46 protein-coding genes and 1 pseudogene are annotated in these 48,675 nt (G+C 39.8%); 2 read left to right on the top strand and 45 right to left on the bottom strand.

Annotated elements, in window-relative coordinates; all coding sequences use genetic code 11:
• Positions 1 to 268: 268 nt before the first annotated feature.
• The 11 genes from ADA55_RS22635 to ADA55_RS22585 form a co-directional block, all read right to left on the bottom strand.
• Complete coding sequence (locus ADA55_RS22635) at positions 269 to 1,048, bottom strand: sulfite exporter TauE/SafE family protein (RefSeq protein WP_048687710.1); 780 nt, start codon at positions 1,046 to 1,048, stop codon at positions 269 to 271.
• Positions 1,049 to 1,099: 51 nt separating this feature from the next.
• Entirely contained in the window at positions 1,100 to 1,327 is a 228-nt protein-coding gene (locus tag ADA55_RS22630; RefSeq protein WP_034312794.1) for a sulfurtransferase TusA family protein, read from the bottom strand.
• 42 nt (positions 1,328 to 1,369) lie between these two features.
• The gene (locus ADA55_RS22625; protein ID WP_048687709.1) at positions 1,370 to 2,497 is read right to left on the bottom strand and encodes an MBL fold metallo-hydrolase; all 1,128 of its coding nucleotides are present in this window, start codon (positions 2,495 to 2,497) and stop codon (positions 1,370 to 1,372) included.
• Positions 2,498 to 2,545: 48 nt separating this feature from the next.
• Positions 2,546 to 2,941, bottom strand: coding sequence for a DsrE/DsrF/DrsH-like family protein (locus tag ADA55_RS22620; RefSeq protein WP_048687708.1), 396 nt, complete (start codon positions 2,939 to 2,941; stop codon positions 2,546 to 2,548).
• Positions 2,942 to 2,966: 25 nt separating this feature from the next.
• Positions 2,967 to 3,539 carry a sulfurtransferase TusA family protein gene (locus tag ADA55_RS22615; RefSeq protein ID WP_048687707.1) on the bottom strand — a complete coding sequence of 191 codons (573 nt, stop codon included), beginning with the start codon at positions 3,537 to 3,539 and terminating at the stop codon, positions 2,967 to 2,969.
• A 44-nt stretch (positions 3,540 to 3,583) separates the two neighbouring features.
• Positions 3,584 to 3,886 carry a rhodanese-like domain-containing protein gene (locus tag ADA55_RS22610; RefSeq protein ID WP_048687706.1) on the bottom strand — a complete coding sequence of 101 codons (303 nt, stop codon included), beginning with the start codon at positions 3,884 to 3,886 and terminating at the stop codon, positions 3,584 to 3,586.
• 18 nt (positions 3,887 to 3,904) lie between these two features.
• Positions 3,905 to 4,273: a rhodanese-like domain-containing protein gene (locus ADA55_RS22605; RefSeq protein ID WP_375564631.1), complete on the bottom strand. Its 369-nt coding sequence runs from the start codon at positions 4,271 to 4,273 to the stop codon at positions 3,905 to 3,907.
• 26 nt (positions 4,274 to 4,299) lie between these two features.
• Entirely contained in the window at positions 4,300 to 4,779 is a 480-nt protein-coding gene (locus ADA55_RS22600; RefSeq protein WP_048687705.1) for a DsrE/DsrF/DrsH-like family protein, read from the bottom strand.
• Between the two features lie 112 nt (positions 4,780 to 4,891).
• The gene (locus tag ADA55_RS22595; protein ID WP_048687704.1) at positions 4,892 to 5,197 is read right to left on the bottom strand and encodes a monooxygenase; all 306 of its coding nucleotides are present in this window, start codon (positions 5,195 to 5,197) and stop codon (positions 4,892 to 4,894) included.
• Positions 5,198 to 5,235: 38 nt separating this feature from the next.
• Positions 5,236 to 5,496, bottom strand: a complete 261-nt coding sequence (locus ADA55_RS22590) for a metal-sensitive transcriptional regulator (RefSeq protein ID WP_048687703.1) — start codon at positions 5,494 to 5,496, stop codon at positions 5,236 to 5,238.
• Between the two features lie 802 nt (positions 5,497 to 6,298).
• Positions 6,299 to 7,282 (bottom strand): tRNA dihydrouridine synthase, encoded by a 984-nt coding sequence (locus ADA55_RS22585; protein ID WP_048687702.1) that lies wholly within the window; start codon positions 7,280 to 7,282, stop codon positions 6,299 to 6,301.
• A 283-nt stretch (positions 7,283 to 7,565) separates the two neighbouring features.
• Between ADA55_RS22585 and ADA55_RS22580 the strand changes: the two genes are divergently transcribed.
• Both ADA55_RS22580 and ADA55_RS22575 read left to right on the top strand, forming a co-directional pair.
• Entirely contained in the window at positions 7,566 to 9,200 is a 1,635-nt protein-coding gene (locus ADA55_RS22580) for an acetolactate synthase large subunit (RefSeq protein WP_048687701.1), read from the top strand.
• A 27-nt stretch (positions 9,201 to 9,227) separates the two neighbouring features.
• Positions 9,228 to 10,661, top strand: a complete 1,434-nt coding sequence (locus ADA55_RS22575) for an aldehyde dehydrogenase family protein (RefSeq protein ID WP_048687700.1) — start codon at positions 9,228 to 9,230, stop codon at positions 10,659 to 10,661.
• A 241-nt stretch (positions 10,662 to 10,902) separates the two neighbouring features.
• On the opposite strand, the gene ADA55_RS22570 is transcribed toward ADA55_RS22575, so the two are convergent.
• The 34 genes and pseudogenes from ADA55_RS22570 to ADA55_RS22405 all read right to left on the bottom strand — a co-directional run bounded on the left by ADA55_RS22570 (position 10,903) and on the right by ADA55_RS22405 (position 48,443).
• Complete coding sequence (locus tag ADA55_RS22570; protein ID WP_048687699.1) at positions 10,903 to 11,298, bottom strand: YybH family protein; 396 nt, start codon at positions 11,296 to 11,298, stop codon at positions 10,903 to 10,905.
• 155 nt (positions 11,299 to 11,453) lie between these two features.
• Positions 11,454 to 12,260: a sugar phosphate isomerase/epimerase family protein gene (locus ADA55_RS22565; RefSeq protein ID WP_065421209.1), complete on the bottom strand. Its 807-nt coding sequence runs from the start codon at positions 12,258 to 12,260 to the stop codon at positions 11,454 to 11,456.
• 21 nt (positions 12,261 to 12,281) lie between these two features.
• Positions 12,282 to 13,628, bottom strand: a complete 1,347-nt coding sequence (locus tag ADA55_RS22560; protein ID WP_204375315.1) for an MFS transporter — start codon at positions 13,626 to 13,628, stop codon at positions 12,282 to 12,284.
• 192 nt (positions 13,629 to 13,820) lie between these two features.
• Positions 13,821 to 15,188: an MFS transporter gene (locus tag ADA55_RS22555; RefSeq protein WP_048687697.1), complete on the bottom strand. Its 1,368-nt coding sequence runs from the start codon at positions 15,186 to 15,188 to the stop codon at positions 13,821 to 13,823.
• Between the two features lie 249 nt (positions 15,189 to 15,437).
• Positions 15,438 to 16,250: a dioxygenase gene (locus tag ADA55_RS22550; RefSeq protein WP_048687696.1), complete on the bottom strand. Its 813-nt coding sequence runs from the start codon at positions 16,248 to 16,250 to the stop codon at positions 15,438 to 15,440.
• A gap of 27 nt (positions 16,251 to 16,277) precedes the next feature.
• The gene (locus tag ADA55_RS22545) at positions 16,278 to 17,471 is read right to left on the bottom strand and encodes a thiolase family protein (protein ID WP_048687695.1); all 1,194 of its coding nucleotides are present in this window, start codon (positions 17,469 to 17,471) and stop codon (positions 16,278 to 16,280) included.
• 4 nt (positions 17,472 to 17,475) lie between these two features.
• The gene (locus ADA55_RS22540; protein WP_048687694.1) at positions 17,476 to 17,814 is read right to left on the bottom strand and encodes a DUF3870 domain-containing protein; all 339 of its coding nucleotides are present in this window, start codon (positions 17,812 to 17,814) and stop codon (positions 17,476 to 17,478) included.
• 75 nt (positions 17,815 to 17,889) lie between these two features.
• Positions 17,890 to 19,005 (bottom strand): muconate cycloisomerase family protein, encoded by a 1,116-nt coding sequence (locus ADA55_RS22535; protein ID WP_048687693.1) that lies wholly within the window; start codon positions 19,003 to 19,005, stop codon positions 17,890 to 17,892.
• 20 nt (positions 19,006 to 19,025) lie between these two features.
• Positions 19,026 to 19,658, bottom strand: coding sequence for a 3-oxoacid CoA-transferase subunit B (locus tag ADA55_RS22530; protein ID WP_048687692.1), 633 nt, complete (start codon positions 19,656 to 19,658; stop codon positions 19,026 to 19,028).
• The gene (locus tag ADA55_RS22525; RefSeq protein ID WP_048687691.1) at positions 19,651 to 20,340 is read right to left on the bottom strand and encodes a CoA transferase subunit A; all 690 of its coding nucleotides are present in this window, start codon (positions 20,338 to 20,340) and stop codon (positions 19,651 to 19,653) included. Before ADA55_RS22525 ends, ADA55_RS22530 begins: the two co-directional genes overlap by 8 nt.
• Before the next feature lie 21 nt (positions 20,341 to 20,361).
• On the bottom strand, positions 20,362 to 21,081 hold the full coding sequence (locus ADA55_RS22520; protein ID WP_048687690.1) for a carboxymuconolactone decarboxylase family protein: 720 nt from the start codon (positions 21,079 to 21,081) through the stop codon (positions 20,362 to 20,364).
• 14 nt (positions 21,082 to 21,095) lie between these two features.
• Positions 21,096 to 21,782 carry a cyclase family protein gene (locus tag ADA55_RS22515; RefSeq protein ID WP_048687689.1) on the bottom strand — a complete coding sequence of 229 codons (687 nt, stop codon included), beginning with the start codon at positions 21,780 to 21,782 and terminating at the stop codon, positions 21,096 to 21,098.
• A 241-nt stretch (positions 21,783 to 22,023) separates the two neighbouring features.
• Positions 22,024 to 22,857, bottom strand: coding sequence for an alpha/beta fold hydrolase (locus tag ADA55_RS22510; protein WP_048687688.1), 834 nt, complete (start codon positions 22,855 to 22,857; stop codon positions 22,024 to 22,026).
• A gap of 274 nt (positions 22,858 to 23,131) precedes the next feature.
• Positions 23,132 to 23,593: a pyridoxamine 5'-phosphate oxidase family protein gene (locus tag ADA55_RS22505; RefSeq protein WP_048687687.1), complete on the bottom strand. Its 462-nt coding sequence runs from the start codon at positions 23,591 to 23,593 to the stop codon at positions 23,132 to 23,134.
• A gap of 35 nt (positions 23,594 to 23,628) precedes the next feature.
• Positions 23,629 to 24,204, bottom strand: a complete 576-nt coding sequence (locus ADA55_RS22500) for a non-oxidative hydroxyarylic acid decarboxylases subunit B (protein WP_048687686.1) — start codon at positions 24,202 to 24,204, stop codon at positions 23,629 to 23,631.
• A 47-nt stretch (positions 24,205 to 24,251) separates the two neighbouring features.
• Complete coding sequence (locus ADA55_RS22495) at positions 24,252 to 25,739, bottom strand: UbiD family decarboxylase (RefSeq protein WP_048687685.1); 1,488 nt, start codon at positions 25,737 to 25,739, stop codon at positions 24,252 to 24,254.
• 129 nt (positions 25,740 to 25,868) lie between these two features.
• A complete protein-coding gene (locus ADA55_RS22490) occupies positions 25,869 to 26,696 on the bottom strand; it encodes a MerR family transcriptional regulator (protein WP_048687684.1) in 828 nt (275 codons plus the stop codon).
• Between the two features lie 525 nt (positions 26,697 to 27,221).
• Positions 27,222 to 27,998, bottom strand: a complete 777-nt coding sequence (locus tag ADA55_RS22485; RefSeq protein WP_048687683.1) for a DeoR/GlpR family DNA-binding transcription regulator — start codon at positions 27,996 to 27,998, stop codon at positions 27,222 to 27,224.
• Positions 27,999 to 28,284: 286 nt separating this feature from the next.
• Entirely contained in the window at positions 28,285 to 29,001 is a 717-nt protein-coding gene (tatC, locus tag ADA55_RS22480) for a twin-arginine translocase subunit TatC (RefSeq protein ID WP_373689794.1), read from the bottom strand.
• 86 nt (positions 29,002 to 29,087) lie between these two features.
• Positions 29,088 to 29,276 carry a twin-arginine translocase TatA/TatE family subunit gene (locus ADA55_RS22475; RefSeq protein ID WP_048687681.1) on the bottom strand — a complete coding sequence of 63 codons (189 nt, stop codon included), beginning with the start codon at positions 29,274 to 29,276 and terminating at the stop codon, positions 29,088 to 29,090.
• 117 nt (positions 29,277 to 29,393) lie between these two features.
• The gene (locus tag ADA55_RS22470; RefSeq protein WP_264371017.1) at positions 29,394 to 30,797 is read right to left on the bottom strand and encodes an amidohydrolase; all 1,404 of its coding nucleotides are present in this window, start codon (positions 30,795 to 30,797) and stop codon (positions 29,394 to 29,396) included.
• A 542-nt stretch (positions 30,798 to 31,339) separates the two neighbouring features.
• Complete coding sequence (locus ADA55_RS22465) at positions 31,340 to 32,515, bottom strand: M20 family metallopeptidase (protein ID WP_048687679.1); 1,176 nt, start codon at positions 32,513 to 32,515, stop codon at positions 31,340 to 31,342.
• Positions 32,508 to 33,743, bottom strand: coding sequence for a Zn-dependent hydrolase (locus ADA55_RS22460; protein ID WP_048687678.1), 1,236 nt, complete (start codon positions 33,741 to 33,743; stop codon positions 32,508 to 32,510). The genes ADA55_RS22465 and ADA55_RS22460 overlap by 8 nt, the downstream gene beginning before the upstream one ends.
• A 17-nt stretch (positions 33,744 to 33,760) precedes the next feature.
• On the bottom strand, positions 33,761 to 34,948 hold the full coding sequence (locus tag ADA55_RS22455; RefSeq protein WP_048687677.1) for a membrane protein: 1,188 nt from the start codon (positions 34,946 to 34,948) through the stop codon (positions 33,761 to 33,763).
• A gap of 611 nt (positions 34,949 to 35,559) precedes the next feature.
• A pseudogene (locus tag ADA55_RS31515) lies at positions 35,560 to 36,172 on the bottom strand (HutD family protein).
• A 389-nt stretch (positions 36,173 to 36,561) separates the two neighbouring features.
• Positions 36,562 to 37,755 carry a sodium/glutamate symporter gene (gene gltS / locus ADA55_RS22445; RefSeq protein WP_034312856.1) on the bottom strand — a complete coding sequence of 398 codons (1,194 nt, stop codon included), beginning with the start codon at positions 37,753 to 37,755 and terminating at the stop codon, positions 36,562 to 36,564.
• A 5-nt stretch (positions 37,756 to 37,760) separates the two neighbouring features.
• Positions 37,761 to 38,705 (bottom strand): formimidoylglutamase, encoded by a 945-nt coding sequence (hutG, locus tag ADA55_RS22440; RefSeq protein WP_048687676.1) that lies wholly within the window; start codon positions 38,703 to 38,705, stop codon positions 37,761 to 37,763.
• A 364-nt stretch (positions 38,706 to 39,069) separates the two neighbouring features.
• Positions 39,070 to 40,425, bottom strand: coding sequence for a sigma-54-dependent transcriptional regulator (locus ADA55_RS22435; RefSeq protein ID WP_048687675.1), 1,356 nt, complete (start codon positions 40,423 to 40,425; stop codon positions 39,070 to 39,072).
• Positions 40,426 to 40,444: 19 nt separating this feature from the next.
• Positions 40,445 to 42,418, bottom strand: a complete 1,974-nt coding sequence (locus ADA55_RS22430; protein ID WP_048687674.1) for a transporter substrate-binding domain-containing protein — start codon at positions 42,416 to 42,418, stop codon at positions 40,445 to 40,447.
• 238 nt (positions 42,419 to 42,656) lie between these two features.
• Positions 42,657 to 43,793, bottom strand: coding sequence for an o-succinylbenzoate synthase (gene menC / locus ADA55_RS22425; RefSeq protein WP_048687673.1), 1,137 nt, complete (start codon positions 43,791 to 43,793; stop codon positions 42,657 to 42,659).
• A gap of 111 nt (positions 43,794 to 43,904) precedes the next feature.
• Positions 43,905 to 44,735 carry an acetyltransferase gene (locus tag ADA55_RS22420; RefSeq protein WP_048687672.1) on the bottom strand — a complete coding sequence of 277 codons (831 nt, stop codon included), beginning with the start codon at positions 44,733 to 44,735 and terminating at the stop codon, positions 43,905 to 43,907.
• 155 nt (positions 44,736 to 44,890) lie between these two features.
• Complete coding sequence (locus ADA55_RS22415; protein WP_048687671.1) at positions 44,891 to 46,375, bottom strand: amino acid permease; 1,485 nt, start codon at positions 46,373 to 46,375, stop codon at positions 44,891 to 44,893.
• Between the two features lie 36 nt (positions 46,376 to 46,411).
• A complete protein-coding gene (locus tag ADA55_RS22410; RefSeq protein ID WP_048687670.1) occupies positions 46,412 to 47,542 on the bottom strand; it encodes an amidohydrolase in 1,131 nt (376 codons plus the stop codon).
• A 46-nt stretch (positions 47,543 to 47,588) separates the two neighbouring features.
• Complete coding sequence (locus tag ADA55_RS22405; protein WP_048687669.1) at positions 47,589 to 48,443, bottom strand: MurR/RpiR family transcriptional regulator; 855 nt, start codon at positions 48,441 to 48,443, stop codon at positions 47,589 to 47,591.
• Positions 48,444 to 48,675 lie beyond the last annotated feature (232 nt).

The following is a 48,675-nucleotide window of genomic DNA, read 5'->3' as shown; positions in this document are numbered from 1 at the left end:
ATTGTCGATGCAGGCGATGCTTACTTTCGCTGCCATTAATTTAAAGAAGAAGGCGAAATTCAGAGGGAATTTCAAAAGGGGTTCAGAATTTTCCGCCCCCCTTTAGTCTACAAATTGAAGCTGACTTTCAACAGTCAGCTTTTTCTATTAACAGAAGTCCGTACAAGATAAAAAAAATGATGGAGGAAAAGGAACTATTAGTGTGGCCTATTGTGAACACTTCTTTAACGATAGAACTTCTCACAACTGCTCCCTTCTGTGTCAAAACTCAAGACATGATCCCCGCCCAAGTTTTTACAGCCGTGGCTAAAATCAATAGAGCCAGTATGACTTGCAGTACTTTTACATTCATTTTTTTACCGGCCATTGCCCCAAGCGGAGATGCTATTAAGCTAGCTACAACCATGATCAACGCCGGATAGAAGTCAACTTGACCAGTTGAGATTTTCCCTGCTGTTGCACCAATGGATGAAATGAAAGTAATGGCCAATGAAGAAGCAATCGTGACCCTTGTTGGAATTCTTAAAACGATAAGCATGATGGGAACTAATAGAAAGCCCCCTCCGGCACCGACTATCCCGGCGCCTAAACCAACGATTAATGCCAGGATGGCCGCAAGCCATTTGTTAAAGGTAACTTGATCTACAGGAATGTCATCTATCCCTTTCTTCGGAATGAACATCATGACAGCCGCTATCAACGCCAAAATGCCATAGACGATATTCACTCCGTTTTCCGACATCGATTGTGATCCAAAACTTCCAACCACGCTTCCGATCAACACACTGATCCCCATGTAGAGAATTAGCGTTTTATTTAAATGTCCGCTCTTACGATAGCTCCATATACCTCCGATGGAAGCGAATAAGACTTGTACAGCGCTAATGCCTGTCACATCATGGGCACTAAATGCCGCTAAACCGAAGATTGGGGGAATAAACAGCAGCATTGGATAATTTATTATCGAACCGCCGATGCCGAGCATCCCTGAAACGTATGAACCTATAAAACCAATCAAAAAGATGGTAATGATAAAGGTTATATCCATTTTAAGTGCCTCCCTTAAAAGAAGGGAAACCAAATGGTTCCCCTCTCTTTATCAACCTTTTCTGATCCAAAATTTCAGTATATCATTTTCTTCTGCTGTTTCCATCAGTTCATGGCCACCGGATTTTGACCAAGCGGCTAAGTCTGCTTTAGCTCCTTTATCGGTTACATGTATTTCCAGCACTTGCCCGGTTTGCAAATCATTCATGGCTTTTCTCGTTTTGACGATTGGCATTGGACATGCCAGTCCCTTAGCATCTAGCACTTTATCTGCATTCATATTTCATCTCTCCCATTTTCTTGGTTTCTATTTTTATCGGTTTTAGCGAACCGCACAGCGATTTGGTCCAATTTCCATTTCGCGCTGTTTATCATCATCGGGTTCGATTTTCCCCATATTAGTTTCGCGAATTTCTTGATAAGCGTTTGGCTGAGGCGGTAAATTACCTGTTACCAGCTCTCTGAATTCCGTTTCATCCGCAATGTTCAATCCGTGATTTTCAGCAAACAGCGTACCCAACTTTTTAGCGACGCTTCCATCTTCATTCAATTCATCAATGATCATGAAATGTGATGGCAATACAATTAACTCTTCTGATAATTCTTTATAACGTGTATACAGTGTTTCTCTCAAGTCCCCTACCCAATCCTCAGCCAAACCAGCTAGGTCCGGTCTGCCAATTGAATCGATGAATAGTATATCCCCGCTTAGCAAGTATTTTTGATCCACCACAAATGAAGTCGACCCAATGGTATGTCCCGGGGAGTATAATGCTTGGATATCAATCGCTGTATGACCGATCGTTATCACTTTCCCGCTTTCTAACGGCTGATATTCAAAAGTTACCTCAGCCGCATCCTTTGGGGGCAGCCAGTAAGCTGCATTTGTTTCTTCCGCGATTCTTCTTCCACCTGAAATATGATCGGCATGTAAGTGCGTATCCAGAACATGTGTAATCTTCACCCCGATATCATCTGCGAAATCAAGATAGGCATCTATCATTCTTGTGGAATCAATAACGGCTGCTTCCCCATTGGAAACGACCATGTAAGATAAACAGCCTTTACCAAGTCGAACAAATTGATAAATTCCGGCGCCATTTGTCAATTCGCCTATCCTCACTGGTTCCAAGTGTTCACTCCATGCTTTCATGCCGCCCTTTAAATAAAAAACATCCAATCCAGCTTCAGATAACATTTCAGCAACCATGACGGATGAGCCTTCCTTTGCACATACTACCAGGATTTCTTTATTGGCCGGGATTTGATCGAGAATTTCTTCCACGCCATCCAGTAGATCATAGTAAGGGATATTAAGGAATTCGAAATTCCGCCCTTCAATTTTCCAATCATTAAAGTCACTTTCATTTCGAACATCCAAAATAAATAAGTCGGTTTTATTGATTACTTTCTTTGAAACTTCAGCGGCTGTCATTTGCTTAAATGCCATATCGGATACCCCCTATAGTATTAATGTTTTCAAAAAATTTTTCCTTCATTAAAAGGTTAATTTAACATCAGCATCTTTAGCGAACTCCAAAAATGTGACCGCTCCACCTACTTCGATACCACCAACGAAAGCTTCTTTTTCAATGCCCAATACGTCCATGGTCATTTGACACCCAATAAACTTGACGTCCATTTCCTGTGCCATAGTAACTAACTCAGGAATGGAAGGAACATTGGCCTTTTTAAACCCTTCGGCAAAATGCTCCTTACCTTCAGGCAGAGGAAGTTTTCCATTCGCGTCTTTATGAATTAAGTTCAAACCTTCGAAAGTAAAGAAAATGGCCACTTCTTGATCTGTTGCTGCCGCTGCCGTTGCGATGTTAAACACTTTATATGCATCAAATATGCCACCATTACTTGCGATTATGGCTACTTTTTTAGTCATGATCTATTCCTCCATTTTATAGTTTTCATTCATTCACAGATTTTTGGGAAGGACCGTTCCATTGGCTCATGCCGGGTACAACATTGAATACCTGTTCAAATCCAGCACTGGTCAGTTTTTGTGCAGCAAGATCACTCCGGCTGCCTGTACGGCAAATCACGAAAATCTCTGACTCTATATCCAGTTCACCCATACGTTGTTCCAATTCCCCCAATGGAAGGGATCTTGCTCCTGGAATGTGATTAAAAGCATATTCTGCGGATTCTCGTACGTCCAGGATGACCATATTTCTATTTTCTTCCATTACTTGCAGAAGTTCTTCATTGGAAATGGTTTTTTCATGCTTCTTCACTTCTGTTTCTTCTCCGCTTGCTTTCCGAAGATAATGTTTTAGTGTCGTTCCTTCTTCAAACGTACCCAAGTATTGGTGACCTGAACTTTCCGCCCAGGCTTTCATATCGGCGGTTGACCCTTTATCAGTTGCTTGAACTTCCAGTACTTCCCCCGCTTCCAGGCCATTCATGGCTTTTTTCGTTTTTACGATTGGCATTGGACAAGCTAAACCTTTAGCATCCAAAACAGAATTTGTTTTAATCATTTTTAGTTCCTCCTTCTAATATAGGTGTGGGGGTATATCCGAATTCAAAATTTTTCTGTGGGACCTTCCCATTCATTCATACCACCTATCATGTTCAACACTGTATATCCATGATCCTCAAGTAACTGTGCTGCCCTTGAACTCCTGCCCCCTGACCGGCAAACCATGATATACTCTTTTGATTTATCCAAGTCCTGCATTCTAAATTCCACCAGACCCAACGGGATGTTCACAGCATTTGGTATTTTCCCTGTTTTTACTTCATCCGCCTCCCGTACATCAATGATGTGGACTGGGGAGTTCCCCTTCAATAATGCGTTCACTTCATTCGGTAAAATTTTTTTCATCTTTATAAGAACCTCCTTTTATTCGCGCCAAGAACTCATGCCGCCTTTTACGTTGGTGACTTCTTTAAATCCAAGTTTTTCCAATGCTTTACTCGCATTACTGCTCCTCATCCCGCTTTGGCAGATTACAATCACTTCTTTATCTTTTGACAGTTCCTGTGCCCTTTTGCCAAGTTCGTTTAAAGGAATGTTTTTAAAGTCCTTTATGTGATTGCTCCTATATTCATTAGGAGTACGGACATCAATCAATTGCTTATTTCCTCTATTTTTCAACACAGCTTTTAGCTCTGCCGCATTTATATTTTTTATCCCCTTTACAGGGACAAAGCGCTGATATAAAAACCAAACAATGAAACCTAATATGATGAGATTAAATATAGTTCCCAATGGACCCATCCCTCCGGTACCCAAATTCATATAAATAAGTTTACATTTCCATCCTCTGCTTCAGCTAAATAAGCAGCAACACCTGCATACTCAATTCCATCCAATAATTCCTCTTGCTGTAAACCCAATAAATCCATTGTCATCGTACAGGCTATAAGTTTGATTTCCTGTTCCTGAGCCAACTCAATTAAATTTGGGAGTGACATGGCGTTATGCTTTTTCATCACATGTTTGATCATTTTAGGTCCCATCCCAGCAAAGTTCATGTTTGATAGACCCATTTTATCAGAACCACGCGGCATCATTTTCGCAAACATTTTTTCAAGAAATCCTTTCTTTAATGAAATCGGCTCATCCTTCCTTAAAGCATTCAATCCCCAGAATGTATGGAAGATGGTCACTTCATGATCGTAAGCCGCCGCACCATTTGCAATGATATAAGCAGCCATTGCCTTATCATAATCACCACTAAATAAAATGATCGTCGTTTTTTTCTTTTCAGTCATTATGCTTCCCCCTGATCGAAATTTCATTTTTACACCTTTATACCCAATGGGGTATATATTATGCTAAAAAATATAGTTCGTCAATCCACTTCACTAAAATAAATGGTTATCTTTATTTGCTTGGTCCATGATTGATTGAAGTCAAACCTTCATTCACTTCGAAAATTTTTCCATTAACCTTCTCTATACCAAACCCATTTAACCGAGCTGTATGCATCGTCAAGTACTTACATGCGGATTCCTTCGTTTCAAACAGATAAATGCCGCCTGCTTCCTTTGCCTCACTGTCTTCGGTCCAAATCTTCCAGATCAAGCCTTCTTCATCATTAATGCTTTTTGCTAAATCTGTAAATTCTTTTACCATTTCGTTGCCGAAAGGTCCCTCCATTTTAAAATCCACTTGTAAAATATAAGACATGAATAACACTCCTTTTTCTACATTTCAGGTCAATTCTTTTACCTGCTTTTTATCAGTAAATTAACCGCTTCCTTGACTAGATGATCAGTGCCCTCTCCATTCTCGACGTTTTCCCGAACACATTGCTCAAGATTGGCACTTACGATAACACCCATGGTCCTATCGATGGCACTTCGCGCAGCCGACAACTGAGTGACGATTTCCCTGCAATCATTTCCCTGCTCCATCATTCCAAGAACACCCTTGATTTGTCCTTCAATCCGTTTCAAGCGATTAATGACACTTTTATCATACTCCATACTCCGCCCCCCCTATTTACAATCGTTAATATCATAACTGATTACATTAATTCCATTTCCGATTAAGAAGCTCAGTCCCAAGGTCACTTCTCCAAGCAATTATTGTGAATTTGTTCATTTTCTTTTGAATTTGCGTGCTTTACTCGTGAGTTTGAGCGTTTTACTCGTGAATTTGCACGTTTTACTCGTGAGTTTAGGCATTTTACTCGTGAGTTTGCGCGTTTTACTCGTGAATTTATTCATTGATAACTCGTGAGTTCATATTATACCTATAGGGGTATATTGTCAAGCCGTTTAATTCACACTTTAATAAAAAAATAAGCGCCACTTAGTACTAAAACACAAAATGATATTTTTAGATTAAACTGATTACTTGGAGGGAGAGCATTACGCCCATATGAAGCCAAACCAAGATGATGAATTGGCTGATATTTTCTACAACGCCCTAAGAAGTCACCTTTAGCAAAAAATGTGAGCAAATCACTAATGTTTTCAAAACGCATCCAGTAAGCCAAAATAAAAAGACCCAAACCCCTTTAATTTAAAGGATTTGAGCCTTGGGTCCCGTTTATCTTTGTTTTAACTTGTATATCTAAAATATTGAAGAGTTTACATGTTTTTTATTTGCCAATTTAAAACCTAATATAGATTACTATAATAACAAACATAGAAAGCAAAAATTGGTGGGAATGTGTGGGGTTCAATACCGCCTTCACATTATTCAATTAACAGCTTAGTAAAAAGATTTTGGGGCACAGCTGTTTAACATCCTACTACGCTTTTACCTTAAATGGGGACAATTCTACTGTTCCCCCATCCCATCAAGATTGTTTGACCCAAAGTTTTCGAGCAATGCACGCGCTTCATCTGTTGACTCTGTGTTCATTAATTGAACTCTTAATTCACTTGCCCCTCGAAACCCACGGACATATATCTTAAAAAAGCGATGAAGAGCCTTGAATGAACGTAGCTCTAATTTTGAATATTTATCATGGAGATCCAGATGCAACCTTAAGAGATCAAGCAATTCCTTACTACTATGATCCTTCGGTTCTTTTTCAAAGGCAAATGGATTATTGAATATACCACGCCCAATCATAACCCCATCAATACCGTATTGATGAGCGAGCTTTAAGCCAGTTTGACGGTCAGGGATATCCCCATTGATCGTCAAGAGCGTATCTGGTGCCACCTGGTCACGAAGTTTCTTAATCTCCGGGATTAGTTCCCAATGAGCATCCACTTTACTCATTTCCTTTCTTGTACGCAGATGAATGGAGAGATTAACAATGTCTTGTTTCAATATGTGTGTTAGCCAGTCGTGCCATTCGTCCACATCCGTGAAACCAAGCCTTGTCTTTACACTTACGGGCAATCCTCCTGCTTTTGCTGCTTGTATTAATTCTGCTGCAACTTCTGGACGACGGATAAGGCCACTTCCCTTCCCATTCTGTGTCACATTAGGTACAGGACAGCCCATATTGATATCAATACCCCGAAAGCCTAGTTTCGCCATACCTATGCTCATTTGCCGAAAGTATTCAGGCTTATCCCCCCATATATGGGCTACAATTGGTTGTTCATCCTCTGTAAAAGTCAAACGCCCACGTACACTGCGGATGCCCTCTGGGTGACAATAACTCTCCGTGTTTGTAAACTCTGTAAAAAACACATCAGGTCTGGCTGCCTCACTCACTACATGGCGAAAAACTACATCGGTCACATCTTCCATTGGTGCCAGTATAAAAAAAGGTCGTGGTAGATCACGCCAAAAATTATCTATCATATTCAAATTCCAATCCTTTCATTATGGGTTACCAGGCTACCCCTTATCCCAAAATTAAAAAGCAGAATGTCCCTGCTTCCTTTACACTTATACCATGCTTAAGCACTTTTTATCAAACTGCAGAAATTTTTTTTTCACGAAACCCATCCGACTTCCATATTCCCCCTCCTAGTTTAGAGCCGCAAATGCTCGAAATGGTTTTTCATACACGCAAGTACATAATTTCTAGAGGGCAAAGCCAACATATAAGGAAAGAAATTGAAATGGTCGAGGAGGGAATAATTTGAAGGCATCTGATTTGTTTGTAAGATGTTTAGAGAATGAAGGGGTTCAGTTTATTTTTGGGATACCTGGTGAGGAAAATACGGATCTTATTGATTCTCTAATAAGCTCTGATATTGAATTTATATTGGTTCATCATGAACAAGCTGCAGCTTTTATGGCAGACATCTATGGCCGGCTAACTGGAAAGCCAGGCGTCTGCTTGGGCACATTGGGACCGGGTGCAACCAATTTATTGACAGGGATAGGAAGTGCTTATCTGGATTATTCCCCTGTTGTCGCGATTACAGGTCAGGCGGGCCTTGATCGCATTCATAAAGAGTCGCATCAATATGTGGACATTATTGGCGTTTTCGAGGAAGTAACGAAATGGAATCAACAAATTAAGGTGCCTCATACGATTCCGGAAATTATCCGTAAAGCATTTAAAACGGCTGTCATTGAAAAGCCGGGAGCTGTTCATATAGAACTTCCGGAAGATGTGGCGATGATGGATACAGAAGGGGAACCTCTTCCGGTTACACCAATGCCTAGATCCCGCCCAGCCGAGGAAGAAATCAAAAAAGCCGTCGAATTAATAAATCGCGCTAAAAAGCCTATTATTTTAGCTGGTAATGGCGTGATCCGTGATGGAGCTTCTGAGGTTTTGCGGAAATTTGCAGAAGAGAAGCAAATTCCCGTTGTAAATTCGTTCATGGCCAAAGGAGTTTTACCTTCCGACCATCCATTGTCCCTTTTTACAGTAGGGATGCAAGCAAGGGATTATGTTCTATGCGGATTTGATTTGGCCGATCTTATTATCACCGTCGGCTATGATTTCGTCGAGTATTTGCCAAAGTATTGGAACGATGAGGCAATGAACCCGATTGTTCATATTGATGCTCGACCGGCCGAGATTGATGCCTATTACCCCGTTCAAGCAGAATTGGTCGGGAACGTTAGCGAGGCACTTGAAGCCTTGACGACTGGTGTAGAAAAAAAAGAACTTTGGCCAGAAGTGAAAAGGTTAAGGTCCCAAATCATTGAAAAATTTCATTCTTCGGATGATGTATCAGGAAGCCCAATCATCCCTCAGCGAATCATTGCCGATTTGAAAAGGGCGGAAAAGGGTGATGCCATTGTCATTTCGGATGTGGGTGCCCATAAATTATGGATTGCCCGGATGTATCAGCCGGAAATCCCTAATCATACGATCATTTCTAATGGCTTTGCATCGATGGGAATTGCCATTCCTGGCGCAATTGCAGCCAAATTGGCAAAGCCTGATAAACCTGTCATTGCGGTTACAGGGGATGGTGGATTCCTGATGAATGGAGTTGAATTGGCAACGGCAAAACGTCTAGGTCTTGCCTTCGTGATAGTCATTTTCCATGATTCAAAATACGGCCTAATTGAATGGAAGCAATTGAATAAATTTGATCGTACGAATGCCATTGAATTTACAGATCCAGACTTTTTAGGGTTCGCAAAAAGTTTTGGGGTTAAAGGAGTGAAAGTAACCCACTCCGATGAATTGCTACCTGCATTGGAAGAAGCGCTTTCGAGTCAGGAAATTGTCTTGATTGATGTGGATGTCGATTATTCGGAAAATGTAAAGCTCTCGAAAACATTAGGTGATTATATTTGTAAATTATAGAAGCAGATATTATTGGAGGGATTTCAGATGAAGAAAAAGTGGCAATTGTGGATCGGTGGTAAATGGCGGGAGGCTAAATCATATGAGCCATTATATAACCCCCATTCAAACGAAGAAATTGCACAAATCGGACAGGCTGAACCAGCGGATGCCATTGAGGCGATTGTGGAGGCAAATGCTGCTTTTCAGAAATACCGATCCTACCCGGCTCATGCACGAGCAGAAATTTTATTTAAAGCTGCTGCAATCATGGAAGAACGCAGTGAAGAACTTGCAAGAATCATTTCTCTGGAGGCGGCGAAAACGATTCGAAATGCTCGTGAAGAAATGAATCGTACGGTTCAGACCTATCGTTTTGCTGCAGAAGCGTCCAAGAACAATTATGGAGAACAGATCCCGATGGATGCGGCAGTCGGTGGGGTAAACCGTTTTGGCTTCACGGTTCGCACCCCGATTGGCGTCGTTACCGCGATTACCCCATTTAACTTTCCCTTTAATCTGGTTGCCCATAAAGTGGGTCCAGCTATTGCCGCTGGAAATTCGATTGTGTTAAAACCTGCCGAACAAACCCCATTGAGCGCACTGGTTCTTGCCGATATTTTTAAAGAAGCCGGGTTGCCGGATGGAGTATTGAACATCATACCTGGCAAAGGCGATGTTTTAAGTGAAGCCTTGACGACCCATCCACATGTAAAAAAAGTGACTTTCACAGGCAGTGTAGAGGTCGGACACCTTATCCAGCAGCAGGCAGGCTTCCGTAAGCTTACACTTGAACTCGGGTCCAATTCCCCTTTCATCATTGATGAAGGAGTCGACATCGATCAAATTATTCAAAGAAGTGTAATGGGTTCATTTACGAATAATGGGCAGGTTTGTATCTCGATTCAACGGATTTATGTCCACAAATCACTATACCAACAATTTTTAGATCGTTTCGTCAGTACCACAAAACAGCTTGTCATCGGTTCACCTCTCGAGGAAAATACAAATATTACAGCGGTGATTTCAAAAAAATCATTGGAGCGGTTACAAAGTTGGATTGATGAGGCAGTACAGGAAGGAGCAAAAATTGAGTGCGGCGGTACAGTGGAAGGCAATGTACTATTGCCTACCGTTTTAACCAATGTAAATCGTGACTCAAAAGTATTTCGTTTCGAAGTATTTGGTCCGATTGTCTGCATTTTCCCTTTCGATACGCTGGATGATGCCATCAATGATGCAAATGATTCGCGTTACGGTTTGAACTCAGGAGTGATGACTCCGAGTATAGAACGAGCTTTTTATGCGGCGGAACGCTTGGAAACAGGTGGAGTCGTAATCAATGATATCCCAACTTATCGAATTGACAATATGCCTTATGGCGGCTGGAAGGACAGCGGTGTTGGCCGGGAAGGCGTCAAATATGCGATGCAGGAAATGATGGAGCAGAAGTTTATCAGCTTTAAAATAAGCGACCATTGAGGAATATTAACCCGTGGTAAATGAGACGGCGATATCTTAAGGATCTCGTCTTCTTGTTTTGTCGTACATTATTTTTTTATTGTAGTCTTTGTTATTAATGGGCACAATCGGAAATTATTATTCTGCCACTTGCCGTATCGAACTTCAAGTCTAAAAGGGGTGAGTCGTCAATTGTTTCCAGAATGAGATAGAAGATTATTCTTAAAAAATAAAAAGCCACCATTTACGGCAGCTAATTACTTCAATTCTTAATTATTTCAGCACCATAAGAGTTGTCGATTATACAGCGCCATGTACCCGTGGAATCCTTTTTAAAAACATATGTCGCTGTTCTTTCCATCGAGAATTCGGAATCGTCCTTTTGATTGGCACTTAGCTTGGCTTGTGCCACAACCAATGCCGTATCACCCGTTTCGATTATTGCCATCTTTTCTTGATTGACGATTAAACTATGATTAAAGTATTCAGCGATAGCTATGAATGCCCGGCGAATTTCATCTTTCCCTTTTGCGACCGTTCCAGGTTTGACAACTAAGGTCGCATCCTCTGAATAGAACTCCATTAAATGATCGAAATCCTCATTATTTATGGCCCTGTCCGCATTTTTTATGACTTGTTCCAGCTCATGATTCTGCATATTCACCCTCCTATTCAGCTTCTTTTAATCAGTCCGCTCTTTAACTATTTGATGTTCGACTGCCAGGGTGGGATATCCTGCTCATTAAGAGAATAGAATCATTTAAATAAAAGTTGAAATCCCACATATATCTTCATGTAAAATACGCGAAGCAATCAATATGTCAGTTGTTGTTTCCATTGTTCTAATGAGGCAAGCAAGTTAGGCATTCCTTCCTGACCGAAATACTCGAGAGAAACAAAGCCAGTATAATTTCGCTTTCTCAATTCTTCTAGTAAGCGAAGATTGTCAACGTCTCCACTAAAAATGGGTGCTGGTTTGTTTTTATAACGCTCTTTATGATCGAAGTGATAATTTTTTAAATGTACATGGCTGACATGGGGGAAGATGGATTCCAATACCTCTTTCGGATTCAATTGATCAACGTATAAGTTAGCACCATCGAAAATCAGTTTTATCCGTGGATGGTCAATATCTTCTAAAAGCTTTTGAATGGCTTCGAGGTTATCCGCAAAGGAGTCATAGTGAATTTCTATTGCTACATCCACTCCATAGAGATCTGCCATTTGCCCTAATTTATTTAATTCGGTAGCCGTTTCCGACCATTGCTCTGGTGAGGCATTCCTTGAAGCTATATGGCCTGCGAACGTCCGTATTAATGGGCAGTTTAATTGATGAGCCATATCTAACAATTTTCTTGCTTGATTGATTTCATTTTGATGTTCTTTTTGGTTCCAGAGTTTCGAAAAAGTCGTATATCCACTAATGGAAGGTATTTGTAGATCATTGGTTTCAAGTAATTTGGCCAATTTGTCCAGTGGTCCGTGCTTCTCCTGAAATCGTTCTATATGTTTATTCCATAATTCAAGTCCTTTAACATCCGCTTGCAACGGAAGCAGCCAATTTATTATTTCCTCTATGTCCCATTCTTTAAATCCTGTCGTGCATAAACTCAGTTTCAATGTAATTCCGCCTTTCTCCATTTAGTTTTTCATCGTGATTTCTATACGCTGGACTTTTCCGATAAGAAAGATATATGCAAAAGCGCCAATTAGGGCCACTACGGATATGAAGGTTAGCGCTGCTGCATAAGAATGTGTCGCACTTATGATTAAACCGACGATTAACGGAGATAATGCCCCGCCAATGTTAGCTACGAAATATAGTGAGGAGCCCGTTAGGCCTACCATTCCTTTCGGTGCAATATCAGCTAAAAGGGCACCGGTAACTGTTGATGCCATCCCCTGTCCAAAGAATGCTATCGCCATAAAGGTGATGACTATGTTTGGTGAATCCGTATAATTCCCCCCCAGAATCAAACAAGACAATAACAATCCGACAATAATGGGCAGTTTACGTGCCAATCCTGTTGATACACCGCGAGTCAGCATCCAATCGGAACATCGGCCGCCAATTAGAGTTCCTAATATGGCAACAATGTAAGGGATACTCGCATAAATTCCGGTTTTTAACATCGTCATTCCCTTTTCATCGATCAAATAGGATGGAAACCAAGTCATGAAGAAAAACAAAGTAGTTTGAATCGAAAATTGTCCGATGAACATTCCCCAAATTTGACGGTGTTTAAGCAGTTGGCCTATTCGTTTCCAGGAGAAAGGATGCTTCTCTTCAGTTCCGATCATTCCCCCGCCTTCTTTGATATAATTTAGCTCTTCCTGAGAAATCCGCTTATGCTCCCTAGGGTTCCGATAGAATCCATACCAAACAAATCCAATAAGAATCCCAATAATTCCGGCGATATAAAACAGGTAATTCCAGCCAAAGGTTATGATGATCCAAGTAAAGACTGGAGTCAGGAAGGCTAGCCCAATATATTGGGTACCCGTATAAATCCCTACAGCAGTTGCACGTTCTTTTTTAGGAAACCACTCGGATACACACCAGGCATTAGTAGGTATGGAAGGAGATTCAAAGGCACCAAGCCCTATGCGATATGTAATAAGTGACGATATATTTTTCGCGGTTCCTACCATGAATGTAAATACAGACCATAAAATGAGGGAAGCCGTGTATACCTTTCTAGGACCGAATCTATCAAGAAAGTAGCCGCTGAATAGCATGGAGAAGGTATAGCTCCAGCCAAATACGGAAAATATGATTCCCATCAAAGCCGGATCTATTTGTAAATCGGCTTGAATATTCGGAGCAGCAAGCGAAATGATGGCACGGTCGATGTAATTAATACAAGTGACTAAAGCAATTAGAAATAAGATGAACCATCGAACAGTTTTCTGTTTTCCTTTTTTTGATCCGTCCGTTACCAGTTCCGATGTGCGATCGTCTATTATTGCCTTTAATTCTGAGCTCAATATTTTTCCCCCTAACCTAATGCCCAACATTAGTACATCGTTCTACTAAATTTTATTGAAATTTCATAAATGCTTATATGTTTCCTGCAATCACTTATCAATCTGAGTTTCCCTATAAACATTGAATTGCAGATCCCCTTGTTGCAAAGTTAAACAACCAAGGGGATGTATTCCGAATTGTGAATCATTTCGTTAAATAGTTACAGTCTTCTCTGATTCTACCTCTTCAGTGTCCTCCTTGACTACCCTGTCAAAAGATCCATGTTTTTCTTGGACCAGAATATAACCGACCGCTGCGATGATACTTGGCAGGGCAAATGTAGCAAAAGCCACCTTCGGATCCATGCCTGTTGATAGAAGAAAGGCAATTAAAGTAGGAGCGAGAATGGAGCCGATCCTGCCGATAGCTTGCGAATAGCCCATACCCGTCGTACGGATTTCACGGGGGTAATATTCTGTGATATACGGATTGGCTAAGTTCATGGCACCAACAGTACATGCACCCCCCATAAAAATAAGTAAATATACTCCGATGGTATTAGTCGTAGCGCTCAATGCGACAAAGGTAACGGCCCCTAAAAAGAATAGTGTAACAAGTATTTTACGATGCCCAATTTTCCCCGCATAATAACCGCCGATTAAGGAGCCTCCTATTTGACCAAGGCATAAAACCAGGTTAAATGAAAGGCTTGAGGTGATACTGAATCCAGAATCCTGCATCATTTTTGGAAGCCATGTATTTAATCCGTAAGCCATCATCAATGTACAGAACACAGCCATCCATATGGAAATCGTGCTGAATGCCCGTTTATTCGTGAATAGTTTTTTTACTGGAGATCCTTTCCCCCTCTGTTCAGCTTCACTAAGCCTGAAATCGTCAGTTTCTTTAAAATCCCCTTCTGGTTTGACCTTATTAAGGATTTCAACAACCTTACCAAATTCCTTTTTTGCTAGATAGTAGGAAAGGGATTCAGGAAACTGCTTCATGAATATTGGAAGTGTAAGTAATGGCAAAATCCCAATAAAGTATAATACACGCCAATCCGTATAAGGAATGATATACATTCCCACTAACGATGCCAGGATTCCGCCGATTGAATAGCCACAATACATCGCAGCTACAATGATGGCCCGATTTTGTTTTGGGGAATATTCAGTCATTAGCGATATAACATTCGGCATCAAAGCTCCCATGCCTATTGCCGCTATGAAACGCATGGCGGTAAACCATGTGAGGTTGGGTGCAATCCCTGCCCCCAAGGTAAATACGCTGAACAAAATCATGCAGATGACGAGAACATTCTTCCGGCCATATTTATCTGAGATCGGTGCTAAAATCAATGCGCCCATCATCATGCCGAATAAGGAATAACTGCCGACTGCCCCAGCCTGCATCGAAGTTAAATCCCACTCTTCCATCATCCAAGGCAAACCCACACCGTACATCGCTATTTCATACCCATCAAAAGCGATGGCATAAAAACACCAAAGAAAAACAAGTAAATGAAAGCGGTTAAATTTACTGACAGCAATGATATCCGAAGCAATTACACTACGCATTTTCCGCCTCCCATCATTTTAAAAAATATCCGTTACGAATTTATTTTCCGAGTTCCAAAATAGGAACTCGGAAAAAAATTGGAAAAATCAGATAATGAAAATTGAAATTGTTCAACAAACTATCTTTTTTATTTTCATTACATACTAGACACCATTTATTAGGGTCTCCCAGTCTAAAATAATTTTGAAAAGATCAGATGTAACTACCCTTTTTTTCGAGATTCTTTGCTTTCATATTCTTAGCGATGATTAGTTTTTCACGACAGCTTTATTGAAAACAGGTTTATCTTGCAATCTTAATTCAAAATCTAAATGAGCCGTATAATAATCATTTTTCAATCCTTTTTCTGCACCTGAATGTTTTTCCAACTTCGTAATTAAGCTTCCGCGAACACCTTGTGCAACATCATTTTCTAAATATTCATCGCCTTCAAAATATATTTGCGTTACTAATCTATCGCCATTTTCCGGTTGGAACAAGAGATGTAAATGTGCTGGACGAAATGCATGATGATCAATCCACTTTAAGAATTGTCCGGAAGGTCCATCTGTTGGAATTGAATAATTACCCGGTACAACTGTTTTTATTTCAAAATTACCATTCGCATCCGTATAAAAAACACCACGCAAATTATCATTTGGAATACCTTCAGCGAAATAGGAGTATTCACCATTTGCATCAGCCTGCCACATATCGATTTTGGTATTTGCCAACGGATTTCCATTAACATCTTTAACAGATCCTGAGAAGTAAAGGGCGTCACCTGGTTCATTTTCTCGTTGTGGCAGCATTCCGGGATTTTGAACGACTGGCGTATTTTCAATGTAATATGGTCCTAGAATAGTAGGTTCCGTTCCTTTTACGCTTTTATACATTTCCTGAAGTGCATGCGTTTCAAAGAATACATCCATAAATAACGGAATTTCCCCTGCCCTGCCTAATTGATCCATCCAATCAACAAGAGCTTGATAGTCATTATGATCTATTTCATATTCACTAACTAATTCCTTGAATTTAACTACCAATCCATTATAAACGTCGATTACTTTTTGATTCTTCATAATACTTCCTCCAATTTTTTTAAGTTTTTATATTTGTTGATTTTCAATGATGGTACTGATTCCTAATCCACCTGCTATACATAGTGTGACTAGCCCATATCTTTTTCCCGTTCTTTCTAACTCATGTATCAATTTGGTTGCTAAAATTGCACCAGTGGCACCAATTGGATGTCCCATGGCAATGGCACCGCCGTTAGGATTCACCTTATTCATATCAAGTTTCAATTCTTTGATAACTGCCAAAGCTTGCGCAGAAAAGGCTTCGTTCAGTTCTATTAAATCAATATCATCCAGTTTCAACCCTGACATTTGAAGCGCTTTCAAGGTGGAGTTGACAGGCCCCAGCCCCATGTAATTCGGTGATACGCCTGCTGCCGCTTGAGCGATCACTCTTGCCTTCGGCTTTTTACCATGCCTTTTTGCTGCTTCTTCCGACATAAGTATCATAGCGGATGCACCATCATTTCTTCCACTACTATTTCCAGCGGTCACCGTTCCATTTGTCTTGAAAACCGGTTTTAAACTTGCCAACTTTTCCAGACTGGTTTCTCTTGGGTGCTCATCCACATTAAATTCCAATAACCCTTTTTTCGTTTTAAGTTGATAGGGGACGATTTCTTTCGTGAATATTTCAGTAGAAATTGCCCGTCTTGCATTTTCTTGGCTCCTTAAAGCAAATTCATCTTGTTCAGTCCTTGAAATGGAATATTTTTCAGCGAGATTTTCTGCTGTCATTCCCATCGTTAACATTCCGTAATCTTCAATGGGCTGTGATCCTGGCTGGCTTTCCGTATTCGGGTCCAATAACTGTCCATTCCCTGATTTCAATCCAAAACGGATATTTCTCATATAGTATGGGGCCGTGCTCATTGATTCCGCTCCGCCTGCAATGATTACATCTCCTAATCCGCTTTGTATTTGTTGACTGGCAGAATTGATTGCCTGGATGCCGGATCCGCATTGTCTGTGTACGGTATAACCTGGTACTTCCACAGGAAATCCTGCCCGGAGTGATGCAACTCTTGCCAAATTTGAAGCGTCTGAACTTTGTTTGGCTTGTCCCATAATCACTTCATCAATACTCTCTTTAGGAATATCCGCTCTCTTGATCACTTCATCAAGGACAGCAGCTGCCAGGAAATCGGCAGGAACATTTTCCAATGCTCCCCCTAATTTCCCTATAGCGGTGCGAACCGAGTCTATAATAACTACATTGCTCAATTTTCTACCTCCTGCTATTTTTATTTCTTTCTTCTAAACTATCCTTATATCTCTGGTGAGCTATTTTCAGGGCAACAATCACCGACTGCTGCGATGGAGCTAAAAAGTCCGTTTTAATATTCTCTATTAAAGAATCAATATCCTTACTAAAATCAAAACCAACTATCATTCGCTTGAAAAAATCCTGGGCCAAAGTTGTTAAAAACGTAAATTCTGCATTAATGATGATGTGACTTTCCTTGTGAATTTCCAATACCATCCCAGCGTATTTATAATTTTCATACATGCTCGTATTTTGCGGCGCCTTCGCATAGGCGGTGATTAATAATGTTGGCTGTCCCATATAAAACTACATCCTCTCAAGATTACTTGCATAAACTAGTGGGTTTTCCATAATCCCCTTTTTAGTTTATATTAATTAAAGACCTCTTGAAAAATGTTTTACTTTTTCCATATCTATCTCCATGCCAAATCCTGGACCATCCGGGATGATTATTTCATAATTCTCATATTTTATTTCGTTTAGCGTAATATTTTCTTTGAATAGTAACGGACCGAATAATTCAGTACCGAATTCAAATTTGGGAATGGTTGAATAAAGTTGTGCACAAATGGCCGTGCCTAATGATGATTCAATCATCGTTCCTCCATACAAACCAAAACCTACACCTTCAGCAATTGCAGCCACTTTTTTCGTTTGGGTCATCCCGCCATGTTTACATATTTTCAAGGCGAACGAATTACCTGCTCTATGTTTAGCTATTTGGAATGAATCTTGTAAAGAATTCAATGACTCATCGGCCATGATCGGGACCTTAAAACGATCGGTCAATCTTGACATCCCTTCATTATCCCAAGCTGGCAGCGGCTGTTCGACCATGGAAACCCCGCCTTCCTGTAAAGCTTCAATGCAATACGTAGCCGTTGTTTCATCCCATGCCTGATTAACATCAACCGTAATGCGTGCTTGATCTCCCACGGCTTCAATAATTTTCAATACATGCTCCACATTCTTATATGGATTACCTTTGCCAATTTTCAATTTAAAGATATTATGACGTTTTTGGTGTAAGGATTCTTTCGCTTCTTCGATATCTTTACTCGTATCCCCACTTGCCAAAGTCCATGCCACCGGCAATGATTTATGAATTTGTCCACCGAATAATTCATAAGCAGGGATGTTTCTCCTTCTGGCTACTAAATCCACCATGGCTGATTCAACGACAGCCTTCGCAAAATTGTTTCCTCTAACATTTAGTGAAACTTCATGCATGATTTTGTCGTAATGGACGGGGTTTTTTCCAATGATAAGCGGGGCGATATATGTATCAATATTCACTTTGATCGCCTCAGGTGTCCCCTCACCATATGAAGCCCCGCCTATTGTCGCCACTTCCGCCCAACCTTCCGCACCCTCTTCATCCATGACACGGGCAAGAATGATCGTTTGTTCCACGATCGTATGCATGGCAAGCTGATGAGGACGAATTGTGGGTAAATCAATAATGTATACATCAACTGAACGTATTTTCATTTAATCCACCTTTTTAACATTTAATAGATAAAATCCGCTTCTGTTTTTGCTCTTACTTCTTCGATCGTTACTCCGGGCATCAATTCAATCAATTTCAACTGTTTTTCAATTACTTCAAAGACTGCCAACTCGGTGATGATCAAGTCAACGCTTCTAGTGGAAGTAATCGGGTAGGTGCATTCATTTAAAACCTTACTTTTACCTTCCTTACTTGTATGTGTCATGGTCACGATCACTTTTTTGGCGCCAACCAACAGGTCCATCGCTCCTCCAACACCCATGATATTCTTGCCTGGTACCGCCCAATTTGCAATTTCCCCGGTTTGACCTACCTGCAAAACACCTAAGATGGCAACATCAATGTGTCCTCCACGGATCATTGCAAACGATTCAGCACTATTAAAGAATGATGCACCAATCGATTCCCCTACTGGCAACTTGCCTGCATTGACTAAATTGGGATCGATTTCATCTTCCTCTACATCAGCAACTCCCAACAATCCATTTTCCGTATGGAAAAAAACATTTTCATCATCAATGTACTTTGCAACCAAAGTCGGAATCCCGATTCCAAGGTTCACTATACAAGGACCCGTCAATTCTTTTGCCGCGCGTCTTGCTATCATATTTTGCATGAATTCTTTGTCACTCATAAACTTTGACACCTTCCTTCGTCAGGATTTTCTTTGCTTTAATGATTCCATCGACGAATAGATGCGGTGTTACAATCTCCTCTGGTGGGAGTTCTCCAGGTTGAACTATCTCATCCACTTCCGCAATTACGACATCTGCAGCTGTTGCCATTCCCGGATTAAAGTTTCGCGCCGTTTTATAATAAACAAGATTACCAAGTGTATCTGCCTTCCATGCCCTAATTAAAGCTACATTTGCTCTTATGGCAGGTTCAAAAATATATGTAGCCCCATTTATTTCCCTTTCTTCTTTTCCTTTAGCTAAATCGGTCCCTACACCCGTTTTCGTATAGTAACCGCCTATGCCAGCACCGCCAGCACGAATGGATTCCGCTAATGTCCCCTGTGGTAATAGTTCTAATTCAATTTCCCCGCGTTGGTAAAACTCCCCAATTTCACGATTGCTTGTAAAATAAGAACCGATCGCTTTTTTTATTTTCTTCTGGCTTAGGAGAACTCCCAGCCCTTTTCCTTTCTCGCCTAAATTGTTGCTGATTACCGTCAAGCCTGCTACATCCTTTTTGGCCAAACCATCTATTAATGTAAGAGGGGCACCGATCAAGCCAAATCCACCTACCATTAATGTATGACCGTTCTTCACACAAGATAAAGCTGCTTCTATATCTTGATGTACTTTCGTCATGTTTTCCCCACCAATCTCACGTTACTTATTTTCAATCAATGAATCACTTGCCTCAAACCAAGCAGGTATTCCAGCCGTCAATAAGCAAATCAGACCCACTTCAGCTAATTGTTCTTCCGAGGCCCCATTTAACCTTGCCGCCTCCATCCATTCCCCAACCTGTTCCCCTTTTAATTCTGTAATGAATATTCCTGTCATCAGAAGATGTTTTAGCCTTTTTGAAACCACTGAATCACTTAATATATAATCTTTAAGGGAGTTTTGGTCTTCCGATTTAACCAGTTTCAAAACATTCGAGACGAATCCCGTCTCCTCATCCCCTAATAGTTCAATCATATAAAGCAGGATTTCTTCTGCTGTTCCTTGATGGCCACTTATTTCGGGATATCGAATGCCTTTAAGTGTAAGAGCATACTCCAAAGACTTCATTCCTGTTTTTAATGCTTCTGTTCCGTTATATAAGTATGAAACTATTAGATATTCTACCAGTTCCGGTAATGTTGCCCCGCCATCGATTGCCCCTTTTGTATGGTAAACCATACTCCGTTCATACAACCTTGCAGCATTCATGCCGACCAGTAATATATCTTTCTCCTTCTTCGTCAAGGCTCCCTCTTGCATGATGTTACTGCGCAAGTTGGTATAGTGATCAAGTGCATTAGGGCTATAATCGTGCATTTTTTGTACCCAGCCTGGTACCACATCATAAACTTCCTTGAAATACAATAATCCTTCGCTCATTCGTCTGCACCTCTTTAAATTAATTGAGAGTCAAGAATCGATAGTGCTCTAATAGGTGAAGCTGTTGCATTTTTTAGTTTTAAAGGAATCCCGAAGAAAAGAAAACGGGAATGTTTGGGTAATTTTTCGAGATTCACTAGATTTTCAACGATATATATATCATGGTTCAGTAATTTTTGATGAATTCCGCTTTCTGAATCCTGGTTCAAATCGGCATTGGGCAAATCCAACCCGACAATATGTATTTGCTTTTCAATAAACCATTGGGCCACACTATCATCTAAGGCCTGCGCTTCAAAAAAGCCTTCTTCCCCCCATGGTTTCCCCCATGTCCTGATGAGGACGATATCGTTTTTTTCTACATACACCCCCTGCCTGCGTTCCGCCTCTTCAAGTAAAGCTTTCGTAACCGGTTCATGTGTCGCTTTTAACATGCTTACATCCAGTATGAGGGCATCACCAAACATATTCTCCAGATTGATGTTTTCAACCGACTCCCCGTTTTCAAAATAATGTGAAGGCACATCGACATGTGTCCCACTATGATCAGAAAAAGAAATCAACTTGGAACGGCAGCCTTTAGGAAGTGAATCAGATTTCCCCTTTTGTTCAAGAGGTTCATCTTTAATGCCTATTGCAGGTAAATCATTATTTGTAACTAGACCATCGTAAAGTTCCAATGTTAAATCAATGATTTTCAACCATAAAACCCCCAAATTCATTAAGCGTTTACATTATCACGACAAAAATGGCTACCCTAAACATTACTATCAATAAATGACAGCAGGTGTTTAAGGTAGCCAGTTGTTCACTAGTTGTTATTAAAAAAGGTTATTTCTTAATAGCTAATGAATAGGCAATAATTAAGTTTTTTATATATTCTTAATATTACACTATTTTCTGTTAATTTCAATATTTTTTTAAAAAATTTCTTCAAAAAAATCAAATTCTTTTTAAGAAAGATTTTATTCCTTCGTTAATCTCCACCCTTTTTTCAAAAACCATTGTATAGTGATTACATGTAGAAACGATCATTTCGATATCAGGCGTATATTTCTTCGTATCAGCATAGGCTTCTTCATAAAATAATGGAGGAAATCCCCCTATTTTCCCACTGGCATACACCAATAACGTTTTACAGGAAATTTGTCTACAAATCTCTTTAGGGACAAAAGAATAAAAACTATCAAAATCTCTAAGAATGCTGTCTTCTGATGATTTATTCTCCCAGTGACCATCCACTTCATGAACCTCATACTCCGCCACACTTTGCAGGTGATCCGTCCATTTGATACCCAAACGGCTATATATTTCCTTAATTTCTGCAATATAGCTTTCTTGAGAGTCATATTCTTTACTTAATCGGCCTAGAGAAGGTTGTACGATGTCCCTTTGTTGTTGAGAGCAATTGGCCGCACCATCCAATAATATCAGGGCCTTTACCGAGGTTAATTTGCTGGCTACAACGCTTGAGATGAAGGCTCCCATTGAATACCCGATCAAAATCGGGTTATTTATCTTTAACTCTTGAATTAACTCAATTACATCTTCTGCATGTTTGAATAGAGAAGTCTGCACATCTGCCCTTGAACTATTCCCCCTCCCTCTCAAGTCAATCGAAATGACTCTGTACTCGCCCTTTAACATTTCTGCATAATAATGCATTTGCTTATGATTACCCGTTAAACCATGTATGGCGATAATTGGCCCTTTCGTTCCAGGATAATCAGCAATTTGGATTCTGTGATCCCCCAATTCCTTTACATACATTTCCATAGCAACTCCTCCATTTCCATGTTTATTAACATTAACCATCCTGCTATTTAATAAAAAAAGCTATCTTAACTTCACATCAAGGTAACTTGATCGAGAAATTAAGATAGCCAGTCAGTTCATTAATTTTCATTAAAAAAGGGCATTTTTTAATGATTAATGAATAGGCAAGATATAAATACATGTAACGATTCCATTTTACATGAAGTTCTAATTATTTCAATCACAATTTGATTATTTTGAATCCTTTATTATCTTAAAGTCGGTAACTGGGATTTTATTGAAGGAGGTCCTCTATGGTAGCGCTCCATCGTTCAACAACTTCTTTAGGGTTTTTCAAGTCGATTTTAATTCCAGAGGTTATTTCAGCATATTTAGCCATATCCTCCCGTGCCTCTATTATTTTGGCGTGGAATCTTTCTCTATTGTATTGCGCATCAGGCATTTCTTTTAATCTCTCTAATGAAAGGCGAATATATTGTGCTTTACCTTTCCAAAACAAAACCAGCGTGGCTTTATGGGTACGAATGACATTGGCTGTAGTCGAAGTATCCGGCCATAGGCCAATCCTTAATTCCTTCCTGCTTATCGCTACGATCTCACCCACGCTAACCATAGCAGTATGCGGCCATCCTTCTTCACTTACCGTCAACAGCATCATGGCTTCATGCTGCTTGTCGACAAGATCTTTACCATTTAACAAGTCGAATACCTCTACTGGCATTTCCACCCCATTCATTTTTTCACCTTTTTCCTTAATTCACTAGCAATCTGTTATATTTTGGTGCGATATTTCATTCCGTTCCACCGTTTCGCACCGTAAGTATCGATTTCAAATTGATCTAACGCCCGATAAGCAAGATGGTCAATGATATCGTTAACATTCTCAGGATGATTATAGAAAGCTGGCATCGGAGGGAATATAATGGTCCCCATTTTGGAAAGCGCCGTCATATTCTCCAAATGAATCGTATTCAGAGGGGTTTCTCTAGTCATTAGTAATAATTTTTTTCTTTCCTTCAACATGACATCAGCAGATCGCGTTAATAAATTATCCGCTAGTCCCATGCGAATGGAAGCTAGCGTTTTCATACTGCAAGGTGCTACGATCATGCCATCAACTCGGTAAGACCCACTTGATATTCTTGCTGCTTGATCTTTGTAGGAATAGGAATGATCAGCTAATCCCTCCACGTCTTTAACAGAATAAGATGTTTCATGTTGAATGGTGGCATGGGCCCACGGGGACATGATTAAATGGGTCTCCACTTCACTGCTTTGAAGCATCTGAAGAATCCTAATTCCAAAAATGGCTCCAGTCGCTCCTGTTATCCCAACAATGATTTTCATTAATTCCCCTCCTTACATTAGTCATTGAATCGAAACTTTATAGAAACTTACGAATTGGAAAATCCAGGAACGAATCGACTTGGATCCACCTCTTTAAATTCAGACCTTTTAAATTCATTTTTTAAATGAAATGGTACTGTGCAGTCAAATATGGTTTTACAGGAAATCCCCTTTTCCTGAATGGTAGGGCTGTATGCAGGATCTTGTGTAGGATCTAACGGGTGACAGCGCACTCCAGGAATGAAAACCGTATCAACATCACCTTGGTAACGAGTATTTAACGCCCATAGAACATCATTGCTATCGAAGGGATCCACATCTTCATCCACGATGAATACATGCTTCAGTTCAGAAAAGGCGGAGAACGCCAATAGTGCAGCTTGTCTTTGGCGCCCTTCATCACTTGGCTGACTTTTCTTGAATTGAAGAACAGCCATGTATTTACCTCCTCCTGAAGTATGGGCATATACATTCAACAATTTTCCTGGCATGGATTTTTCCACCATTTGCAGAATGCTTGCTTCAGTTGGAATGCCAGCCATATTCACATGCTCCTCACTCGGACCAATAACTGTTTGCATGATTGGGTTGACTCGGTGCGTTACGGCTTTCACTTTGATTAGTGGCAGATCCGCAACAGCTGAACCTGTATAACCAGGGAATTCCGGCATTGCTTTTCCCGTATTGGTGTTTTGATCTTCCCGAACACGCACTCCGGGAACCAATTCCCCTTCTATTACATATTCAGCATTCGCGATAGCTTTTTCATCAATCGTCAAGCATTGGACCAATTCTACCGCTTCTTTCCTGATCGCCCCTGCAACACTCAACTCATTAAAGCCAAGGGGTGTCGTTGGTGCTTCAAAACAAGCAGCGACTTCAATAGCAGGGTCAACACCGATACTAATGGAAATCGGTAACGGTTTTCCTGCTTTTTCAGCCTTTTCACGAAAAACTTCCAAATGACGTCCAGGAACAAAATACATGGTCATCTCATCTTTACTTTGTAAACATAAACGATGTATCGTAATATCAGATTCACCCGTTTCTGAATCGGAGGCATAGCACATGCCTATCGTTATATACGGGCCTGCATCTTCCTCTGTATTCGTAGGCGCAGGTATTAATTTTCTGATATCGAAATCCGGATCTTCTGCATAGTGAACCACTTCCTGAGCCTTCGCTTTATCATTTGAAATGGTGATTGGATCAATTGGATTTTTTACAGCTTCATTTAAAAGGAATCCCAGTCGCTCCGGTTTTGTATCCAGCATGAGACCGACTCTTTCCCGGCTGGCTAAAAGTCCGATCACCACGCTTGAATCTTCATGTCCCAATACATGATTGAAAACCATGGCAGGTCCGATTTTTGTTGGACGCATGACTGTTCCGCCAGCACCGACATGACGATAAACCCCAGATAATTCAGCATGAGGATTGACTGGTTCATCCGTTTCAATCAATTGTCCTGGAATCGACTTCAGTAGTTCCAGCGCAGAACGTAAATCTGTCACTTTATTCATTTTTTCAGACATAATAAATCCCCCTGTCACTTTAAGATCAGTATCCTATGTATAGTTACATTAAAATAACCTATATGTTATCGGTTACAATTGATATTCTAAAGTGTATTTCTACTATACAGTCAATGGATATTTGAAAATTCAAGTAATTTTCTCTACAGGGATTTGCAGCTGACAAAAATCAACACTACTATCATTCTCGTAAAAGGTCGTATCCAATAAGCAAGCATCCACGACGTCCCCAATAATTCTATAGTGATTTTCACTGATCCATTGAACCAATTCATTTAAAAACTCAATGTTATATGGCATTCCATATTTATATACATATGCATATTGCCCAGCAGGCAACGTCATCATGTTATCCATATCAGGATCTATAAAAGGTAATGCAGTATATATTCCCGCACCCTCGAAAACATCATCCGTTCCAAGCTTATCCCTTAAAATAACCGTGCCAAATCCCTCAGACGGAAGCATTTCATGTTTACTTAATACATTCCAAGCTTTCATCAGCGTTAAATGTAATTCTTCTCGGCACAATTCATTTTCAAATGGTATAAATAATACATGCCTTTCAGGAAATTCTTCGATAATAGGTTTATCCAATTCACTTTTAATATTTTTGGCTTCTGAATATTTCATTAACCTCTGTTGAATGAATGTACGTGTATTCATCAAGGCATTTATTTCTTTATCAATGAATTCTTGATGAAATTCCAAAAGTGACATGGCAGTCGTTAAATTGCGATTTCCTATATGGTCCTTAATATCATTCAGTTTGATGCCAACCGACTTCAAAAAGCAAATTTCCCTTAGAAACGGAATTTGAACGGCACTATAATATCGATAACCATGTTCATCTATATGTACGGGTTTAAATAAACCGATCTTATCGTAATAAATGAGTGTTTGCCTTGAGATACTGTGAATGGTAGCCATTTCACTGATTGATAAGTAATTGCCCATATGAGTTCCCCCTCCGCAAAGCCTTTTTATAAAGTCCCTCTACTTCTTATTATTACTTCTACAGCCATGATTTAATTTATTAATCTTTTGATTTCCCTCCTTCCAATCGCCTGTACAGCCGATTGGAGAGGATCCTCCACTAACTTTACCATTTTTCCATGTAAAATGAATGGAATTTCAACGGCCCTTTCTATCGAAATGGAGCATATCAACATCTTCATTAGTAGGCAATAAGTAAGTGACTGCAATGGATACAGAAGGAAAATACCAAAAGGTTTATTTTCTTACCAGCAATGTGGAGTGAACAGCTAATCATCTTTACAAATGTTTAAAAAGAACTTCATCAATCTATCCACTGAAAAAAGAGCACCTCTTGGGCGCTCTTTTTCCATAAATTTTTTTACATGATTCACAAACATATCTTTTTTGCTTTTCGTTCAACACTATATTGTATATCCTCAATTTAAGCATTAACCGCTGTTATGAGTTTAATATAATTAGCAGTAAATCGAACCCATAAAACTATTACTCGTCTCTTTCATGACCTGGAACCACAATCACTTCTACCACATGTTTATTTAAGATTTCCTGCATGTTTTTTGGTACTTCTTTGTCTGTAATCACTATATCAACGGAGTTTAAGTCACATACCTTTTGAAAAAAAGTTTTATTAAACTTCGTTGAATCTGCAATCACAATGACCTGGTCAGAACGCTTAATCATTTCGTGAACGAGGAGACCTTCTTCCTCGATGGATGTAGACAGTCCTTCTGCAGATATTCCGCAAGTACCAATGATGCATTTATTCACCTTATAATCTTGTACGTCCCTGATGGCTCTTGAACCATAAATGGCTTGGTGTCTAGTGCTTAATGTTCCGCCTAATAAATTAACTTTTATATCGTCCCTCTGGCTTAATACACTGGCAATGTTAATCGAATTAGTCACGACAGTGTTGTTCCGGCTCGTTAAATATTTAGCTACAAATTGAACTGTTGTAGAGGCATCCAAAATAAGATGATCCCCGTTGTTTATCAAAGAAGCTGCAAATTTTCCGATCTTGCCTTTAGCTTCCGATGCCATGTTCATGCGCTCACCATAATTATGGACTTCATTGGAAAGCAGAGCCTTTTTCGCCCCACCCCGTATTCGAATGATCTTCCTCATCTCTTCTAAATTGATTAAGTCTCTTCTGGCCGTATCTTTAGATACATTATTTATTTTACAAATTGTTTCAATATCAATCCGTTCGTGTTCGTTTAAATATTGAACAATGGCGTCTAGTCGTTCATCCTGTAGCATGATCTCACCTCGTAATTTAATTATAAGTTAATCCAAGTTTAATCACAAAGAAACATGAATTTTTTTAAGGATAATTAAGCTTTTGAGGGTAGATTATTAGTAAATGCCGAACACATTAATCAATATACTTAGTTATCAGAATTTCATATCGGGGATATTAACCAGGGATTAAACATGTCGGTCAGCCCACCAAAATATAGATTCCGACCATTGGAAGGATATTTTCCGGGCATGAAAAAAATCAACCTTAAAATGAAGATGCTACTATCTTGGTGCAAGGCCCTTTTTAGACAGATTCATATTTTTTACTTTCTTTTTCCCTTTGATGTCGATTATATACGAATTTAGATAAGCTGACACTGCTTTCATATAAGAGTAATAAAGGTATTGTAACTAGGATATCTGATAGAAAGTCTGGTGGAGTAATCAAAATTGAAATAACTATTAAAATAAAGTAAGAATATTTCCTGATTTTTTGCAAACGGTATGGATTTATAATTCCTAAACTTGTTAGAAACAGGATAACAACGGGCATTTCAAATAGAAATCCAAAAGGCAATGTCATATGAAGCATAAACCGGAAATATTTCTCCGTTGTAAAGAAAGTAGTAAACATGCCGTTTGATAGAGACATTAAAAAATTCAGGACAATAGGAAATAAAATAAAGTAACCAAAACTGATTCCTAATATGAATAGAATAAAAAGAGCTGGAATATAAGCGCTAGTAACCTTGCGTTCTTTTGCTGTTAACGCTGGATGTATAAACAGCCAAGTTTGGTGAGCAGCAACCGGTATAGTAGCCGCGATGGCAACGACGGTGGCAATCATTAAATAAACGAGTATGATATCACTCGGTCCTAACAGGGCTAGCTTAAACGGCAAGTCTTTAACTATTACATTATAAATATCTTGAACATATATAAATGTCAGTACGAGGAACAGCGTGAAAACGACTAATGTTATAATAATACGTTTACGTAACTCCTCAAGGTGCTGAATCATGCTCGTTTTTATTTGATTTTCCAACTTCATCACTCCAGGAAAAAAAGATGTAAGACAGATCCTACATCCTCTCTTCATTTATTTGATTAGCTTTCTTTCTTATTGGTCACATCTGCATGAGTGTCATCTGCTACAAGGTCTCTGGTAGACTTTTTAAATTCTCTTAATGTTGAGCCAAACGCCCTTCCGATTTCCGGTAACTTTGAAGGGCCGAAAATAATAAGGGCAATCACTAAAATTAGCATCAATCCTGGTATTCCAATATTTTGTAGCATAACTTCCCCCATCGGTATTCATATTTTGTAATTCCTTTAAAACGTTAAACGTTAATGTGCTCATCGAACCTATCCCAATTCTTTTTTACCAAGGTTCATTAACATTGTCATACCCTTTTAATTGGTATGAAGCTTAGGCTTCACGCTATCCAGAGAACCCGAAGAGAGAGTTCCCTTATGCAATACGGCAGCACGCTTAGGCAGTCGGGCTACGGCTTCGGCCGAGCAGCTTGCTGGAATGAGTACAGCGGTCGCGGCATCGCCTACCTTTGGCCATATTTGCTTACCAGCCTCGTCTAACGGTGTAATACCACCGGTAGCAAGGGAAAGTGAGCGAGACAGGTTGTATTCGTTTGACCATCCGTATAGATCTGAGGCGAGATGTGCCTTCTGCAGCGTATCGCCAATCCCGAATGGTGACCAGTGATCCGTAATACTATCATTACCTAGCATGACGTTCACCTTATGCTTCTGAAGGAGCGGAATCGGCATTACGTCTTTGCCGATTGGAACGGTTGAGGCAATGGAAATACCCAGCGATGCAAGGCGCTTTGCCATTTCTACGTCGGCGCCATCCCCTAACGAAGCGAGCGAAAACGCATGACTGATCGTCACTTTTCCCTGCAGACCAGCTTCCTCAGTCAGATCAGCCAATCGACGTATTGCCTTCAAACCCGTTTCGCCACCTTCATGAAGGTGAATATCAATACCTGCTTTGTAGTCAACCGCGATCTGTACCATCGTTTGCAACGATTTTTCCATATCCCCGTCAACTAAGGTTGGATCAAGTCCGCCAACATGTGTAACTCCGAGCTGCATGGCTTCACGTATCAATCCCTGAGAATTTGAACGAAGTAGGCCATGTTGAGGAAATCCAACGATTTCATGTGATATTTTATCTGAATAGTTCGCTAAGGCCAGATTTAGTTTTTCAAGATTTTTCAAGCCAACGACTGGATCGATGTTGCAATGGCTTCTGACATAAGTTGAGCCATAGCCAAGAATTAGTTCAATTAATTTCTCCGCACGCTCCTGAGCTGTTGGAAGGAGCTCCAGCAGCAGTGTCTGCTCCAAGGTAATCATGTCAAAAATGCCATTTTTCCTCGTCGCAGCCGCTCTCCAAGGACCGCCATAAAAGGTTTTATCCAAATGAATATGCATATCTCTAAAAGAAGGAAGTAGCAACATGCCTTTAGCGTCGTAGCAATCGACACCTTTTCCATAAGGGGACTTGGTATCTAGTATTCTGGTAATGATGCCTTTTACAATATGGAGGTTCCTCAATACGGTTTCGGTTGCGACGACCTGGCCATCTTTATACTTGTATCCACTTTCCAATCTAACATTCATCAATATGTAGGAACTGTTCTTTCCTGGTTTTTTGGTGTTATGGCCAGCCTTCCTCTCAGCATCCGCACTTGCCGTCTCAGGCATAAATAATCCCACCGTGTCCGTGACACCGAGAACAGCGGAAGCGCTTCCAATTTTACAGACGTTACCTATAAACTTTCTGCGGGACAAACCTTCTTTTTCCTGATTCACCTGTGAAATCCTCCTTTAGTACGTTTATATTTTAAGATGATCATGATTATAAACTTCATTGGAGAACAAGAGGCATCCAGCCCGGTATTTGATTGGATTTACTCTTTTCCTCCAATCTTTCATATCTCTTCTTGTGGTGTTTTTGGATTTATTTTTACAATTTCAATCCATTCATATCTGTTGAAATAGTCACTGTTCCAGTTACATGATGTCACCCTATAGATCCAATTATAATTCTACTTAATTTTAATAGCAATAAAATCTGCATTATTTTAAGTTTTTTTAAGTTTTTCGTGGTAATTAATTGATTTCTCATTTTAATTACGACATAAGATACCTTTGTTGTTTCATTCCTTGTTAATGGAAAACAAAAGGAATGGTAAAATCCATCCCTTTTTTACTGTATACAACGCCTTTGTAGTTAAATGTAACCCTTAACGCCAGAAGGCCGCCAATTGGCGGCCTTCTGACATTGAAAGACTGTTTTGAAATTGTCCAAGTTCCTTCTTCTTTTCAGTCCGTTATTCATTCAAATATGCCCATGCATATTGGGCATAAAGTTCTGAACCGGTAGCAAGCGCTTCTTCGTCGATGTTGAATTTTCCATGATGGTGGGCCCATTCCGTATCTTTTTCAGGGTTTCCTGATCCCACTAAAGCGAAGCTTCCGGGTACTTCATCTAAATAGAAGCTAAAGTCTTCTCCCCCCATTGTTGGCTTTTCATTATATATTGCGTCTACGCCAAACGCTTGTGAGGCCACCTTTTGCACTAATTTGGCACTATATTCATCATTGATGACAGCTTGCGTGCCACGGTAGTAATTAACCTTTGCGGTCGCACCGTAAATGTTCGCAACATTTTCAGCATAAATCTGGAGCTGCTTTTCAATATGGTCACGTGTTTTAGGATCAAAACAACGGACAGTCCCTTCAATGACGGCATTTTCTGCAATGACATTAAATCGTGTGCCAACGACCATTTTTCCAACTGTCAAAACAGCGGGATTTTGAGGGTCGACCGTTCTTGATACGACGGACTGTACGTTCATGACGAATGAAGAGGCAACAATAGTAGCATCGATACAATCTTGCGGCATTGCACCATGTCCCCCTCTTCCTTTAAAGGTTACGGTAAAGATATCTGCTGAAGCGAATGAAGGTCCTTGAGTGCAAGCAACCGTGTTTGTTGGCATTTGCGACCAAATATGTATGCCAAAAACATTATCAACACCTTCAACGGCCCCCTGTTTAACCATTTCCCTTGCACCTGTTGCTACTTCTTCGGCTGGTTGGAATATTAAGCGCACATTCCCAGGTAATTCTTCTTTTATTTCGTTTAGTGCCTTCGCTGCAATTAATAGCATGGATGTGTGTGCATCATGACCACATGCATGCATTTTCCCTTCTTCTTTTGAAGCATACGACAAGTCTTTATTTAGTTCTTCTACAGAAAGGGCGTCCATATCTGCTCTTAAAGCGACGGTCTTTCCAGCCTTACCGCCTTTAATTTCTGCAATGACACCTGTTGGTTCTGCTTTTCGATAAGTAATCCCTAATTTTTCAAGGTATTCACAAATAAAAGCAGTTGTATTTTCTTCTTCCCATGATAATTCAGGTTCGCTATGAAGTTTTCTGCGTATTTCTGTTAATTCATCACTATAATTTTGAATCGCTTCTTTTATCGTTTGATTAATCATTTTTTTCTACCTCCGTTAAACATTTAGCCGCTTCGTAAAAGATTTGTACTCCATTTGCCAAATGACGTGCATCCGACCATTCCTCCGGACAATGACTTAACCCTGCTTTACTTGGAACAAAGAGCATGCCAACATCAGTCACATCGGAAAAAACCATCGCATCATGACCTGCTCCACTATCAATGGAACAGTATGGAATTTCCAAATCAGAACTTTTATCTTTTAATAAAGCTTTAATCTCATTACTCAATACTTTTGGCGGCATATATAAAAGCTGTTCCGCAGTTGTATGGATCCCCTGTTCATGATAGGATTCGATCAATTCTTTCATCCGTTTGATGACATTGTTAATATGTTCTTCCTTGCTTGATCGAATATCTACCGAAAATACCACTTTATTCGGTATGACGTTTGCTCCATTTGGTAAAACATCTAGTCGTCCTGTCGTTATAACCGTTCCTTCTCCTTCCTCAATTGCAAAGTTTGGTATTTGAGAAATAATTTGAGCGGCAGCAACCAATGCGTCCGTACGGCGATCCATTGGGGTTGTGCCTGCATGTCCTGCCTTTCCTTCAATGGTTACTTCAAATTGAGTTAAACCAACAATAGCTTCTACAACACCAATGGAGATATTCTTCTCTTCAAGGATTGGACCTTGTTCTATATGCAATTCGAGAAATGCTTTAATGCTATTGGGATTTCTTCTTTTCGGAAGAGAGAAATCCAGTCCAATTTTTGACATCGCTTTAATTGTGGTGATACCATCTTTATCCTTTAAATTTTTAAAACTTTCCTCACTTAGCGTTCCCACTATTCCTCTCGACCCCATTAGCCCTCCGCCAAAACGAGCTCCTTCTTCTTCAATCAGGGCAACGATTTCCAATGGATATTTAGGTGTTAATTGATTTTCTGCAAATAGGGCAGCCACTTCAAGTGCGACAATTACACCGGCTGGTCCGTCATACGCACCGCCATTTGGTACGGAATCAAAATGTGAACCTAACAGAACGCTTGGTGCATCTTTTAAAGTACCCTCAAGCTTTCCAAAAATATTTCCAAATCCATCTTCCTTTACTGTCAGGCCGTATTCCAACATTTTATTTTTTATATAATTACGTGTAAGCAAGTCTTCCTTGCTATACGTAAGCCGGGTAGTCCCTTCTCCGGGTGTTGATGTAAATTCGCTCAAATCATTTATTTGCTTTTCTATACGTTCGCTAAGCCTCACTTAGAATCCCTCCTATTTTACAAGAATTGTACGAATATTCCTGCCAAAATAACCGACACGATTGTTACCGATATAAATCCGCCAACAAGCATCGGCGGCAGCATATGGCTTAGCAATGCTTCTTTTTCATTTTCATCTTTTGTTAATGAATTGACGACTTCATTGGTGATAATGTAATCAGCTGGAAATCCGTATAATGCTGTTAAAGATACAGCAAAGGCCATTTCTTTGCTGACTTTTAACAATTTCCCTGCTATGAATGAGAATATATACATACCTATCACAGCTAAGATAATGCAAACAACAAGTGGGTAAAGAATCTCCATCATCATACTTGGTGTTGCATTTTTCAATCCATCAAAGACGAAAAGCATAAGGGCCATGATCGCAAATCCAAATCCATTTGCTTTTTGCAGTGTCTGTCTTTCCAAGAAACCGATACTTTTTCCGATAACCCCGAATAGTAAGCAAAGAACAAATGCGTTTATAGATATAATCGGCTCTAATCCACTCGAAACTAGGTAAGCAAGTAAAGCAACAACTGCAAGTCTTAAAAATTTGAAATACTCCGTATTATATTTTTCAGGAAGTTTCTTAAACAGCCTAAGTTCCGTCAGGCCTTCTACAGCGGCTGCAGTTTCATCCTTTTTTACCGTTAACTTTCCATTGCGGTATTGCCCCAAAAGCTTCTTCCCTTCTTTCTTCAAGACAATTGAAGTTAAAGGATATCCAGCGAAGCCTTGCATGACATAAATAACAATGGCAAAAACGGACAAGCTCGTAAGTCCTGCATCTGCCGCTCCTTCTGACATGATTATTGAAGAAACCATACCTCCCACTAATGGTGGAACCGCTACAAGGACAGTTTGCAGATCAAAAATAAAGATGCCAATTCCGAATAATAGTGCAACAATGCCAAGAATACCAGATAAGGAGATGACAATCGTCTTCCATTGATTCACCAATTCCCTTATTGAAAGCAATGTTCCCATATTCGTGATCAATAAGTACATCATCATGGTTGCCACTACCGGTGGAACACCTGCTATTGAAACGATGTCTTGCGGGAAGAATGTCCAATAACCACAAAGAAATAGAATCGCGGTAATGAAAACGGAAGGTACCCAGGCTTTTGTTCGAACCGCCACTATGTCCCCTACAAATAAAATCAGAATAACAATAACCAAAGCCAACATCTGTGACATATGAGTTCCCTCACCTTCCAATTTAATAGTTTGAATATTCTTATAAAATAATAACACTGAATCATCTGAATTTAAAGATAATTTCATATTTTCAGGTATTTATACACAGATAATAGGAAATGTAAGTGTTTTAATTTCAATTTCACACACCAAACATTCTCAAATAATTAAGGGATTGGATATATCAAAATAATTTTAATCTTAAAATAGACACTTTATCTCCTTTAAATATCAAAAAGAAAAAGCCGTCTATAGACGGCTCAGACTGTAGACAAACTCTCGATGAAAATCGAGTTTGTCTACAGTTTTTTTTGGCTTGTACAAATTTGGACGTTGATTGGAACGTAGGGTACTCGCTTTCCGAGAGCGGTCCGCCCGCGGCGCACTTGCGCCTGTGGGGTCTCCCTTGGACTCGCTATTCCCGCAGGAGTCTCGCACACCCGCTCCAATCAACTATGTTTAAAGCTTCAGACGGAACCCTTTTTGATACAAACTTAGCCCGACAAAGGACATTTCTGTTAATTAATAAAAAATATCATTAAGTAAATTGCGGCGCAATGAACTCGGATTTATATAGGAGAAGGATGCTTTGGGGCCCCAGAATTTCTCTATCAATAAAAAATACTTACCTTAATAATTGTTGCAGTAGAGTCGTCATCATGATTTGATAACTTTATATTTAAATTGTCGGAGGTATGATCTCTGTTTAAGGTTATTAAGTCACCTTGCTCTAAAACAATTGTCTCTTTTTCATCGATATTCATTCTACTCCTGCCTTTGAAACAATAGAAGGCGTCGGTTCTTTTCGAAGAATCCCGATTATGCAACACTTCCGCATGGGTTCCATCATTCATATGAATCGAGCTGATGTCACCTTCGCAGCCTTCCGCTAACATCAAATTAAAGTCAGTGACCTTCCCAATACTGGGTTGTCCAGCCTCCATCAAACCGATCCTGTTCAAATGGGCTTAAATGCACACTGGGCTTTCCCTGATGTAGCAGCGACATTTTACCATCAAGGATCATGATGATTCTCTGAATGCCTGGAAGGTGAGTAAATAAGGATTCGTCCACCTCGACTTCTGCTGTGCTTATCCGCCATTTGAAATCACGCTTCGAGTAATCAGCTTCTTCAGGATAAATGGCTAGTTGAGTTGTTTTACCACCTGACCAAAGACTGGTTATTTGTTCACTTTTCCTTATTAGTTTTAGAGAAAATGACAACGAATTTCCCCCCTTTAATTATTACATTTTTTCAGTACAATTCAATTTAGGCCATGTTGGATATCATTAACAAAGATGCATAACAGAGCTTAATTCTACTGACCTCTTAACACCGCAGCAGCATTCTTTCCTAAATCAGGCTCTGATACGATACACCTATGGTTGCTGATGTCTACTTGAAATTGATAGGTTTCCGTGCATTAAGTAATCATACAGAAAAACCATTGTGAATTACCTACTATATGGGCAATTTCGGAATAAAAAAAATCAATACCGAATGTTTTGGCATTCCCAAAAACATTCGGTAACACTTTATTTCAATCCATTTTTTGACCAAGTCGGGATTTATAGTAAAGCCACTTTTTGATGCCTTAATTAATAACAAATCATCATTTAAATAGATTAATACTTATAATGATGATTGGCATGGCAAAAACATCGATAAGAAATGCACCGACTATCGGAACGATTAAATATGCTTTACTCGAAGGTCCATATTTCGCAGTGATTGTTGACATATTTGCCATAGCATTTGGTGTAGCCCCTATACCATGTCCTATGAAACCTCCAACCATAACTGCCGCATCGTAATTTTTGCCAAGAAAACGAAACATGATGAATATACTTAAAAGGATAATGAAAATGACTTGTATAACCACAATTAAAATGATTGGTAAAGCAAGGTCAGCAACTTCCCATAATTTTATACTCATTAATGCCATAGATAAGAAAATACCTAAAGTGATATCTCCAATAAAATTAATACTAGGCATTTCGATAATTTTCCCGTTTATTTTATCTAAAATATTCCGAACTATTACAGCCACTATCATTGCTCCAACATAGTTCGGTAAAACATAACCTGTCTTTGCCGAAAATAACTCTCCTAGATATGAACCTAAAGCCATACAAAATGTCAGTATTAACACTTGTTTCATAAATGAAGCTACATTTAATTCTATTTTGTCTTCCATTTCTTTCTTTTCTTGAATTTCAATATCCTCTTTACTTGGTGTTAATTTGTGTTTATTAATTAAATACTTTACAGTTGGACCTCCAACTAATCCACCAAATACTAATCCTAATGTTGCTGCTGCTATTCCAATTGCTTGTGCAGATTGAATTCCCAGTGATTCAATCGTACCGCCAAATGCTGTAGCTGCACCTATGCCGCCTTCCATGGAAATTGCTCCTGCCATCATGCCAATCAATGGATCAATCCCAAAAACGGGTGCTAAAGAAATTCCGATTAAATTTTGAGCAAATGCCAGAAACCCACATAACAACCAATATATTAATAATAATTTACCGCCGACTTTCACTAATTGGAAACTGGCACCCAATCCAACGGACGTAAAAAATGTTAACATGAATAACCCCTGGAGTGTCGTATCCAATGAAATGGTTATGTTTAAAAAGGTTTTAAGACTTGTAGCGACGATTGCAAAAAGTAATCCCCCAACAACGGGTGCAGGGATACAAAAGTGTCTAAATAATTTGACATTCTTAACGATAATCCCGCCTAGTGCTAAAAGCAGTATCGCTAAAAAAATAGTGATCGTTTGATTAATCTCGATGTTCATATTGCTTATCTCCTCTCCACACACATGAATACTTCATTTATTAGGTTTGCAGCTAGTTTGACAGTGCGATTATCACAATCTAATGATGGATTCACTTCACAAATATCAAATGAAATAGTTTTCGTATGTGAAGTAATCTTACGAATTAATTGTCTAACCATTTTTCCAGAAAGACCAAATGAGGAAGGGGCACTAACACCCGGTGCTTCAGAAGCGTTTATAACATCCATACAAAGTGTTAATATAATATAATCATGCTGATTTATAAAATTCAGAATTTTATTTTCGTTTTCTTCAGAATTTTCATCTACTAATTCTTCTTCCAATATCCAAGAGCAACCAAGTGTAGTTGCAGTGTCAAATAATTTTTTAGTGTTTCCATAACGTTGAATGCCAATTGGCAAATAACTAGCTTGATGATCATTATCTAATATTTGTTTAAACATCGTTCCAGAAGAAGTTATATCTTCATAAGAGCGTAAGTCAAAATGAGCATCAATGTTAAGAATGCCTATTTTGGCATTGGGGCCAACACTCGACCTAATTCCTAGATAATGACCATAAAAGGTTTCATGTCCGCCCCCCAAAATAACAGGAAACAAATTTTTAGATAATATTTTCTCTACGTGGCTTCCCAATTCAGCTTGAGCTGCTTCTAACTTTTGATTTTCACAAATGATATTTCCGAAATCAACTAGGCTATCTGCTGATTGGCCGTGCCAAGATAGAGATGATAAGGATTTACGTATTTCATTGGGAGCTTCTTTGCTTCCAAGTCTTCCTTTATTCCTGCGTACGCCTTCTTCACAAGAGAACCCTATTATTCCACATGTATTATTTACTGATGTTGTTTGATTATCTTTAACTATTTGATGAATTCTAAATTCATCTTTATCTATTAGACTATCTGTTCTGCCTTTCCATAAATCCATATTTGGTAACGCATACATTTATTTTTCCTCCCCATAAATAAAAATACTTCATATTTGCAATCGCCAATAAATTTCGGGTTGTACTGTTATAAAAGATGTGGTGCGATTGCTTGTCCTTTTTGTTTTCGGTAAATTTGGATAGGCCATTGACTTATCCTGCCTGATGCATTTTGCACATCCCCGCTTTCGCCGCATTATAACTTCCAGTCCAGCTCTGTAGACCATTATGTTGTATATCTATGTTCCCTCCATTCTGCTTAATGGTTTTACTACAATTTTATTAAGCAAGTTTCATGCCAGGTCCATATCCATAAAAACAGTGGAAAATTCAGATATATTCAAAATAAAAAGTAGGCGAAAATTGCCGCTCGGCAATTTCCGCCTACTTTTCTTCCCGATATTTCTTCAACTTGTCCCGCAATGTCCTCTCCCCGATGCCAATTGTTTGCGCTGTCTTCCTTTGATGACCGTTAAAAGCGGCAAGGTTATGAAGAATCACTCTTTTTTCGATTTCTTCAAGCGGTTCGCCGACATATACGGGGATTAGGGTATTGCCGAAAAATGGGCGCGAGCTTTTTTGGATGTCGGAAGGTAAATCGGCTTTCTGTATGTAAGAATCATTCGTAAGCGCTATTGCTCTTTCAATCACGTTCTGCAGTTCACGAATATTTCCTGGAAAGTCATATTGCTGTAAAAGCTGCAGCGCTTCATGGGAAATTCCTTCTACAGGTTTTCCCATTCGATCACCGATTTTTGCAATGAAAAATTCCAACAGCAAAGGAATATCCTCTTTTCGTTCACGTAAAGCAGGAAGGTGAATCGGAATCACATTTAATCTGTAATATAAATCTTCACGAAATCGATTCTCTTTTACTTCTTTAACCAAGTCTCTGTTTGTCGCTGCAATGATCCGGACATCGATGCTGACTTCTTCTATCCCGCCAACGGGCATTACCTTTCTCTCTTGTAGAACGCGCAAAATTTTCCCCTGCAGTGTCAAATCCATCTCACCGATTTCGTCAAGAAAAATTGTTCCTCCTTCCGCCAGCACAAAAAGTCCATATTTTCGCTGTGTCGCCCCTGTAAATGCGCCCTTTTCGTATCCAAATAATTCTGATTCCAACAGGTGAGTCGGAATGGCGGCACAATTAATAGCCTGAAACTTTTTGTTTCTGCGCTTGCTTTGATTATGGATGGTTCTGGCGACGACTTCTTTACCGGTTCCACTTTCCCCTTCTATGAGAATGTTGGAATCGATATCCTTCACTTTTTCGATGAGGGAGAATATTTTGCGCATGGCCAAGCTTTCACCGATGAGGCCGTTCACACCTGCCACCTTATTCAATTCTTCACTCAGCCATTTCACTTTGGACTGAAGGGTGTACACTTCTTCTGCCTTTTGCATCAGCACTTCCAATTCATCAATATGAAGCGGCTTTGTCGCATATGAAAACGCCCCCTTACGCATTGCTTCCACGGAAGAAGGAATGGTGCCGTAAGCCGTCATCATAATGACAACAGTCGAGGGGGAGAGGCGTTTGATTTCTTCTAACACTTCCATCCCATTATATCCCCCGATTTTTAAATCCAGCAATACGATGGCGATTTCTGTTCTTTCGAAAAGCGGAAGCGCTTCACGTGGGTCTGTAAACGAATAAACGTGATACTGGTCTTCCAATGCAAACGTAAGTGACTGACATATGGTTGGCTCATCATCAATAATCATGATATCGTGCATCGTTTTCACCCTTTCTGTATTAATGCTGTAAACAAATGGTCACTATTGTTCCCTTTCCTACTTCACTTCTTGTCTCGATAATGCCATCATTTTCTTTGACAAGCTGATACGTAATAGAAAGCCCTAGCCCGACCCCGTTCGGTTTCCTGGTGTAAAACGGTTCAAAGATCTTATCAATGTCTTCTTCCGAAATCCCAATTCCTTCATCCTCGATTTCAACGACAGTGAACACATCCCGATAGTATGCCCGAAAAATAAGTGTTCCCCCTGTATTGGACGCCTGTATGGCATTGAGAATGACGTTCACCAGTACTTGTTTGATCTGCTGTGTATCTGCAGTTGCCTGAATGTTTCCAGCGAACTCGCGAACAATGCTCAGGTTTTTTTCTTTGATTTTCGGCTTAAGCAATAGTTCAATCCCTGCCATGGCCTCATTCAGCAAAAATGTGACAGGCTCTGATTTTTTAGGGCGGGCATAATCGAGCAAATCGTTAATCAATGTATTAAGTCGGGTAATTTCACTAGTGACCTGTTCGGAAAAGAACGTTCGGAAATCTGCGCTTGCAAATTTTTTCGGCAGCAATTGCGTATAGGTAAGGATGGATGTTAACGGATTTCTTATTTCATGAGCGATACCCGCCACGAGTTGACCCAATGAACGCAATCGGTCATCCTGAGCCACTTTTCTCTCCAGTTGTTTTTGTTCCGTACTATCGAAAAAATTCAACACCGCACCTACACTTTCTCCCCCAATAGTCTGAATTGGATACATGCTGTAAGTTATATGCCTTTTTTTGCCCGCATAATGAGAACATACCGTTTCCTTTTGCAAGAAAACTCTCTTTTTCTCTAATGCAGCCTTAATCTCCTTTTCCGGGATGAAACGGGCAGTTGGCAGATCCTGAAAACGTTTTCCAACAACATTACCGTCCACCCCCAAATATTCCATGGCCCTAACATTAATCATCGATACAAGACCTTGCTGATTCAGTGTAATAAGCGAACTGTAGGCACTGTTTAATACTTGCTGCTGAAAGTTGATGTTTTCCTCAAGAAGCAGCATCTTCTCTTCCAAGTCTTTATTCACGTGCTCAATTTGCTCCGTTCGCTTAGCCACTTCTCGTTTAAGGCTGAGATTCCACCATAAGATGAGAGAAATCACAATGAAGGTAAGAATAAGACCAATTTCCAAATACAACAACGTTTTACGGAGCCGTTGAGTATTTGGCAGGATATATTCGCCGAACCACTTTTTCTCTATCTTTTCATACGTTCCATCTTTCTTGATTTGAGAAATGGCCTGATTGAATAGTGTCAGCAACTCTTTGTTTTTCGGCATCACGGCTACAGCATACTTTGTGGTGTCAAGTGGCTCACCGACAATCTTAATAAGTGATTGCTGCTCATTTTTCTGTAGAAAATATTGACCCGTAATCCGATTTCCAATGAAAGCATCCACTTTACCGTCGATCAATGACTGAACGGCTTCTTGTTGATTATTAGTTTCCACCAATTGCAAACGATCGACTTTACTTAATAGACCGCTTGCAACATCTCCTTTTTGTACAGCTACTTTCCGGCCTTTAAGATCTTCGATTTTTCGGATATACATATTATCTTTTAACACAAAAATTCCTTGTGAACTGGTGAAATACGGAGCTGAAAAATCATAAATCTCTTCACGTTCTTGATTGTACTTCATGCCTTGAATCGCATCCACTTTTCCAGAGCGCATAGCTTGTACTGCCTCGTTCCACGGCATGGGATAGTATTCGAACCTAATGCCAGTCTCGATAGAAATGGCGTTCATTATATCCACATTAAAACCGGTATAAACACCCGAATCGCTCAAGTATTCAAAAGGTGGAAAGTTATTATCCCCTGCAACCCGTATCACTTTTTGGGCTTCCGAATGGACTGCTGAAGGAAAGAAACAGCAAAAAAAGAAAATGTAGACGGTTATTACGGCACAGATAGTATGTAAATTTCGCATCGCCTCACCCCTTTTTTCTATACATGCAGTTTTGTATCATAAATGTGTATATATACAATGGACAAAGACTCTATTATGATAACTTTTTAAAGGATATAAGAAAAGCTAATCTGCATTTCATAACACCATACATGGCAGAAGGTCGAATTACAATATATTTTGAATGGAAAATGGATTATAAATAAAAAAGGCATGCTCCCTTTTTCGGGAATCATGCCTTATGCAATGTTGTAGCAGCCTAGGCGTTTCTAGCAACATTCTCACTTAAATGATAGGTTTGACTGTGTATAGTATACTTTTTGATTTTTTCCATGCTTGGTTCATAGCCGATTCCAGGCAATTCTGGAACACTGATCATTCCGTTTTCCACTGTAACTTCAGGGTCAGTGATATCTTCTGCCCAATAGAGGGAGGAAGCTGCGGTATCACCGGGAAGAGTGAAGTTCGGCAGTGAAGTGATTGCAATATTATGAGCTCTTCCAATGCCTGATTCCAGCATACCTCCACACCATAGCGGAATGCCATGTTCTAGGCATAAATCATGGATTTTCTTAGATTCAGTCAAACCTCCGACACGGCCAATCTTAATATTAATAATTTTACAGCTGCCCAATTTAATAGCTTTCCTGGCATCCTCTAATGAGTGTATGCTTTCATCCAGGCAAATAGGTGTTTTTAACCTTGACTGTAAATCTGCATGGTCAATGATATCATTATAGGCAAGCGGCTGCTCAATCATCATTAAATTAAAATCATCCAAGGCGGATAACCGGTCTATATCTTTTAAGGTATAAGCTGAATTTGCATCGGCCATGAGCGGGATTTCAGGATATACTTTTCGTACCTTGTCTATTAATTCAACATCCCAGCCCGGTTTGATTTTTAGTTTAAAACGTTTATAGCCTTCACCGAGACGAGCTTCAATTATATCCAGGGTCGAATCGATCGAATCCTTTATTCCGATGCTTACCCCCACTTCAATTTTCTTTTTTGTTCCACCTAACACATTTGAAAGAGAAGCACCTTGCTTTTTAGCATACAAATCCCAAACAGCACCCTCTAAAGCGGCTTTTGCCATATAATTTCCGCGAATATGGGTGAAATATTTTTCAGAAATTTCATCAGGATGCTTGATTTCATTTTTGAGGATTATTGGAATTAGATAGTCTTCTAGTATATGCCAGTTTGTTTTTAAGGTCTCTTCATTATACAGAGGGTCGAGCATCGCAACCGATTCAGCCCAACCGGAAATGCCATCATCGCTTATGGCTTCCACAAGGATAAAATCCCTATCGTATTCCGTCCCAAAGCTAGTTGTAAAAGGTTCATGCAAGTCTAGCTTAAGATGCCTTAGAATAACTTGTTTAATTTTCACTTAGAAATTCTCCTTCTGTGATAAAACTGTTAAAGAACACAGTCTTACAAATTTTTTATTAATAGGCTTACACAGCCTGAAATTACTAAACATTATATATATTCTTCTAGTTCATTTCCTTGAAAGCACATAAAACTGAACGGGAATTTCCGTCATGGAATTCTTCATAAAATCTGTTACCTGCCATCCTTGCTCAAATAATCCGATAAAAATGTCCCTGGTTTTCATCCGCCATTCATTGGCCGCTTGAATATTTGTGACTCTTATTGATTGGAAGTCCTTTGGAAGGGCCACAAAAGCTAGTTCACATTCTTGTTCAGGCAGCGGGCGAGTGAACGATGGAACTGGCAATCCCTTTTCAATGGTATCCCATTGAATAAGCGAGTTTTCCATCACAAAGTCCAGCGGCATTCCCCCTCCGCTAGAATCCGTTGTCTCTTTTTTATCAATATGCCATTCGACAAGAAAGCGGTCAGAAGGAATTCCGCTGTTTAAAAGATCTTCCATTTCACCATAGCAGTTTGCGATATATGTGGAGCATACCCCACCGAGCTTGGCTATATTTAAATACCCATTAACACTTTCCAAAGGATCGTAAGTCCAGGTAATAAGGGGATAGCCGAGCTTTAGCGCTTCCTCACGTTGTGCTAACTTTAACTTCTCGCCTATACCTTTGTTGCGAAATTGCTCATCTATGCCTAGTATATGTGAACAAAGATAGGCTGATTGCCCATTGAATCCCGGAAAGCTGTATTGAAATCCAATCAGCTTTCCTTCGCAATAAGCTCCTATAACCAAACCGCCGTTTTTCACGGCTGTTAAGGTTTGGTGTGTGGGGATTGAGTCGGTTTCTCCCCAAATGCTTGACTCTAGCTTTCTTACGTCCTCCAGCTCTTCAATTCCATGAATAGAACGAATTACAATTTCCTGTGATTTCGTCATGGTCAACCTCCTTGGTATAGCACAAGTGCCCTTATTGACAACATAAGATGACAAGGCAGTCCACAGCTGACGGCATGTCGTTACGAGGCACTGAAGCTATCATGTAAATGGTCTTTCTTAATAAGAAATGCTCTCCTGCTTTTTCACAAAAGAGGTTATTCCACTTTACTGAAATCGGCCTCTTGCAATGGAGTCATTTTTGTTTTCTTTACGATTTTATAACCTAGAAAAGCCAGGAAAAATAAAGGAAGCCCGATATAGGAAATTAAAATTCCATACCAATCAATCTCAGGACCGAAAAATGCAGAGTAATTTTGTCCCAGGATTGCCGTAACACATAAAAGTGTGGCTAATATCGGACCGAATGGATACCATTTTGATACATAAGGCAAATCTTTCAAATCTCTACCTTGTGCAATATATGCCTTCCGGAAACGATAATGTGTAATCGAAATTCCTAACCAGGATAAAAAACCGGATAATCCTGCAGCATTCAATAACCAAGTATAAATCGTGCCTTCACCGAAAAGAGAGGTCAGGAAAGCTGCCATCCCAACGATGGTAGAAAAGTACACAGCGTTCACTGGAATGCCGCCTGAATTCACTTTTTTTAGAAACGAAGGGGCTTTGCCTTCTTTCGCCAGCACCCAAAGCACGCGAGAAGCTCCGTACATGGCTGAATTGCCTGCAGAAAGAACGGAAGTAAGAATGACCACATTCATAACGGAGGCAGCGATGGCAAGCCCAGCGTTTTGAAAAACTAGAGTGAAGGGACTTACCGCAATATCTTCAATATCCGAGCTTAACAAACGCGGATCATTATAGCTTATTAAAAATCCAATCACAATTATCGCCAATACATAAAACAAGAGGAGTCTCCAGAAGATTTGCTTAATGGCCTTTGGTATATTTTTTCTCGGGTTTTCACTCTCACCGGCCGCAATTCCTACTAACTCGGTACCTTGAAAGGCAAACCCTACCACCATAAAGACACTTATAATAGATAAAAAGCCTCCTTTAAACGGTGCCTCCCCTTTGGTGATATTTTCAAAACCTACGGCATCCCCTCCCATGATTCCTACAATCATTAATAAACCTACTGCTATAAAAATGATAATCGTCAAAACCTTTATAATGGCAAACCAGAATTCTGATTCTCCATATCCTTTTACCGATAAAATATTCAGGCCAAATATGAGTGCAAGAAATAATGCGCTCCAAATGATGCCTGGAACAGAAGGCAGCCAATATTTCATTATCAGGGAGGAGGCTGCTAATTCCAGTGCGACTACGATTGCATTGTTATACCAATAGTTCCATCCGACCGCAAATCCCAATGCAGGATCGACAAACCTTGATGTATAGGTACTAAAAGAGCCTGTAATAGGAATAAGGGCAGCCATTTCGGCTAAGCTTGTCATCAGAAAGTAAACCATGATCCCGGCAATTATATAAGCAGCCACAGCTCCTCCAGGACCCGCAGTATGAATAATGGAACCGCTTGCTAAAAATAGCCCCGTTCCAATGGTGCCGCCGATTGCGATCATCGAAAGATGCCTTGGTTTGAGTTTTCTCTCCAGTTGTTTTTCATCAGCAGCTGTTTGGTCCCCGGTTTGTGATGTTTGTGCCGTATTTTCCATAAAACACCCCTTCATTAATTTTTTAAGTGAAAAATTTTACTCTTCTGCCACCATCATGACTGTGTTAATTAAAATTTTCGTTCCATAAATAAGTGCTTGTAAATTAAACTTCATATCCGGATGGTGCAGACCAGGCGTTAGATCGCAGCCTAACCCTATCATGGTTGCAGTTATATCAGGATTTTCGGCTGTATAAAAATGAAAATCCTCTCCTCCTTGAGAAACACAGACTGAAACGACATTTTCCATCCCAAGGATATCTGCAATTGCGGCCTCAGCCAGCTTTATCGCCTTTTCATTCAAGGTCGCAGCTGGGACAAATTCTTCCGCAGACCAGGAGATGTATGTTTCAGTTTGTTCCATTGTCTGTTCAAAAGCTTCCTTTGTTAAGCGATTTAGTTCATTCATTACATCATTTGACTGTGCTCTGGCATCAATAGCAAAGACAGCTGTTTCCGGGATAACGTTTGATGCTTTATTGTTTGTTTCAAATTGAGTCATTTTGATGGAATAAGGAATTTCGGTTTCCAGATTAATCTGCTGTAATTTTTGGACAAGCAAAGCTGCTGCTTCGATTACATTTATTCCATCTTGCGGACGGGATGCATGGGCCTGAAGGCCTTTGATTGTACCCCTTATTGTTTCGGCTGAGCCATGGACAATGACGGGGGAAGCCTTCATATAAGGAACCTCCGTACTGGGTCTTACATGTACCCCGAATAAATATGTAACATTCTCCAACGCGCCATCATTGATCATTTGAAGAGCGCCTTCCCCTTTTTCTTCTGCAGGCTGAAATATAAATCGGAGAGTGTGTTTAGGCCGGATTCCGCTGGAGGCAATGGCCAACGCTGTATATAAAACCATTGTGCTATGTGCGTCGTGTCCACATGAATGATTGGCTTTAACAACTCCATCTACTTCCTGAACAAGCGCATCCATATCAGCCCTTAATGCCACAACCTTTTTTGAAATGCCTGGAATCTCGGCAATAATTCCATGATGGCCCTGAAATGTTTTTACGGTGATTCCCGCTCCCCTAAGACATTTTAAAATATAGCAAGACGTTCTTTCCTCCTGCCAGCTTGGCTCAGCCAAAGAATGCAAATCATGGTAGGACTTCATCAATGATTCTTGATGCAAATCAATATATTGAATCGGGTCCATAATGTTGCACCTCCTCCTTTACATGAATTTTAACTTTGTTAAAAACTCATTCATTAAACACCTCATAACTTGAATATAGTCTTTCTAATTTTTGCTGATGGGTATATATCCGTTTTGCGTCTTTTTGATGGATGCCAGCAATGACCAAGTCCAACAAGCTAATAACGGAAGCGATTGAATTGGTTCCGGTTTCTGCGTTTTCCTCAGTTGTCAGTGAAATATCAGCGATGCGTCCAACTGGTGACAGAAGGCGGTCTGTAACTGAAATTAAACAAACTCCTTGTTCTTTGGCACACTCAGCAATTTTTAATGTTTCATTTGCATATCTTGGAAAGGAAAAAACAACTAATGCAGACTTATTTGTGAGATTACAAAACTTTTCATAGAAGTCTCCTGTAGGTGAACATAAACTTACATTTTCCCTTAATGAACTTAGCGTATAGGAGAACCAATAGGCGGCGGCATGGGAAATCCGATGCCCTGCAATCAATATTTGGTCAGCCTGGATCAGAACATCGACTGCTTTCCATATGTCCTGAACGTTCGTATGATCTAATAGATGTCTTAAAATATGAACTTCGTTTTCTATCACTTTTGTAAAGGGATCTTGCTTGTCATCAATGCGGAGAATGGAATCAGTATTGGATAAGTCTATTTGATTTTGGTGCAGCAGCTGTTTTTGAATCCTCGCCTGCATTTTACTAAACCCTTCAAATCCCAATGAATATGAAAACCGAATGACCGTTGTTTCACTAACCTCCGCTTCCCTACCAATTTGAAATGCCGTTTTAAAGGCGGCTTCATCCAAATTTTCAATCAGGTAAGCGGCAACTTTTTTTTGACCTGCCGATAGATGATCAAATTTTTCTTTTACTAATAATTTAAATGGAAGATGTTCCACCATATCACTCCTTTCTGATGAATTAAATACTTCTTTTTAAAATTATGATGAAGGTAATACTTCTCTTTTTTTATACACTATCACAATTTAATTAGAAAAAGAAGAAGTTTTTGATTTTTTAGATAATTATTAACTTCAAACTTCCCTACGTTTTTTATAAAATAACATGCCCGTTGATTTCTGAAATCCGCTCCCTTTCCGCCGACTGCCTGCCAAGCCTCCTCGACGCAAG

Origin of the sequence: Bacillus sp. 220_BSPC, assembly GCF_001054655.1 — a bacterium.
Classification (GTDB): Bacteria; Bacillota; Bacilli; order Bacillales; family DSM-1321; genus Peribacillus; species Peribacillus frigoritolerans.
Note: the sequence above shows the minus strand (reverse complement) of the source record. Positions and strands in the feature narration are given on the sequence as shown.

Bases quoted from the DNA above. Each gene is read 5' to 3' on its own strand.
- ADA55_RS22530 (WP_048687692.1), bottom strand. From the start codon at position 19,658: ATGAGTGACAAAGAATTCATGCAAAATATGATAGCAAGACGCGCGGCA.
- ADA55_RS22610 (WP_048687706.1), bottom strand. From the start codon at position 3,886: ATGAAAAAAATTTTACCGAATGAAGTGAACGCATTATTGAAGGGGAAC.
- ADA55_RS22525 (WP_048687691.1), bottom strand. From the start codon at position 20,340: ATGACGAAAGTACATCAAGATATAGAAGCAGCTTTATCTTGTGTGAAG.
- ADA55_RS22535 (WP_048687693.1), bottom strand. From the start codon at position 19,005: ATGAAAATACGTTCAGTTGATGTATACATTATTGATTTACCCACAATT.
- ADA55_RS22420 (WP_048687672.1), bottom strand. From the start codon at position 44,735: ATGACGAAATCACAGGAAATTGTAATTCGTTCTATTCATGGAATTGAA.
- ADA55_RS22510 (WP_048687688.1), bottom strand. From the start codon at position 22,857: ATGGAAATGTATGTAAAGGAATTGGGGGATCACAGAATCCAAATTGCT.
- ADA55_RS22465 (WP_048687679.1), bottom strand. From the start codon at position 32,515: ATGATTAATCAAACGATAAAAGAAGCGATTCAAAATTATAGTGATGAA.
- ADA55_RS22485 (WP_048687683.1), bottom strand. From the start codon at position 27,998: ATGCTACAGGATGAACGACTAGACGCCATTGTTCAATATTTAAACGAA.
- ADA55_RS22505 (WP_048687687.1), bottom strand. From the start codon at position 23,593: ATGAATGGGGTGGAAATGCCAGTAGAGGTATTCGACTTGTTAAATGGT.
- ADA55_RS22490 (WP_048687684.1), bottom strand. From the start codon at position 26,696: ATGGGCAATTACTTATCAATCAGTGAAATGGCTACCATTCACAGTATC.
- ADA55_RS22630 (WP_034312794.1), bottom strand. From the start codon at position 1,327: ATGAATGCAGATAAAGTGCTAGATGCTAAGGGACTGGCATGTCCAATG.
- ADA55_RS22570 (WP_048687699.1), bottom strand. From the start codon at position 11,298: ATGCAGAATCATGAGCTGGAACAAGTCATAAAAAATGCGGACAGGGCC.
- ADA55_RS22430 (WP_048687674.1), bottom strand. From the start codon at position 42,418: ATGCGAAATTTACATACTATCTGTGCCGTAATAACCGTCTACATTTTC.
- ADA55_RS22520 (WP_048687690.1), bottom strand. From the start codon at position 21,081: ATGAGCGAAGGATTATTGTATTTCAAGGAAGTTTATGATGTGGTACCA.
- ADA55_RS22595 (WP_048687704.1), bottom strand. From the start codon at position 5,197: ATGTCTTATATTTTACAAGTGGATTTTAAAATGGAGGGACCTTTCGGC.
- ADA55_RS22575 (WP_048687700.1), top strand. From the start codon at position 9,228: ATGAAGAAAAAGTGGCAATTGTGGATCGGTGGTAAATGGCGGGAGGCT.
- ADA55_RS22410 (WP_048687670.1), bottom strand. From the start codon at position 47,542: ATGGACCCGATTCAATATATTGATTTGCATCAAGAATCATTGATGAAG.
- ADA55_RS22475 (WP_048687681.1), bottom strand. From the start codon at position 29,276: ATGCTACAAAATATTGGAATACCAGGATTGATGCTAATTTTAGTGATT.
- ADA55_RS22620 (WP_048687708.1), bottom strand. From the start codon at position 2,941: ATGACTAAAAAAGTAGCCATAATCGCAAGTAATGGTGGCATATTTGAT.
- ADA55_RS22555 (WP_048687697.1), bottom strand. From the start codon at position 15,188: ATGCGTAGTGTAATTGCTTCGGATATCATTGCTGTCAGTAAATTTAAC.
- tatC (WP_373689794.1), bottom strand. From the start codon at position 29,001: ATGATTCAGCACCTTGAGGAGTTACGTAAACGTATTATTATAACATTA.
- ADA55_RS22600 (WP_048687705.1), bottom strand. From the start codon at position 4,779: ATGACTGAAAAGAAAAAAACGACGATCATTTTATTTAGTGGTGATTAT.
- ADA55_RS22495 (WP_048687685.1), bottom strand. From the start codon at position 25,739: ATGTCTGAAAAAATGAATAAAGTGACAGATTTACGTTCTGCGCTGGAA.
- ADA55_RS22550 (WP_048687696.1), bottom strand. From the start codon at position 16,250: ATGAAGAATCAAAAAGTAATCGACGTTTATAATGGATTGGTAGTTAAA.
- ADA55_RS22635 (WP_048687710.1), bottom strand. From the start codon at position 1,048: ATGGATATAACCTTTATCATTACCATCTTTTTGATTGGTTTTATAGGT.
- ADA55_RS22435 (WP_048687675.1), bottom strand. From the start codon at position 40,425: ATGCACGATATCATGATTATTGATGATGAGCCAACCATATGTCAGTCA.
- ADA55_RS22540 (WP_048687694.1), bottom strand. From the start codon at position 17,814: ATGGGACAGCCAACATTATTAATCACCGCCTATGCGAAGGCGCCGCAA.
- ADA55_RS22500 (WP_048687686.1), bottom strand. From the start codon at position 24,204: ATGAAAATCATTGTTGGGATAACAGGAGCGACTGGAGCCATTTTTGGA.
- ADA55_RS22455 (WP_048687677.1), bottom strand. From the start codon at position 34,948: ATGTCACAGATGTTGGCTTTGGTTATTGTTATTCTGATTTTATTTGTA.
- ADA55_RS22585 (WP_048687702.1), bottom strand. From the start codon at position 7,282: ATGATAGATAATTTTTGGCGTGATCTACCACGACCTTTTTTTATACTG.
- ADA55_RS22615 (WP_048687707.1), bottom strand. From the start codon at position 3,539: ATGATTAAAACAAATTCTGTTTTGGATGCTAAAGGTTTAGCTTGTCCA.
- ADA55_RS22415 (WP_048687671.1), bottom strand. From the start codon at position 46,375: ATGGAAAATACGGCACAAACATCACAAACCGGGGACCAAACAGCTGCT.
- hutG (WP_048687676.1), bottom strand. From the start codon at position 38,705: ATGTATGCGTTACCAAATATGGATTTATGGAAAGGCAGAACAGATAGT.
- ADA55_RS22625 (WP_048687709.1), bottom strand. From the start codon at position 2,497: ATGGCATTTAAGCAAATGACAGCCGCTGAAGTTTCAAAGAAAGTAATC.
- ADA55_RS22590 (WP_048687703.1), bottom strand. From the start codon at position 5,496: ATGGAGTATGATAAAAGTGTCATTAATCGCTTGAAACGGATTGAAGGA.
- gltS (WP_034312856.1), bottom strand. From the start codon at position 37,755: ATGAACATCGAGATTAATCAAACGATCACTATTTTTTTAGCGATACTG.